This window comes from Solilutibacter silvestris, assembly GCF_050574925.1.
GTDB classification, from domain to species: domain Bacteria; phylum Pseudomonadota; class Gammaproteobacteria; order Xanthomonadales; family Xanthomonadaceae; genus Solilutibacter; species Solilutibacter silvestris_A.
This window is the reverse complement of sequence record NZ_JBCMOO010000002.1, coordinates 1026518-1083716: the sequence shown is the minus strand read 5'-3', so window position 1 is coordinate 1083716 and position 57199 is coordinate 1026518. Positions and strand designations below refer to the sequence as shown.

Sequence of the window (57199 nt, the reverse complement as noted above, 5' to 3'; positions counted from 1 at the left end):
ACGTGGCGATTCGCGCCGCCTATCTGTGGGAACTCGATACCGCGCTGAAGAAGTACGCGATCGAGCGCCCGTTCCCGCAGCGCGACCTCCACGTGCGCAGCCTGTTCGGCCTCGAGAATGCCGACGCGATCCGCGCGTTGCATGGCGAAGCGATCGAGGCGACGCCGCCGTCGTTGCTGCACGAGGATCTCGCGCCGGTCGAGCGCGAGGCATTGGCGCGCAACGATGCGCAGGCCGATGCCGAACGCGGCATCCGCGAGGATCGCGCCCGCGCCGACCGCGAAAACACACGACAGACACCAGACCCAAAACTTCCCAGGGAGAACCGCGATGGCCGAGATTGAAGTAAAGGTGCCGGATATCGGTGGCCACGATGGCGTGCCAGTCATTGAATTGCTGGTGAAGCCCGGCGATACCGTTGCGAAAGACCAGGGCCTGGTCACGCTGGAATCCGACAAGGCGACGATGGAAGTGCCGTCGAGCGCGGCCGGCGTCGTCAAGGCCTTGAAGGTGAAGTTGAACGACGCGGTGTCGACCGGCGACGTCATCGCAATCATCGAATCGGAAGCCGCTGCTGCCGCACCGGCGCCCGCAGCCGCCGCGGCGACATCTCCGCCCGCTGCGCCCGTGCCGGCGCCCGCCGCCGCGGCCGCTGCGCCTGCGAAGCAAGCTGCCCCCGCACCGACGACCAACCACAGTTACGACTGCGATGTCGTGGTGATCGGCGCCGGCCCCGGTGGTTACACCGCCGCCTTCCGCGCCGCCGACCTCGGCCTGAAGACGGTGCTGGTGGAACGCTATGCCTCGCTTGGCGGCGTCTGCCTCAACGTCGGCTGCATTCCCTCGAAGGCGCTGCTGCACGCCGCGGAAGTGATCGACGAGGCCGCGCATGCCAATGCCTACGGCATCACCTTCGGCGCGCCCAAGATCGACCTCGACAAGTTGCGTGGCTACAAGGAATCGGTGGTCGGCCAGCTCACCAAGGGCCTGTCCGGCATGGCCAAGCAGCGCAAGGTGCAGACAGTGCAGGGCACCGCGACGTTCGCATCGGCCAACACGCTGTCGATCGTCGATGCCGAGGGCAAGACGCAGACGTTGTCGTTCGCCCACGCCATCATCGCCGCCGGTTCGCAGGCGGTGAAGTTGCCGGGCTTCCCGTGGGACGACAAGCGCGTGATGGATTCCACCGACGCGCTCGATCTCGCAGATGTGCCGAAGAAGTTGCTGGTGGTCGGCGGCGGCATCATCGGCCTGGAAATGGCGACGGTCTATCGCGGCCTCGGCAGTGAAGTCACCGTGGTCGAATTCATGCCGCAGCTGATCCCCGGCGCCGACCCCGATCTCGTCCGTCCGCTCGCCGCGCGCCTCAAGGCGCAGGGCGTCGCCGTGCATCTCAAGACCAAGGTCACCGATGCCAAGGCCGGCAAGAAGGGCATCGAGTGCACCTTCGAAGGCGAAAGCATCCCGGAGACCAAAGTGTTCGATCGCGTACTGGTCGCGGTCGGGCGCAGTGCCAACGGCGGCAAGCTCGCCTGCGAGAAGGCCGGCGTCACCGTCGGCGAGCGTGGCCTGATTCCGGTCGACGCGCAGATGCGCACCAACGTGCCGCACATCTTCGCGATCGGCGACCTGGTCGGCCAGCCGATGCTGGCGCACAAGGCCACGCACGAGGGCAAGCTCGCCGCCGAAGTGATCGCCGGCGAGAAGAAGGAATGGGTCGCACGCGTAATCCCGAGCGTCGCCTATACCGATCCGGAAATCGCCTGGGTCGGCGTCAGCGAAACCGAGGCCAAGACCAAGGGATTGAAGGTCGGCGTCGGCAAGTTCCCGTGGGCGGCCTCGGGTCGCGCCATCGGTCTCGGTCGCACCGAAGGCTTCACCAAGCTGGTCTTCGACGAGGCGACGCATCGCGTGATCGGCGGCGGCATTGTCGGCGTGCATGCCGGCGAACTGATCAGCGAAGTCGCGCTGGCGATCGAGATGGGTTGCGAGGTCGAGGACATCGGCCACACCATCCATCCGCATCCCACGCTGTCGGAATCGGTGGGCATGGCCGCCGAGGTCTACGACGGCACGATCACGGATCTCTACATTCCGAAGAAAAAATAAACAAACAAGCAAGCAAAGGGGAACATCGATGCGTGTGCGCCTGATTGCAATGGTGCTGGCCGTGGCCGGCGCCGCTTTGTCTGCTTCGGCTTTCGCAGCCGATACCGTGGTCGTCACCGCCGCAAGGATGATCGATGTCGCCAGCGGGCGCGTCGTCGATCGTCCGCAGGTCATCGTCACCGATGGCCGCATCACCGCCGTCGGCCATCAGGGCGATGCCGTGCCAGCCGACGCGCGCCGCATCGATCTGGGTGCGCGCACATTGTTGCCGGGCCTGATCGACATGCATGTCCATCTCACCAGCGATCCCACCATCAGCGGGTATCGCGGCCTCGAGTTCACCGACAACTTCTGGACCGTGGTCGGGGTGGCGAACGCGAAGAAGACGGTGGAGGCGGGTTTCACCACCGTGCGCAACGTCGGTTCCAGCAACTATGACGACGTCGCGCTGAAGCAGGCGATCGAGCATGGCTACGTGCCTGGCCCGCGCATCGTTCCCGCCACCTATGCGATCGGCGCGACCGGCGGCCATTGCGATTCCACCGAATTCCCACCGTCCATGCAGGTGCCGAACCCGGCCGTCGCCGATGGTCCCGAGGCGATCCGAGCCACCGTGCGCAAGCTGCGCAAGTACGGCGCGGAAGTCATCAAGTTCTGCGGCACCGGCGGCGTGCTGTCCAAGACCGATACCGTCGGTGGCCAGCAATATTCATTGGAGGAAATGAAGGCGCTGGTCGACGAGGCGCACCAGCTCGGCCTGCGGGTCGCGGTGCATGCGCATGGCACGGCCGGCATCAACGACGCGATCCGCGCCGGCGCCGACACGATCGAGCACTGCAGCCTGGCCGATGCCGAATCGTTCAAGCTCGCCAAGCAGCACGGCACCTGGTTCTCGATGGACGTCTACAACGACGACTACATCCTCAGCGAAGGCGCCAAGAATGGCGTGTTCGCGGAATCGCTGGAGAAGGAGCGCGCGATCGGCCGCAAGCAGCGCGAGACCTTCAAGGCGGCGCACGCGGCTGGCGTGAAGATGGTGTTCGGCAGCGATGGCGGCGTCTATCCCAACGGCGACAACGGCAAGCAGTTCGCGACGATGGTGCAGTGGGGCATGACGCCGATCGAGGCGATCCGGGCCGCCACGGTCAATGCCGCCGAAGCCCTGGGCCGTGCGAACGATGTCGGCGCGATCGCGGTGGGCCGCTATGGCGACATGATCGCCGTCGACGGCAATCCGCTGGATGACGTCGGCCTGCTCCAGCACGTCGCCTTCGTGATGAAGGGCGGCCAGGTGGTGAAGCAATAAAACAAACGGCCCCTTGGTGGGCCGTTTGCGTCACATCCCTATGGTGCTGCTCGGAATTACTTCTTGTCCGGGCACTTGGCGAACTTGCCCTTGGCGTCGCGGCAGCGCTCGGCCTTCGGCTTGGCGGTGGCGCACTTCTCGAACTTGCCGTGGGCATCGCGGCAATGGACGGCCTCGGCCTTCTTGGCTGGCGTTGCCGGGGTGGCAGCGGTTGCCGGGGCAGCCTTGGTGGCGGGCGTGGCCTTGGTCGCCGGGGTGGCCGGAGCAGCCTTGGCAGCCGGGGCGGCCTTGGTCGCCGGAGCAGCGGTCTGCGCGAAGGACGCGGTGCTGGCCAGGGCAAGGGCGGCGGCCAGGGAAAGGGCAGAGAGCAGACGCATGGCAAAACCTCTGTAAGGTGGTTGGTAGGCGGAGTCTAGGCCAGCCGCGGGCGTCATGAGTACGTCCGCAGGATGACGGTTTGTTCATCCTTCCGCGACGGCCGCCACATGGGGATGAATGGGCCTTTGGTTGAAAGGTTTTTTTAACGCCTGCTATAATTTCGGGGCTAAACAGACCGGTGCTTGCTGCCGGTCGGTCGTTCCCTGACCCGAGTCATCCAAGTGTCGAGTTCCGTTGCCGCAGGTCGGCAGCTGGCACAGCGGGTGGTGATCCACCAGATCGCCGTGACGCTGCTGCTGGCCCTGATCTGTCTCCTGTCGGGCCCGAAGGCGAGTGCCGGGGCGTTGGTGGGCGGGATGTCGATGTTGCTCGGGGGTTTGGCGGCCGCGGTCGTGATGTTCACGGGCGGGGTACCGGGCGGAGCGGGCTGGTTGATGCGCCTGCTGTTGGGGACGGCATTGAAGTGGAGTTTGGTCGTGGTGGGCCTGTACCTGGCCATCGCGACGTGGAAACTGCCGGCGCCTGCCGTTTTGGCGGGCGCGGCATTGGCCGCCGCGGCATTTTTGCTTGCGGCACGACAGTGGAACCGAGGACGCACGGCGTGATTCTTGAACCTGGCAATGGCGGCGAATCGGGTGGCGGTGGCCTGACCGAGTACATCGTTCACCACCTGACCCACAACGTGAAGCAGACGGCCCTGGGCCCGTTCCACGTCGACAGCTGGTTGATCGCACTGATCCTGGGCGCGCTGGCCAGCCTGCTGCTGTGGAGCCAGGCGCGCAAGGCGACCGCCGGCGTGCCGGGCAAGATGCAGGCCTTCGTCGAGATCGTGGTCGAGTTCGTCGATGGCCAGGTCCGCGACGCCTTCCACGGCGACCGCAAGTTCATCGCCCCGCTGGCCCTGACCATCTTCGTCTGGGTGGTCTTCATGAACACCATGGACCTGATTCCGCTCGACCTGCCGTCGGCGCTGATCACCGCGAGCGCCGGCCAGGAAACCGCGCACCACACCTTCCTGCGCATGGTGCCGACCGCCGACGTCAACACCACCTTCGCGATGAGCGTGACGGTGCTGCTGCTGATCATCTTCTATTCGATCAAGGCCAAGGGCTTCGGCGGCTTCACCAAGGAGCTGTTCACCGCGCCGTTCCACGCCAACGGCATGTTCGCCAAGATCGTGCTGGCGCTGCCCAACTTCTTCCTCAACATGGTCGAGCTGCTGTCCAAGCCGGTAAGCCTGGGCATGCGACTGTTCGGCAACATGTACGCGGGCGAGCTGATCTTCATGCTGATCGCCGGCCTGTTCATGAGCTGGGTGACCTTCCTGCCGGCGGTGTTCATCAATGCCGGCTGGGCGATCTTCCACATCCTGATCATCCTGCTGCAAGCCTTCATCTTCATGGTCCTCACCGTCGTCTACCTGGCGATGGCGCAGGAACACCACTGATCCACCGCTTCATCTTCCAATCAACCTCGCAATCCAATCGGAGTAACACCATGGAATTCATCGCCAACCTGCAAGGCTTCACCGCCATCGCCATCGGCCTCATCGTCGGTCTCGGTGCCATGGGTGCCGCCCTCGGCATCGGCATCATGGGCTCGAAGTTCCTTGAGTCGGTCGCTCGCCAGCCCGAACTCGCCCCGATGCTGTCGGGCCGCATGTTCCTGCTCGCAGGCCTGATCGACGCCGCGTTCCTGATCGGCGTCGGCGTGGCGATGATGTTCGCGTTCGCCAACCCGCTGCTGAGCGCCGTCAAGACCGCCACCGGCGGTTGATTCCGATCGCGCGGATGGCTTCGGCCGTTCGCGCGCCGGCAACACGCGCCGCGGCAGCCGCCGCGGTGCGCATCGACGAAATGCAGAGCAAACCATGAACCCGTCACTGATGACATTTCTGGGCCAGATGCTTTCCTTCGGGATCCTCATCTGGTTCACCGTCAAGTTCATCTGGCCGCCGTTGACCAAGGCCATCGAAGACCGCCAGCACAAGATCGCTGAAGGTCTCGCCGCCGCCGACAACGCGCAGAAGAACCTCGCGGACGCCCAGGACAAGGTCAACGAAGAGCTCAAGGCCGCGCGCGTCAAGGCCAACGAGATCATCGACCAGGCCCACCAGCGCGCCAACCAGATCGTCGACGCCGCCAAGGCCGAAGCGATCGAGGAAGGCAACCGCCAGAAGGCGTTGATCGAAGCCGATATCGCCGCGTCCGCCAACCGTGCCCGCGAGGATCTGCGCAAGCAGGTGTCGTCGCTGGCCGTCAGCGGTGCCGAGAAGCTGCTCCGTCGCGAGATCGATCCGGCCGCCCACAAGGCGCTGCTGGACGAGCTGGCCGCCGAGATCTGAGGACCGCATGAGCCAGTCCATGACGCTCGCAAGGCCCTACGCCCGCGCCGCCTACGTCGCGGCGCGCGATGCCGGCCAGACCGCGCAGTGGTCGCAGGCGCTCGCGTTCTCCGCGCGCGTTGCCGGCGACCCGCAGGCCGCCCGCGTGCTCGGCGATCCGCGCCTGTCGCGCGAGGACGCCGTGCGCCTGGTCGCCCCGGAAGCCGCGCCGGAGACCGTGCGCAACTTCCTCGGCCTGCTCGCCGCCAATGGCCGCCTTGCCGTGCTGCCGGAAATCGCCGGCCTGTTCGAGCAGGCGCGCGCCGAGGCCGAGCACATCGTGCGCGCCACGATCACCTCCGCTTCGGAGATGAGCGCCGGCGAACTCGACGCGTTGAAGGCTGCGCTCAAGCGCCGCTTCGGTCGCGAGGTCGAAGTGCAGACGGCGGTCGATCCGGCGCTGATCGGTGGCGCGGTGATCGATGCCGGTGAAGTGGTGATCGACGGTTCGCTGCGCGGCAAGCTGCAGCGACTGCAGACCGCGCTCGCCGGCTGATACAGAAATTCAAATCAAACGCCGGCCACGGTCGGCACACAGGAATAGACGATGGCAACCACGACGCTCAACCCGTCCGAAATCAGCGAACTGATCAAGAACCGCATCGAGCAGGTGAAGCTGGGCGCCGAGGCGCGCAACGAAGGCACCGTGACCAGCGTGTCCGACGGCATCGTGCGCATCTACGGCCTGGCCGACGCCATGCAGGGCGAAATGATCGAACTGCCGGAGAACACCTACGCGCTGGCGCTGAACCTCGAGCGCGACTCGGTGGGCGCGGTGGTGCTGGGTGACTACGAGCACCTGCGCGAAGGCGACGTGGCCAAGACCACTGGCCGCATCCTGGAAGTGCCGACGGGTCCGGAAATGCTCGGTCGCGTGGTGAACGCGCTCGGCCAGCCGATCGACGGCAAGGGTCCGATCAACGCCAAGACCTCGGCGCCGGTCGAAACCATCGCCCCGGGCGTGATCTGGCGCAAGTCGGTCGACCAGCCGGTGCAGACCGGTTACAAGTCGGTCGACAGCATGATCCCGATCGGTCGCGGCCAGCGCGAACTGATCATCGGCGACCGCCAGACCGGCAAGACCGCGCTCGCGATCGACTCGATCATCAATCAGAAGAATTCCGGCATCAAGTGCATCTACGTCGCGATCGGCCAGAAGAATTCGACCATCGCCAACATCGTGCGCAAGCTGGAAGAAAACGGCGCGATGGCCTACACCACCGTGGTCGCCGCTTCGGCGTCCGAGTCGGCCGCGATGCAGTACATCGCCGCCTACTCCGGCTGCACCATGGGCGAATACTTCCGTGACCGCGGCGAAGACGCGCTGATCGTGTACGACGACCTGTCGAAGCAGGCCGTGGCCTACCGCCAGATCTCGCTGCTGCTGAAGCGTCCGCCGGGCCGCGAAGCCTATCCGGGCGACGTGTTCTACCTGCACAGCCGCCTGCTCGAGCGCGCCGCGCGCGTCTCGGCCGACTACGTCGAGAAGTTCACCAACGGCGAAGTGAAGGGCAAGACCGGTTCGCTGACGGCGCTGCCGATCATCGAAACCCAGGCCGGTGACGTCTCGGCGTTCGTGCCGACCAACGTGATCTCGATCACCGACGGCCAGATCTTCCTGGAAACCGACCTCTTCAACGCCGGTATCCGTCCGGCCGTGAACGCCGGCATCTCGGTGTCGCGCGTGGGTGGTTCGGCCCAGACCAAGATCATGAAGAAGCTGTCGGGCGGCATCCGCATCGCGCTCGCCCAGTACCGCGAGCTGGCTGCGTTCGCGCAGTTCGCTTCCGACCTCGACGACGCCACCCGCAAGCAGCTGGAACGCGGCCAGCGCGTGACCGAGCTGATGAAGCAGAAGCAGTACGCCCCGATGTCGGTGGCGCAGCAGGCGCTGTCGATCTACGCGGTCGACAAGGGCTACATGGACGACGTGCCGGTCAACAAGATCGGCGCGTTCGAAGAAGGCCTGCAGGCGCACTTCGCCAACACCCAGGGCGAACTGGTGAAGAAGATCGACACCAGCGGCGACTGGAACGACGACATCGAAGCGGCGTTCAAGCGCGGCATCGAAGATTTCAAGAAGACCGGCACCTGGTAATCGGGACATAGACGATGGCAAGCGGCCGCGAAATCAAGACCAAGATCAAGTCGGTGCAGAACACCCGCAAGGTGACGCGTGCGCTGGAAATGGTCTCGGCCTCCAAGATCCGCAAGGCGCAGGACCGCATGAAGGCCTCGCGCCCGTATGCGCGCGCCATGAAGCAGATGATCGGCCACCTGGCGCAGGCCAACCCCGAGTTCCGCCATCCCTACCTGGTCGAACGCGCGCAGGTGAAGCGCGTCGGCTATGTGGTGGTGTCGAGCGACCGCGGCCTGGCCGGCGGCCTCAACAACAACCTGTTCCGCAAGTTGCTGGGTGAAATCCGCAACTGGAACGAGCAGGGCGTCGAGGTCGACATCGTCACCATCGGCCAGAAGGCGTCGGTGTTCTTCCGCCGCGTCAAGGTCAACCTGCTCGGCAGCGTCACCCACCTTGGCGACACGCCGCACGTGGAACAGCTGGTCGGCGTGATCAAGGTGATGCTGGACGCCTACGACAGCGGCAGCGTCGATCGCGTCTTCCTCGCCTACAACGACTTCGTCAACACGATGACGCAGCGCGCGACGTTCGACCAGTTGCTGCCGTTGCCGGCATCGGACGAGGCGCTGGCCCCGCACGCATGGGACTACATCTACGAGCCCGACGCCCAGACCGTGCTCGAGCACGTGCTGGAGCGCTACGTCGAATCGCTGGTGTACCAGGCGGTGATGGAAAACGTCGCCTCCGAACACGCGGCGCGCATGGTCGCGATGAAGGCGGCCAGCGACAACGCCAGCAAGCTGATCGATACGCTCAACCTCGTCTACAACAAGGCGCGCCAGGCAGCGATCACCCAGGAAATCTCCGAGATCGTCGGCGGCGCCGCAGCGGTCTGAATCCATATCCATGCAACAAGACATTTTCGAAACAGGACATCCCATGAACACCAGCACGAGCCAAGGCAAGATCGTCCAGATCATCGGCGCGGTCGTCGACGTCGAGTTCCCGCGCGAGAGCGTGCCGAAGGTGTACGACGCGTTGAAGGTGCAGAACACCGACATCACGCTGGAAGTGCAGCAGCAGCTGGGCGACGGCATCGTGCGCACCATCGCGCTCGGTTCCACCGACGGCCTCAAGCGCAACCTGCTCGCCGACAACACCGGTCGCGCCATCTCGGTGCCGGTCGGCGTGGGCACGCTGGGCCGCATCATGGACGTGCTCGGCAACCCGATCGACGAAGCCGGTCCGGTCAAGGCCGACAGCACGTGGGAAATCCACCGCGCCGCGCCGTCGTATGAAGACCAGGCCTCGACCACCGAACTGCTGGAAACCGGCATCAAGGTGATCGACCTGATGTGCCCGTTCGCCAAGGGCGGCAAGGTCGGCCTGTTCGGCGGCGCCGGCGTCGGCAAGACCGTGAACATGATGGAACTCATCAACAACATCGCGACCGAGCACAGCGGCCTGTCGGTGTTCGCCGGCGTGGGCGAGCGTACCCGCGAAGGCAACGACTTCTACCACGAGATGCAGGAGTCGGGCGTCGTCAACGTGCAGGAACACGCCAAGTCCAAGGTGGCGATGGTGTACGGCCAGATGAACGAGCCGCCGGGCAACCGCCTGCGCGTCGCCCTGACCGGCCTGACCATGGCCGAGTACTTCCGCGACGAAGGCCGCGACGTGCTGCTGTTCGTCGACAACATCTACCGCTACACGCTGGCTGGTACCGAAGTGTCGGCGCTGCTCGGCCGCATGCCGTCGGCGGTGGGTTACCAGCCGACGCTGGCCGAGGAAATGGGCGTGCTGCAGGAACGCATCACCTCGACCAAGACCGGTTCGATCACCTCGATCCAGGCCGTGTACGTGCCCGCGGACGACCTGACCGACCCGTCGCCGGCGACGACGTTCGCCCACTTGGACTCGACCGTGACCCTGTCGCGTTCGATCGCCTCGCTGGGTATCTACCCGGCGGTGGATCCGCTCGACTCGACCTCGCGCCAGATGGACCCGCAGGTCATCGGCAACGAGCATTACGACACCGCGCAGCGCGTCCAGACGACCTTGCAGAAGTACAAGGAACTGAAGGACATCATCGCGATCCTCGGCATGGACGAACTGTCGGAAGAAGACAAGCTGGCCGTGGCCCGCGCGCGCAAGATCGAGCGCTTCTTCTCGCAGCCGTTCCACGTGGCCGAAGTGTTCACCGGTTCGCCGGGCAAGTACGTGTCGCTGAAGGACACCATCCGCGGCTTCAAGGGCATCGTCGACGGCGAGTACGACCACCTGCCGGAGCAGGCGTTCTACATGGTCGGTTCGATCGACGAAGCCGTCGAGAAGGCCAAGAAGCTGGCAGCCTAAGGAATCGAGATGGCGACCATTCGTTGCGACATCGTCAGTGCCGAAGCCGAGATCTACAGCGGTGAGGCGACCCTGGTCGTCGCCACCGGTGAAGTCGGCGAGCTCGGCATCGCACCGCGCCATGCGCCGCTGATCACGCGCCTGAAGCCGGGCAAGGTCGTGGTGACCACGCCAGACGGCGAGCAGCTCGATTTCGCGATCGGCGGCGGCATCCTCGAGGTGCAGCCGACCGTGGTGACGGTGCTGGCCGATACCGCGATCCGCGCCGAGGACATCGACGAAGCCAAGGTCCGTGCGGCCAAGGAAGAAGCCGAGCGCATCCTCGCCAACCGCGGCGACGCGATGGACATCGCAGAGGCGCAGAAGCACCTGGCCGAAGCCCTGGTGCAGCTGCAGGCGATCGAACGCCTGCGCAAGAACCTCAAGCACTGACGCGCAATCGTCGCGCCTGATCGAAAACGCCGGCCATGTGCCGGCGTTTTTTGTTTGGACAATCAATCCGTGTCGGGAGTTGCCGTTTCGATGATGCGCGGCGGCTTGTGTTTGTAGATCCAGTGCCGCGACAGGAAGAACCCGATCGTGCCGCAGAGAAAATCGACGAAGGGCTTGCCGATTGCCACGCCGTGGAAGTCGCTTTGCTGGTCCACGATGCGCAGCAGCCAGGTGTCGAGGATGGTGGTGAGGATCCACATCACCGCATAACGCGCGAACTGGCGGCGGCCGATGCCGCTGTTCTCCGAGGCGAACGTATGGGTGCCGTTGATCCAGAAGCCGAGGCCGGCGCCGACCATGCGACCGATGACGTTGGCCGGCTCGATCGGCATCAGCCACGCGCGCAGGGCGAGGGTGACGAGATAGTCGACGGCCCATTCGAGGATGCCGACCAGTGTGTACTTGCTGGCGTGTTTGATCAGGGTCAAGGCGGGTCGTTGCGGGATGACTGGGCGCAGGTTAGCAGCTGGGTAGAATGTCCGGACGAATCCGGAGGATGCAATGAACGAAGTGCCGCTCCATGTCGTGATCCTGGCCGCGGGCGAGGGCAAGCGGATGAAGTCCGATACGCCCAAGGTGCTGCAGAAGGTCGCCGGCCGGCCGATGCTGGCACACGTGATCGCGACGGCGCGTGCATTGCAGCCGGCAGGCATCCACGTGGTGTACGGCCACGGTGGCGACCAGGTGCGTGCGGCCTTCGCCGACCAGGCCGACCTGCAATGGGCGGAGCAGGCGCAGCAACTCGGCACCGGCCATGCGGTGATGCAGGCGATGCCGCAGGTACCCGACGATGCGCGCGTGCTGGTGCTGTATGGCGATGCGCCGTTGTTCCGCACCGAGACGCTGCAGCATCTGCTGGCGCAACGCGGACGACTGGCCGGACTGGTCGCCGATCTCGAGGACCCAACGGGCTATGGCCGCATCATCCGCGATGCCGAAGGCCGCATCGGCGCGATCGTCGAGGAGAAGGACGCCAGTCCCGAGCAGAAGCGCATCCAGACGGTGAACGTCGGCGTGATCGCCGCGGATGCCAGCGCGCTGCGTGGCTGGCTGGGTCAACTCTCCAACAGCAACGCGCAGAACGAGTACTACCTGACCGATGTCTTCGCCAAGGCCGCGGCCGATTTCAGCGCGGCGGAAATGGTGCATGTCGACGACCCCACGGAAACCGAAGGCGCCAACGATCCCTGGCAGTTGTGCCAGCTCGAGCGCGCCTACCAGCGCCGCGCCGTGCGCGCACTGTGCGTGCAGGGCATGCGCTTCGCCGATGTCGCGCGGGTGGACGTGCGCGGCACGGTGGAATGCGGACGCGACGTCGAGGTCGACGTCGACGTGGTGTTCGAAGGCAAGGTGAGGCTCGGCAACCGGGTGAAGATCGGTCCGTTCGTGCGCCTGAAGGACGTCGAACTCGCCGACGGGACCGAGGTGCGGGCGCATTGCGATCTGGAAGGCGCGAAGACCGAAGGCGCCGTGCACATCGGTCCGTTCGCGCGCCTGCGCCCGGGCACGGTCCTGGCAGATGGCGTGCACGTCGGCAATTTCGTCGAGACCAAGAACGCGGTGCTCGGCGTCGGCAGCAAGGCCAACCACCTGACCTATCTCGGCGATGCAAAGATCGGTGCCGGCGTGAACGTCGGCGCCGGCACGATTACCTGCAACTACGATGGCGTGAACAAGTTCACGACGACGATCAGCGACGGGGCCTTCATCGGCTCGAACAGTTCGCTGGTCGCGCCGGTCACCATCGGCAGGGACGCGACCATCGGCGCGGGATCGGTGATCACCACCGATGCACCGAAAGGTGAGTTGACGGTTGCGCGTGGACGCCAGACCACACTCCATGGCTGGAAGCGGCCGGTGAAGAAGTCGCCGTAACGCGCGATCAGTCCGACAGGGTGAGGCTCACCATCAAGCCGCCGCCCTCGCGATTGGCGAGGCTGAGGCTGCCGCCGTGCGCTTCGGCGATTTCGCGCGCCAGCGCCAAGCCCAGTCCGGTGCCGTTGCGCTTGGTCGAATAGAACGGCAGCAGGGCTTGCGAGATCACGGTATCGCTCATGCCCTTGCCGCGATCGAGCACGTCGAGTCGCCAGCCCGTGGGCAGGCGCCGCAGGTCGAGCGCGACTTCCTCGTCCGGCCCGCCGGCTTCGTGCGCGTTCTTCAACAGGTTGAGCAACGCCTGTTCCAGCTGGATGCGATCTGCCATCAGGAAGCTGTCGCGGTGCATGCCGTCCCAGCGGAAACCGAACTGTTCCTGCAAACCGTGCAGCATGTCGCCGCAGGGCACCGCTTCGCGCCGCGGTGCCGGCAGCTTGGCGAAGCGCGCATAGCCGCGGATGAATTCCTCGAGGTGGCGGGCGCGCTCCTCGATCACCCGCAAGGCATCGGGCAGGCGCGTGGTCTGGTTGATCCGCAACATCTCGCCGGCGGAATGGGCCAGCGAGGCGATCGGCGCCAGCGAATTGTTGAGTTCGTGGCTGATGACGCGGATCACCTTCTTCCAGGTCTGCACTTCCTGGCGGCGCAGCTCGGCGGTGAGCTGGCGCAGCAGGAACAATTCGTGCGGGCGCCCGTTGAGGCGGAACCGTCGCCGCGAGAGATGGATGATGTCGTCGTCTTCGTCGTCGCCCAGCGCGAACAGCGCGTCGCCGTTCTGCGCGATCGCGTTGCGCAATGCCACCGGCGTGTCCGCGATCAACTCGTCGAACGAGCGCCCTTCCAGTCTGCGGCCGTCGCCAAGCAGTTTGCGGGCGGAAAGATTGCCGAGCACGATGCGCTTGGTGGCGTCGATCAGGACGATCGCGACCGGGGTGTTCTGGACGACGGTATCGAGCAGCAATTCGCGCTGCACCAGTGCCTGGCGCTGTTCGCGCACGGTGTGTCCAAGCAGGTTGTGGGCGGCAACCAGTTCGCTCACTTCGTCGTTGTGCGGCCAGTTCAGGCCGAAGCTGAAATCGCCATCGCGGAAACTGTCGACGCTGCCGCCGAGCGCGCGATACAACGATTGCAGCCGCGCGTTGAGCCGGCGCAGGTGCAGCAGCATGATGACGAGAACGACCAGTCCCGCGACGAATGCCAGCCACGGACGCTGCGTTTCCAGTTGCATGGCAAGCGCGACCGCGATCGCGACAACGGCGTAGGCGGACACCAGGATGCCCACGCGGTGTTGCCACAGGATGCTGCGCTTGGCCACGTCAGCGCCTCGGGATGCCGAGCCGCTCCATGCGGCGATACAGCGATTGACGGGTCAGGCCGAGCTCCGCCGCGGCTTGCGCGATCACGCCATGATGGTCGCGCAGCGCGCGCACGATTTCATCGGCGGGGATTTCCTGCGTGTCGACCAGGTTGTCGACTTCCGGGAGATCGAGGGTGGCGGCGTCCACCACCTGGTTCGTCGACAGCAACCCGGCGCGTTGCATGATGTTGCGCAGTTCGCGGACATTGCCCGGCCAGCGATGGCGCAGCAATGCGCGTTCGGCATCGGCTGAAAGCATGCGGTCGGCGCCGAGGAAATGGCGCGCCAGCGGCAGGATGTCGGCAGGGCGCGCCGCCAGTGGCGGCAGGCGCAATTCGATCGTGTTGAGGCGATAGTAGAGATCTTCACGGAAACTGCCGTCGCGGATCTTCGCCGGCAGGTCGGCATTGGTCGCGCTCAGCACGCGCACGTCGACGCTGCGCTCGCGGGTGCTGCCAAGACGGGTGAAGCGTCCGGTTTCGAGCACGCGCAACAGGCGGGTCTGTCCCGCGGCGGGCAGGGTCCCGATTTCATCGAGGAACAAGGTGCCGCCGTCGGCCGCTTCGAAGCGCCCCTCGCGCGCCTTGTTGGCGCCGGTATAGGCGCCGGCTTCGGCACCGAACAGTTCGGCCTCGATCAGCTCGCTCGGCAACGCGCCGCAATTCACCGCGACGAACGGGCCGTTGCGGCCGGAATTGGCGTGGAGGATTTCTGCGATCTTTTCCTTGCCGCTGCCGTTGGGGCCGGTGATGAGCACGGGCAAGGGCGAACGCGCAACCTGCACCGCAAGGCTCAACACGCGTTCGGTGGCATCGTCGGCGTAGACCACGCCACGCAGGTCGTGCTCGCGCGACAGCGAGGCACGGCGTTCGCGGGCAACGCGTGCGGAACGCGCGAGTTCGCGTCGCGCTTCCGACAGTTCCAGCAGGTTGTTGATCGTCGCCAGCAGTTTGTGGTCGTCCCACGGCTTGCCGACGTAATCGGCGGCCCCGGCCTTGATCAACTCCACCGCGCGCTCGAGCTCGGTCCACGCCGTCAGCAGGACGATCGGGACATCGGGCCATTGCGCGTGCAGGCGCTGGAACAACTCGGCGCCTTCGTCGCCGGAAGTGGTGTCGGCATCGAAGTTCATGTCCTGGATCACCAGGTCGATGTCGCCGCGCATCATCCGCACGACGCCGGCATCGGGCGTGGTGGCGCCGACGGTGTCGATTCCGTGGAGGGCAAACAGCAACTCCAGCGCGGTGATCACGCTGGAGTTGTCGTCGATGACGAGGACGGTGGCCATGGCGAAAGCAGACGGGGTACGGTTGTATCGTACCGTCTATTTCCCGTCCTTCAGTGGTCGATGGGCGAAGCTGACGATGCGGGTCGCCTTCCATTGCCCGCCGTCGTGACGCCAGATGTGCAGGAAACGCGCTTCACCGACGCATTTTCCGGTGGCGATTTCGCAAAAGCGGTGGGCGCCGAGCTCGATGGCGCCATAGCCCTCGATCTTGTCGGTTTCCAGCGAACCAGGAACCAGTTCGCGCCGCACCTTGCCGCAAATGTTGTCGTGCACTGCCTTGGTCAGGGCGTCCGCGCCGAGCATCAATCCGCCCTGGTCGTGGTAGAACTCGACGTCGTCGGCGAGCAGCCCGCGGAATGTCTTCAGGTCGCAGGCGTTGTACGCATCGAACAACTGGCGGTCGAGGCCGGACACGACGGCATACAGTGGGTAGTCGGCATCCTTCGGACCGGAATCCGCGGCCTGGATCGCGGTGGACGATGCGAGCAGCAGGGCGATGGCGATGATTTTTCGCATGGAAGATTCTCGGTCGTGAGGGTGGAGGCAGATGCCGCGGTGAATGGCGATGTCAGACGCTGCGTGTCGCGGTCGCCGGCGGAATCGAAGCCGCACGCAACGCCGGCCACAATACCGCCAGTTGACCGAGCAGCCACAACACCACCGCGCCGATCGGCAGGTAGGGCCAGGGCAGGCGCGGCAGTTCGTATTGCGCCATCAGCAACTGGTTGATGCCGAATGCCATCGTCATCCCCAGGATCACGCCACCAGTCACGATCAGGAAGTTCTCGGTCTGGAAGTAGCGCAGGATGTCGCCTTTTGTTGCACCCAGCGCGCGGCGCACGCCGATCTGCTTGGTGCGTTGCTGCACCCAGAAACTCGCCAGGCCCACGATGCCGAACGCCGTCACCATCAACAGCACCAGCGTCACCGTGGAGAGCAGCCAGATCATCGCCTTCTGTTGCGCATAGTATTCATCGCGCAACTCCCCGAAGGTTTTCTGGTCGCCGATGATGCGGTGGGCATCGTTCTTTTGCAGCGCGGCGACGGCCGCCTTCAACACTTCGCCACGGTTGACCCCCGCCTTGGTACGGATGATGTACGGCGACATCGTGAACGGCATGCGGAACGGGAGCAGTGCAGAATATTGCGCGCTTTCCAGGCTGGGATCGCGGCCCGGGCGTTGCAGGCGATCGACGATGCCGACGATCGGGATCGGCGTGGTGTCGAGGTACAGGGTTTTCCCCAGCGCATCGCTGTCCGGGAACATCTTCTTGGCGAATGCTTCGGTGATGATGAGCGCGCGCGGTATCGCCGACGATTGGGCCGCGACATCGGGGATGTCGAGATATTCCTCGGGATTGAAGTTGCGGCCACGGATGATGTGTGTGCCGAAGGTGCGCAGCATCTCGTCGTCGCCCATGTACAAGGTGGCGTTGTTGCTGCGACCACCCGGATCATCCGGCTTGAGCCCGAAACTGCTGTTCCACGAACCGTTCTGCAGCGGTGTCTGGCTGACCAACGCCACCGATTCGACGCCGGGAATCGCGCGGATCGCTTCCTTGTCGGTACGGCTCAAGGCCAGCGCATTGGCATCGTTTCCGATGCCGGAAACCCCCAGCAAGGACAGCGCGGACTCATCGATGCCCAGCGGGGAATTGATGGAATCGACGCGCAGGCGCACCAGGTTGATGGCATTGCAAAGGATGGCGCAGGTGAGTGCGACTTCCAGCATCAGGATGAAGACGGCCGACTTGTGTCGCGTCAGCGTAGAGAGGATCGGTCGAATCTGGTTCATGGCAAGTCCTCGCGCTTACTGCGTCTTGAGCTGGATGGCGGGGGTGATGCGCATCGCGCGGAAGGCGGGCAGCAATCCCGCCAGCAGCGTGGCGATGACGCCGAGCACGATGGTGAGCGCGAGCATCGCCGGATCGAGATGGATGATTTCCGCGTAGCCGCTCGGCTGGTGGCGCACGGCCCACAGGCCGAGCAGCGACAGCAGCAATCCGCCGAAGCTACCGACCAGGCCGATCACGCCGGCTTCCATCAGGAACTGGATGAAGATGTCGCGACGGGTGGCGCCCAGCGCGCGGCGCACGCCGATCTCGCCCTGCTTGCGCAGGAATTTCGCCATCAGCAGGCCGACCACGTTGACCAGGCAGACCACCAGGAAGCCCAGCGCCAGCCACAGTTGCAGATGGGCATCGGACGGCACGATCTTGCGGTAGTCCAGCCACTCCATCACGTTGCGCAGGCGCACGTTCGGCGGTCGGCTGTAGCGGCCGGCAGCACGTTGCTGTTCCGAATAATTGGTCAGGTAGGCCTTGTAGGCCGCGGCTTCCGCTGGCGATCCCAGTTCCACCCAGTACTGCAACCAGGTGCACACCGCGTTGAGCGAGGTGCTTTCGTCGTTCGCCGCCTTGTAGCAGTTCATGTTGCCGCTGATGCCGAGCTTGAGGTCGCGCGAGGTGCTGAACGGGATGTAGACCTGTTCGCCACCGCCGTAGCGCTGGTTGTTGACGTCGTAGTAGCGCGGGTCCGGACGCCAGTGGCCGGCAACACCGATCACGGTGAACGGCGTGCCGTCGACGCGGATGGTCTTGCCGACACTGTTGGTTCCGCCGAAGACTTTTTCATTGAGTTCCTCCGACAACACCGCCACCCGCGAACGCGATGCGTCGTCGTTGGCGTTCCAGCCGTGGCCGTAATGGAGCGGCACCTGGAACATCGGGAAGAAATCGGCGGAGGTGTAGCGCATGCTTGCGGTCATCGGCGTTTGCGTGCCCACTTCGAGCGCGGCATCGCCACCATTGGTGATGACCTGCGCCTTGGCGCGATGCTGGGCGAGCAAGGTCTCGGCATCGAAGCGCGAGATGTCGTCCGGCGGTTCGTTGTCGCTGTTCTTGACGTCGGCCGGATACATGTCGAGCTGCACGCGGAACAGCTTGTCGCTCTTCTGCGGGATGGGATCGCGCGATAGCGTCTTGAACACGGTGAGCGTGGTCATGGCGGCGCCGATGCCGACCGCCAGCGTCAGCACCATCAGCACGGTGAGCGCGCGATTCTGGCGCAGGCTGCGCCAGGCGAGGCTGAAGTAGTAGGCGAGCATGTCAGGCTCCAGCCACGCCGGCGGTGAGGGCGGCCTTGCGCAGCGGCGATTCGTGGCGAAGGTCGGTGGCGATGCCATCGACGATGTGGACGTTGCGTTGCGCACGTGCGGCGAGCTCGGGGTCGTGCGTCACCATCACGATGGTGGTGCCGGATGCATTGATCTCCTCCAGCAGTTCCATCACGCCGCGCGCCATCTGCGAATCGAGGTTGCCGGTCGGTTCGTCGGCCAGAAGAAGCTTCGGTCCGCCGGCCAATGCACGTGCAATCGCGACGCGTTGCTGTTGGCCGCCGGAAAGTTCGGCCGGATAGTGCTTCATGCGCGAGGCCAGGCCGACATCGGCCAATGCCTTTTCGATGCGCTCGCGACGTTCGGATGCAGTCATTCCGCGATAGCGCAGCGGCACGTCGACGTTGTCGAACAGGTTGAGGTCGGGGATCAGGTTGAAGCTCTGGAAGATGAAGCCGATCTTGCGGTTGCGCAGCTTGCTGCGGGCGTCGTCCGACAGGCCCTTGACGTTCTCGCCATCGAGGAAATAGTCGCCGCCGGTGAAGCTCTCCAGCAAGCCGGCGATGTTGAGGAAGGTGGTCTTGCCCGATCCCGACGGCCCGGTGACCGCGACGAATTCGCCATCGCCGACATGGAGGTCGAAGGCGCGCAGCGCGTGGGTTTCGACGACTTCGGTGCGATAGACCTTGGTGATCTGCTTCATTTCCAACATGGCGGTTTCCTCGGGCGGATGTTCGGGATCGGTGGGCGTGTTTCAGTGAATCCGGATGTGTTCGTTGTTGCCGAAGTCCTCGACCCCGGAGATGACGACCTTGTCGCCTTCCTGCAGGCCGGACACGATTTCGATGGAATCGATGCTGGCGGCGCCGACCTTGACCGCATGGCGCGACGCGGTCGAGCCGTCCATCAGCCATGCCTGCGTGCTCGACTGGTCGAGCGCGGGGCCGCGTTCGGCCATCAGCACGTTGCGGCGGGTGTCGAGCAGGATGCGTGCGGACAGGCGCTGGCTCTGGCGCAGGCCAGGTGGCTGCTGGCCTTCGGCGAAGCGCAGGCGCGCGCTCACTTCGCCGTTCACCACTTCCGGCGACACCGCGATGACGTTGGCGGCATAGGTCTTGTTGTTGCCGCTGAGTTGCGCCGGCATGCCGATGGCGAGATCGCGGGCGAAACTTTCCGGGACCTTGATCTCGACGTCGAAGCGCGACAGGTCGACCACGCTCAGCACCGCGGCATTGGCCTGCAGGTTGGAACGCGGCTGCACGAAGACCTGGCCGACCTGGCCATCGAAGGGCGCGCGGATCTTCAGGGCATCGACCTGGCGGCGCAGTTCGGTCACCACCGAACGCTGGCGGTCGGCAAGGAGATGCTTGTTGCGCGCGTCCAGCGATGCGCTGGCGCCCTGCAGCTTGAAGTTGCGTTGAGCGCTCGACAGGCCAAGCTCGGCCTTCTTCATCGTGTCCTGGGCAGTGGCAAGGGTGATCTGCGGGAGTGCGCCGCCCTCGTAGCCACGCTTGTAGCGCTGCAGGTCGCGGGTCGCCGTGGTGTTGTCGATCTGGGCCTGGTCGAGCGCCTTCTGCGCGTTCGATCGTGCCAGCTGCGCATCCAGCGTCGCGCGGCCGGCATCGGCTTCCATGCTCGCCAGCGTCGATTCTTCCTGCGCCAGTTTCGAGCGCAGTTCCGGGCTATCGACTTCTGCGAGGACGTCGCCTTCCTTCACCGCATCGCCCGCGACCACGTGCAGGTTCACCGTACCGCCGGCGATCGCGTAGAGGCTCGGACTGTTGGAGGCGATCACGCGGCCTTCGGCGGCGATGTCGCGCACCAGGTCGCCGCGCTTGACGGTGGTGATGCGCACCCGTGAGGCATCGACCGAACGGCCACCAGCGAGCCAGTTCATGCCGACCCAGCCGATCAGCGCGAGCAGGGCGATCGCGGCCACCGCAATCACGAGGATGCGTTTGCGGCGTGCGGGCGAAGGGCGGTCGGCGTTGAGCCGGGTGTCCTGGGCGGAGGTGTCGCGGATGGCCATGGTGTGTGGATGATCAAAATGAAGAAATCGTCATCCATCCCTACGCAAGCCGCGTGCCAACGCCAAGCCATTGATCCGATTGGCTGAATGCAGTCTTTCGCGTGTCCAGGCCGGCGTCCGGACGTCCGCGGACACTCGTCGTGGCCCGGTAGAATGGGTGCTTTCCAGGAGAGGTGCGGAATCCATGTGTGGAATCGTCGGTGCGATCGCCAGCCGTGACGTGGTCCCGGTGCTGGTCGAAGGCCTGAAGCGGCTGGAATACCGCGGCTACGATTCTTCCGGCATCGCCGTGGTCGAGCGCGACAGCGTGCGCCGCGTGCGCCGCACCGGCCGCGTCATGGAGATGGAACAGGCGGCGGTCGCCGAATCGTTCAACGCCCCGATCGGTATCGGCCATACGCGCTGGGCGACGCATGGCGGCGTGACCGAACTCAATGCCCACCCGATGGTCAGCCACGGCGACCTCGCCCTGGTGCACAACGGCATCATCGAGAACCACGAGGCGCAGCGCGAACGCCTGCGCGGACTCGGCTACGAATTCACGTCGCAGACCGATACCGAAGTGATCGCGCACCTCGTCCATTACTACCAGTCGACCGGGCTGTCCCTGCTGCTCGCGGTTCAGAAGGCGGTGAAGGAACTGGAAGGCGCCTACGCGATCGCGGTGATCGATCGTCGCACGCCCGACACCATGGTTGCCGCCCGCATGGGGTGCCCGCTGCTGGTCGGCCTCGGCGACGGCGAGAACTTCATCGCCTCCGACGTCTCCGCGATCATCCAGGCGACGCGCCGGGTGATCTTCCTCGAGGAAGGCGACACCGCCGAACTGCACCGCGACGGCGTACGCGTGTTCGACAGCCACGACCACGAAGTGCAGCGCGACATCCACATGTCCGATGTCTCGCTGGCGTCGCTCGAACTCGGTCCGTATCGCCACTTCATGCAGAAGGAAATCCACGAGCAGCCGCGCGCGCTTGCCGACACGCTGGAAGGCGTGATCGATGCCGGCGGCTTCGACCTCGGGCTGTTCGGCGACAACGCAGCGGACGTGTTCGCGGGCGTCGATTCGGTGCAGATCCTCGCCTGCGGCACCAGCTATTACGCCGGCATGGTCGCGCGCTACTGGATCGAGTCGCTTGCAGGCATCCCGTGCGCGGTCGACATCGCCAGCGAATACCGCTATCGCGACATCGTCGCCAACCCGAAGCAGTTGGTGGTGACGATCTCGCAGTCGGGCGAAACCCTCGACACCATGGAAGCGCTGAAGTACGCCAAGCAGCACGGCATGCAACGCACGCTGTCGATCTGCAACGTGCCGGAAAGCGCGATCCCGCGCGCCAGCAAGCTGGTGTTCTACACCCGTGCCGGCGCCGAAATCGGCGTTGCTTCGACCAAGGCCTTCACCACCCAGCTCGCGGCGCTCTTCATCCTGGCCGCCGCATTGGCCAAGCACGGCGGTCGACTCGATGCCGCGCGCGAACAGCAGTTGATCGAGGAATTGCGCCACCTGCCTGGCAACGTCCAGTTCGCGCTCAACCTCGAACCGCAGATCGCCGCCTGGGCGGAGCGTTTCGCGCCGAAGCAGAACGCACTGTTCCTCGGTCGTGGCGTGTTCTATCCGATCGCGCTGGAAGGCGCGCTCAAGCTCAAGGAAATCACCTACATCCACGCCGAGGCCTATCCGGCCGGCGAGCTCAAGCACGGTCCGCTGGCGCTGGTCGACAAGGACATGCCGGTGGTCGTCACCGCATCCAACGATGCCTTGCTGGAGAAGGTGAAGTCGAACATCCAGGAAGTGCGCGCGCGTGGCGGCGAGATGTTCGTGTTCGCCGATGCCGATACCCACTTCGAGGAGTCCGAAGGCGTCCACGTGATCCGCACGCCGCGCCATGGCGGCATGCTGACGCCGGTGGTGCATGCGATCCCGATGCAGTTGCTGGCCTACCACACCGCGCTGGCGCGTGGCACCGACGTCGACAAGCCGCGAAACCTGGCGAAATCGGTGACGGTGGAATAACGCAGTACGCTCAGGGATCGAGCGACAAGCGCATCTGCATCCGCTGCGATTCGCCGGGCGCCAATACCCGCACCCCGGCTTTCGCCAGGTCGGCTTCATCGAGGTTGAACGCATCGATCGCGTGGCTGACGGGCTCGACGCAGAAGCAATCGTCGTCGCTCGGTGCGTACACATGCAGGCGCGAGATGGCGGGTGACGCCGTCAGGCGCAAGCGATAGCCGAGCGCAGGTTGCTCGATGACCGCGGTGCCGGTCCAGCCCTCGAAACTGCAGTCCATCCCGCTGCGATGGAGGGCGCGACGTTGAAGCCGCATGTCCTCGGTGATGGCCACGCGTCCGGTTGGGGCGGGGTCGATCGGGAGTACTCCGGAATCAAGCGCCACCTCGGCCTCAACGTCCGCAAACAATCGGGTTGCGGCATCGCAGGGGAAGCAGGGGTGCAGGCCAATCCCGCAAGGCATTGCTTCATGGCCGCTGTTGCGCACGACAAGTGAAATCGTCAGTCCGCCGCCATCGAGTTCAAAAGTCTGTGTTGTCGTGAACGGCCATGGCCACGCGCCTGCGTGATGAGCACATGCGAGGGTGAGCGCGGCATCCGTGCTTGTATCGATCTGCCACGGCATGCGCCAGACGAAACCGTGCAGCGGTGTCGGGTGCGGTCCGATCGGCGGGAGCACGATCTCGCGTCCGCGGAAGACAAAACGACCGCCACGCAGGCGACCGAAAAACGGCGCCACAGGGAAACACGCCGTTTCCAGCACGTCACCTGCTTCCGTGGAAGTCGAACGCAGCAGTGGCAGCCAGCTCCCGTTGCGTTCGATCTCGCAACGCGTCAGTGCGCCGCCAAGTTCGGGGCGCACCATCGCGCGCCACTTGCCGCAGTGCAGGGCGATCTCCGCCATTTCAACGCAACGGCGTGACCTTCAGGAGAACGACCCCATGCCGCGGTGGCGTCGCTTCGAGCTTGTCATTGACGACGCCCAGGTCGCGCTTTGCCCACAGATCGCGCACGCTTGCTTTGCGCGGCAGCCCGAGTTCCTGGAGAGCGATGCTGCCCGCCAGTTCGCGTTCGCTGGTGCTGAAGAAGCCCACGGCATAGCTGCCATCCGCCAGTGGTTTCAACCAGATCGACATCGGTCCGGTTTGCTTGATCCGCCGCGCCTGCTTGCCCAGTGCATCCTGGTCGATGGCGAGGACTTCGCGATTGGTGAGCACGCCCAGGATTTCGTCATCCATGCTGACGAGATCGTTGCCGGCGATCAGCGGCGCCGCGAGCATGCTCCAGAGACTGATGTGGAAGCGGTTTTCCTCGAGCGTGAGGTCGCCATTGCCGACTTCGAGCATGTCCGGATCATTCCAGTGGCCGGGCCCCGCGTACTGTTCCAGCCCGGATTGCGCGAAGCCACGATGCGCAATGCTCTCGAATGAAGCAGAAATGTCTTCCGTGGTACGCCACAGGTTGCCGCCGGCCGATGCACCCCAGGTCCACACGCCGCCCCAGCCGTACTGGCACAGGCTGTAGACGATCGGACGACCGGTCCTGCGCAGCGCGTCGTGCATCTTCGAGTACAGGCGCGGCATGTCTTCGATCTTGTAGAGCTTGCGCGCACCGCACCAGTCGTACTTGAGATAGTCCACACCCCAGTCGGCGAACATCTTCGCGTCCTGCTCCTCATGGTCGAGGCTGCCCGGTCGTCCCATGCAGGTGGTTGGTCCCGGCGAGGAATAGATGCCGAATTTCAGGCCCTTGCCATGGATGTAATCGCCCAGCGCCTTCATGTCCGGGAACTTGTCGCTCGGGTGCAGCACGCCGCTGGCGTCGCGTTGGCCTTGCCAGCAATCGTCGATGGTCAGGTACACGTAGCCGGCGTCGCGCATCCCATTGCTGGCCATTTCGTCGGCGGTGCGCCGGATCAGTTTGTCGCTGATCCGGCAATTGAACTGGTTCCAGCTGTTCCAGCCCATCGGGGGTGTGCGTGCCAGATTGCCGTCACCCGCGGACGCGGCGGGTGACAGCAGGGCCAGGAACAGGATCGCAAGCAGGATTCGCATGGCGTGCTCAGTGGAACTCGTAGCGGAACACCAGGTACGTGGTCCGTGGCGCCTGATACTGCGACGGGGTGTACCAGTTGTTCAACTTCGTGACCCCGCCATTCGCATAGTCGTAGTCGCTGTAGCCGTTGTTGCGGTTGGTGAGCGCACGCGCGTTGGTGAGGTTCTGCACGCTCAGGTCGATGCTCAACTTGTTGTGTGGTCCGATGTTGCGGTCATAGCCGAGGCTGGCGTCGAGTTGCCACAGCCATGGCAGGCGACCGCTGGTGCCGGCGGGAGTGATCTTGCCGGGACTGTTGACATCGCAGTAATGCCCGTAGGCGCCCCACTGGTATGAGTAGCTGTTCTCATCGGGGTTGAGGCCGTAGCAGGTGAGCGGTTCGCCCGACTGCACGTTCAACACCGCGCCCACGCGCAGGCCGTTCCTGAAGTAATACACGCCCGATGCGGTGATCTTGTGGCGCACGTCGTCCACCAGGTTTCCGTATGCACCAAAGGTGTTATCGGGGATGTAATACAGGTCGTTCTGGCCGATGTAACCCGAGCCGTAGCCGCCACCTTCCTGTACGGACAGGTAGCCATTGTCGTTGCCGAACGAACGCGTCCATGTGTAGCTCAGGCCGAGGTACCACGGCTCCTCCGTGCTCCGTGCATGGTTGAGGTCGAACGTGACGTGGAAATACCTGTGCTTGGGTTTGGGCAGGCCGAACGCCGATGCCGGAATCGTCATCGAAGCCAGCGTGCCGTCGCCGCGGAAGTCGCGCAGGACAGTGACGTCTTCACCCGGATTCAGCTCGAAGCAGTTGCCGGGATCGGTGTAGTTCGGATAGCCGTGCGATTGCGCCCATTGCTCGATGCCGACAGACCAGCAGGTCTGGTTGATCACGCGCTTGAGTTGCGAATAGCCGAAATCAACTTGTCCCGTCCAGCTGCCACCCAAGCGCTTCTGCGCATACAGTTGTAGCTCGGTCACTGAGGGGGCCTTGACGTTGGTGGTCGCCACCTCATAGTCCTTGGCCGGAATGCCGTTCTGGCCAGGATAGGTATAGTCCGGACCGAGCTGGGTCAGGCCGGTCGGTGCCTTGGTGACCGGGTCCATGCCGGTATAGGTGTACCACTTCGATTCCGTGAGATTGGCACTGGCAACGCCGAAGGCGAAGTCCGCCGGCATCGACAACGAGTAACGACCGATGTTGGCGCCGACCTTGAAGCTGGAATCACCCTTCACATCCCAGGCCATGCCGAGGCGCGGCGACAGCGTCGGGAACGAGAACAGCGGCCCGTTGCGCGCGTTGTGGTTGATGAAACGGTCGAAGCGCAGGCCGCCATATACCACCACCTTGTCGGTCGCGTTCCAGTAATCCTCGAGGTAGGCGCCCTCGTTGATCGAATACATCTGGCCGAACTGGTGGTTGAAGTCCCACTGCACGTAATTGCCGGCGGGAATCGTCGCGCCATTGACCGCGGTGAACGAAGTGGAGGCCGTCTTGTAGGTATAGATGCCGGCGAACACCGAATGCCAGTCCTGCTGCACGAAATGGGTATAGCGTTCGGCGCCGAAGCGGATCTTGTGATCGCCGATATGCCAGGTCACGTCGCCCTTGTAGCCGCGCCGCCAGTAGTCGGTGGGCAGGAAGTTGGTCTGGCGATCCTGGATGCCGATGTTGGTGTACGTCGATTGGCCGGTGAGCGTCTGCACATAAGGGGGATTATCCGTGCCGTAGCCACGGTCCTGGATTCGGCCCAGGAACCCGCCCATCAGGCGCAGCTCGAGGTTGTCGGTGATGTTCCAGTGGTAGTTGCCGATCAGGAAGCGTTCGCGCGTGGGCGCCGGTTGCGACACCGAAGACAGCTTGCCGACATTGGTCGAATAGGTTCCCTTGAGCAGGTAGCTCCAGCTGGCGCTGTTGCTGCGCTTGTCCGATGCGATCAGGTTGAGGGTCTGATCGCTGGTGATGTTCCAGGTCAGGTTGAGCATGATGCTCTTGTTCTTGCTCTTCGATTCCGTGTAGCGGCTCTGGCTGTAGCTGTAATTCAAATAGGACGGCGTGTCGCCGAACAGGCCGAAGGCGAATAGCTTGTCCTTCACGATCGCGCCCGAGGCCCACAGGTAATGCGTCATGGCGGCATCGGTGTGGTTGTGGCTGGCGTAGCTGACGTAGTTGCCGTTGCCGTCCTTGAAGTCCTTGGGCTGCGGCCTCAGCGTGCTGGAGGTCGGCGGGGTGTAATACAGGGAGTAACCGGCCTTGAAGTCGTTGCTGCCTTGCCGCACCGTTTGCGACATCACGCCACCAGTCGCATTGGTCCACGACGCGCCGAAACTGCCAGCGAGCACTTCGGTGTTGGCGATCGCTTCGCGCGGCAACTGGCTGAGGGCGCCGAGCGAGCTCTTGTCGTTGGTGATGTCGAATTCGTTGAGGTAGTAGCGGTTTTCGGCAGGCGTCGCGCCGGCCAGCTGCACCAGGCCTGTCCCGTGGCGGTCGTAGCGTACGTTCGAGCGCAGCAGGGCGATGCTTTCCGGGTTTGCGGACGCCGACAGGGGCAACTCGTTGACCAGCTCGCGACTGTAGCTGCTCGACATTTCCGGGGTCGTGGTGTCGATCGTGATCGTGCTGGTCGCCGCTTTGCCGGTCACGACGACCTTGCCGAGGTTGCCGCCGTTGTCCGTCGCCGCTTCCACGTTGGCGACGGCGCTGTCGCTGTTCGGCTTGACGATGACATCGCGCGTGATGGTCTTGCCGTCCAGGGTCACCGTGACCACGTAATGGCCAGGATTGAGGCCCGATGCACGATAGCGGCCCTGCGCATCGAGCTGCAGTTCGCGCCTCAGGCCCGTATCCGGACTGGTGAGCACCACTTGCGTCTTGCCGTTGTTGGCCGGGACCGCGCCATAGAGGCCACCGGTGATCGATTGCGCGGCGACGTCATGCGCCATCGACAATCCGACGATCAGGCCGACGGTCAACAGTGATTTGCGCAAGGTCCGGTTGCGTGATGCATGCGTCGTGTTCATGTGGCTTCCCTGAAAAGTCATATAAATCATATAAACGATAATCAGAGCGCAACGCAACAATCAAGACCGGAACGGCAGTTTTCGGCAATAAAAATCGCGAATGCGACGCACGGCCGGCAAAGCGCAAGGTGGACCTATGGCCGGCTTTCGATTGAAGTCGGTTTCAGCGCAAGTTCGTGCAGCTACAGGCTTTCGATTTCAGCCCTTGGCGCTGCGACGCGCCCGCGGCCTGTTCGCGGGCGTGTTGTCGATCAACTGCATGACTTCGCTCAGCAATGCTTCCATCGCACGGAAAGCACGCACGCCATCGCCGGCGGCGATCGCGGTGTAAACGCGGCGATGATCGGGCAGATTGGCGCGCGCCACGCCCTTGGCGCGATTGGTTCGCGGGATCGAGAAACGCAATGCGGTCGCAACCAGGTCGCGCAGCTGCGCATAGAGGCGATTGCCGCTCGCGCGCAGGATCGCGACATGGAACGCGATGTCGGATTCGAGGGGATCGTCATCGCCATATTCGGCGGCGTGCATGCGTTCCAGTGCGTCCTCGATGGCCTGCAACGCGGCCGCATCGGCCAGGTGCGCCGCGAGCATCGCGGCGCGCGGCTCGATGGCGAGGCGCATCTGGGTGAATTCCGCAAGAAGCTGCGGCGAAAACTTGCGTTCCAGCGTCCAGCGCAGGACGTCGGGATCCAGCAGGTTCCACTGCGCTTCCGGCTCGACGATCGTGCCGCGGCGCGGGCGGGCGCTGAGCAGGCCCTTGGCCGTCAGCATCTTCACGGCTTCGCGCAGCACGCTGCGGCTCGCCTGGAGTTCGATGCAGAGCTGCGCTTCGGTCGGGAACGGGCGATCCGGTCCGTAGACCCCGGTGACGATCGCAACGCCCAAAGTTTCGACCAGTCGCCGTGTCAGGTTGTTGCTGTTCGCGCTGCGCGTCATCTGGGTGCCGTGTGTGGAGCGGGTTGCAATCGTTCCGGAGTCAGGATTCTGCCAGATCCGCCCTGCGCCGCGATGGTGTTGAATTATTTTGTATGATAAATATGCTTGCGTGAACCGCGCCCCTGCGCGAAGAGGAGCCCATGGGCAAGATTGCTCGCATCGAAACCTTCCGCACGCCGCCGCGCTGGCTGTTCGTTCGCATTGAAACGGAATCCGGTGCGGTCGGGTGGGGCGAGGCCAGCCTCGAAGGCCATGCCGAAGCGGTGGAGGGTGCGTTCGCCGCGTTGCGCGATCGTTTCATCGGCGTGGATGCCGCGAACATCGAGGACATCTGGCAGACCGCGTACCGACTCGGCTTCTATCGCGGCGGGCCGGTATTGATGTCGGCGCTGTCGGGACTCGACCAGGCCTTGTGGGACATCAAGGGGCGCACGCTTGGCGTTCCGGTCTGGCAATTGCTGGGTGGGCGCGTGCGCGATCGCGTTCCGGTCTATGCATGGATCGGCGGCGACCGTCCTTCCGAAGTCGAACATGCCGCGCGCGAACGCATGCGCCAGGGCTTCAAGGCAGTGAAGATGAACGCCACCGAAGACATCGACTGGTTGCCCAGTCCGCGTGCCTTCGACGACGTGCTCGAACGTGTCGCCGTGGTGCGCGATCTCGGACTCGATGTCGCCCTCGATTTCCACGGGCGCGTGCACAAACCGGCCGCGCGCCAGCTCGCGCGCTTGCTCGAGCCGCTGCAACCCTTGTTCATCGAGGAACCGTTGCTGGGGGAACATCCGGAAGCGATTCGCCAGTTCGCGCAATCGACGTCGTTGCCGGTCGCGCTCGGGGAGCGCCTCTACAGCCGCTGGGACTTCAAGCCATTCTTCGAGGCCGCCGCAGTCGATGTCATCCAGCCGGACTTGAGCCATGCCGGCGGAATCTCGGAATGCCGGCGCATCGCCGCGCAGGCGGAAACCTACGATGTCGCGTTGGCGCCGCATTGCCCGCTCGGGCCGATCGCATTGGCGGCCTGCATGCAGGTCGGGCTGGCCTCGCCCAATCTCGCGATCCAGGAAATGTCGCTCGGGATCCACTACAACACCGATGGCTACGATCTGCTGACCTATCTGCGCAATCCGCAGGTATTCGCGATCGGCGATGGCATGGTCGATGCACTCGCTGGTCCGGGACTCGGCATCGAGATCGACGAGGCCCGCGTGCGCGAAGCCGCGCGCACGGGCCACGCCTGGCGCAATCCGGTCTGGCGCGGCGCCGACGGCAGCATCCGCGAATGGTGAACAACAATCGAACTCATGGATTTACGGGAGCACACATGAAACTTCGTACCTGCGCATTGGCACTGGGAATGCTCGCGGCGATTTCCGCATATGCCGATACCCCGGCGCGGCGCCACACGTTCGCCGTCGAAGGCGATCATTTCGCGCTGGACGGCAAGCCGTTCGTGATCCGCGCCGGCGAGCTGCACTATGCGCGCGTGCCACGTGCCTACTGGCGTGCACGCATGAAGATGGCGAAGGCATTGGGCCTCAACACCATCACCACCTACGTGTTCTGGAACCTGCACGAACGCCAGCCCGGGCAGTGGGATTTCAGTGGCGATCTCGACATCGCCGCGTTCGTGAAGATGGCGCAGGAAGAAGGTCTCTACGTCGTCCTCCGGCCTGGTCCCTACATCTGCAGCGAATGGGATTTCGGCGGTTATCCGGCATGGCTGCTCAAGACGCCCGGCCTGCGCGTACGCAGCCTCGATCCGCGCTTCATGCAGGCGGGCGGCAATTACCTGAAGCACGTGGGAGAACAGCTGGCGTCGCTGACCGTGTCGCGCGGTGGCCCGATCATCATGGTGCAGGTGGAGAACGAATACGGATCGTTCGGCAACGACCATGACTACATGGCGGCGGTGAAGCAGCAAGTCATCGACGCCGGTTTCGATGCGCAGTTCTTCCACGCCGATGGTCCGGGCCGCTCGCTCTTCGATGGCGGCGGATTGCCCGGCCTGCCCGGCGTGCTGAATTTCACCGGCGGACCGAAGGATGCCGACGAGGCATTCAAGTGGTTCGCGACGTACAGTCCCGGCGCGCCACGCATGGTGGGCGAATACTGGGCCGGCTGGTTCGACCACTGGGGCGAGAAGCACCACACCACCGATCCGGCGAACGAAGCCGCCTTCATCGACTGGCTGCTCGCGCGCGACATCTCCTTCAACCTCTACATGTTCAACGGCGGCACCAGCTTCGGCTATACCGCGGGGGCCAACTACGCGAAGGATCCGCCGTACCAGCCGGACACCACCAGCTACGACTATGACGCGCCGGTCGATGAGGCCGGACGCGTCACGCCGAAGTTCCAGTTGCTGCGCGATGCGATCGCGAAACATCTGCCCGCAGGCGAAACGTTGCCGGCGATTCCCGACAACCCGGCGATGATCGCGATTCCACGCTTCGAATTGAGCGAATCGGTTTCGCTGCTCTCGGCGCTGCCGACACTCGCGAAACCGGTTGCGTCGGAGTATCCGAAGACGATGGAAGAGCTTGGCCAGGACTTCGGCTACGTGCTGTATCGCCACCGCATGGACAAGTCGCAGACCGCGGCGCTCGATGTCGGAGAGGCGCGCGATCGCGTCACCGTGATGGCCGATGGCAAGCCACTCGCGACGCTGTATCGCGGCGCCAGCCAGCACAAGACCGCGCCGCTCGCGTTGGCGCAAGGGCAGACACTTGATCTGCTGGTCGAGAATATGGGTCGCATCAATTTCGGCGCCAAGCTGGTCGACGAACGCAAAGGCCTCGTTCGTGGCGTCGAATTCGGCGATGACGAACTCTCGAAGTGGCAGATGTATTCCCTGCCGTTGCGCGACTTGTCAGGCCTGAAGTTCGGCAAGGCCAATCCGGCACCAGGCCCGATGTTCTGGCGCGGCCATTTCGCCTTGCCAAAAGTCGGCGACACCTTCATCGACATGCGTGGCTGGAACCACGGACAAGTGTGGGTGAACGGCCACCACCTCGGTCGCTACTGGAAGGTCGGGCCGCAACAAAGCCTCTACCTGCCGGGCGTGTGGCTGCACCCGGGCAAGAACGAGATCATCGTTCTCGACGACGAGCCCGGAACCATCCGCAGCGTGCAGGGGGTGGCGGATCCGGTGCTCGGGACGCATTGATGCCGGACAAAGAAAAACCGCCGCTTTCGCGGCGGTTTTTCGTAAGACATCGCGATGAAGGTCAGAAGGTGTATTCCGCGGTCAGGCGCACCGAACGCGGCGCTTGCCGCCCGGTGATCTGGCCGTAGGTGGCGCTGACCGTTCCATCGTCTTTTTCATGCGAATCGTTCATGCGTGTCGTGGTTTGCGTGTTGAACACGTTGAACACGTCGGCCTTGAGGCTCACGCCCTTGATGAAATGGGGCTTGTAGATGAAGTTCAGGTCCAGGCGACTGGTCCAGGGCAGGCGACCACCGGTACCGCGTGGCGCGGGCACGCCGTTGCAGTAGAAGTAGGACGAGCCGTAGCCGAAGTCTTCATACGGATAATTGCCCGTGCAGCTGCGTGGCGCGCCCGAGACCACTTCCAGATTGGCTCCGACGATGATGTCCGGGTGGACCTGCACGAAGCCGTACGCCTTGATCGCATGACGATGGTCGTTGGCGAGGTAGCCGTAGGAGTTGTACATCAGTTCCTTGTGGTCGTCACTGACGGTCAAGCCAACGTCGCCGCCGCCGACCGAATCGGTCTGGCCTTCCTGATTGCCCTTGCTGTAGGAGAGCGTGTAGGTCAGCTTGCCGTACCAGCCGTTGCTGAAGGGATGCTCGGCGAAGAGATTGAGCGACTTGTAGCTCCGCTTGGGGCGCGGTGTGCCCCATTCTTCCGCGGTGATGTCCACGCGACGAAGGCCTGCGCCGTCGCCGAAGTCCACCAACATGCTGTTGTTGCGTCCCGGATTCATGATGGCGCAGTTGAAGCCGGCGTAGTTGCTGGCATCGACGCCGTTGCGCTTCGCCCAGGCATCGATGGGGCGCTGGTCGCAGGTGTCGTCCAGCGTGTCGTTGAGCCTGCGATAGAGCAGGCTGGCACCGACGATGTATGCCTTGGACATGACGTGTTCGACGCCCACCGCGAACTCGTCCTGCGAGAACGGCTTGAGGTCGATGGCCACCAGCGAGCGCGGATCCGGGGTCTGCCCATAGGCGTTGTTGACCGAAACGATTCCACTGATGGCATGCAGGCCGGTCGGTGCGCCGGTAGCGGGATCGACGCCGGTATAGGTGTAGTACTTGCTGGTGGAGAGCAGCCCGGTGGCGACGTTGCTGGACAGGCTGGAGGGCACCGGCAGGTGATAGCGACCGACATTGGCGTACACCTTGGTGGTGCCGTCACCCATCATGTCCCAGCTGAGAGCCAGGCGCGGCGCAACCATGTTCCGCTGCGAGATCAACTCGCGACCGAAGCTGTCGTTGTTGGTGAACTGCTCGCGACGCAGGCCCAGATCGAGCAGCAGGCGCGGCGTGACCTGCCAGCGATCCTGGATGTACTGGGCCGACTGCACGCTGGTCGGATGCGCGATCTTGGACTGGAAATTCTGGCTGACGTAATAGCCCTGCGGGCCGTAGCCGCCGCCCTGGGCCAGCGTCTCGGTCGCGCCGAAGGGCTTGTAGTTCGGGTTGGCGGAGTACTGGTAAGCCCAGCGCGAGCCACCCGCCAACTCGTTGCCCACCGTGGAACTGATCAGCATGCGATCGATGCCGGCGCGCAGATCATGTTTGCCCCACTGGTATTCGACATCGAAGCGGCCACCCTTCTGGCGGTCGCCGGAGCCGTTCGCCACCAGCAGGCCGGTGATGGGCTGGGGATCGTTGTAGGTCAGGCCGGGCACGCGCGAGGTCACGCTGGAGCTGGTTTGGGCCAGTGTCGGATCGTAGCCCCAGGGCGTGCGCACGTGCGAAGTGCGCGAGTCGCCGTAAAGCGCCGTGATCGTCAGTTTGTCGGTGAGATAGCCGGTGTACTTGGCAATGGTGAGATTGGAACCAGGAACGCAGTAGCTGTTGTTTGGACAATTGTTGATGTAGGTGTTGCCGCCGCCGCCCGGCACGCCGTTGGAGCTGTGGGTGGCGTAGTTGTAGCCGAAGTTCTGCGACTGCAAAGTGGTGCGGTCGTACATCTTCGTGACTTCGAAGTGGTGGTTGTCCGTCAGGTTGTAGTCGAGCTTGAGCAGATAATGCTCCACCTTGGTGTTGCTGACGTTCCAACCGTTTTTGAGTTGGGATGCGGTCGAGGTGGGCGTGGCGGCAATGGATTCGGAATCGGTGCGTGTCTGCTCCGCCGCAAGGAACGCGAACAGCTTGTTCCTGATGATCGGGCCGCCGAGGTAAAGGCCATAGACCTTGCTGGTGGAGGTGTTGCCCTTGTTCCAGTATTGCAGGGTGCCATCCGTTGCCGGATTGGCGCCCGTGTCGGGGTACAGGGTGTTTGCCGGATTACCGCGCAGGCCGCCCGGGATCACCGAATACTTGCCCCCCACATGCCACGTGTTGCTACCGCTTTTCGTGGTGATGTTGATGACGCCGCCCGTCGAGCGTCCGAACTCGGCGCCGTAGCCGCCGGTGAGCACCTGCATGTTGTCGATGGCGCCGAACGGAAGCTCGGCTGCGCCCACCTGGGTGAGGATATTGGTGACCGGGAAGCCGTTGACGTAGTAGGCGTTCTCGGACGCGCCCGAGCCGCCGATCTGCGGCGTGCTGCCGTACTGGCCGTTGGTGTTGTGGGTCACGCCCGGGGTCAGCTGGATCACTGAATTCACGTCGTTGGCGACGGGCAGGGTCTGCAGCTCCCGGGCGGTGAGCGTCACGCCGTTATTGGTGGTCGTGGTGTCGATGCGGTGCGCACTGCCAGTCACGACGACCGAGCCGAGATCCTTGTCGCCCGCACCGGAACCCTTGCCGCTGCCATAGCTCGCTTCGACGCCGCTGCCGAGCAAGGCATCGACCTCGGATGTGTTGACGACCTGGTCGCCGCGCATCACCCGGACCTGGTAATGGCCTGGCGGCAACGAATTGGCACTGTAACGGCCATTGGCATCGGGCTGGATCGTGCGTGCAGCACCGGTTGCGCTGTTCACGAGGACGACGCGTACATCGTTGCCGGCGGGCACGGTGCCGTAGATGGTGGTGGTCGCGTTCGACTGCGCCATGACAGGCATCGAAGCAACAAGGCCGAGGCCAAGAGCGACTGCGAGTGCGCAACGGCTCATCTTGGGAAGGCGGTGGTTTTGGTGCTTCATCCTTGTCTCCTGGCGAAAAGCCGATATGGACTTGCGAGTGGTTCGGGGTGGGAGGAAATGACGCCCGTGATCAGGGCGTCGAGGTGATTGATGCGTTATCGCCCTGCTGTCCGATGAGCAAGGCATTGGCCCAGTTGCCGCAGACCTTGGGCGATTGCGCGCCGAGCGTGCGCAGGCTCAGGGTGTGGGCGCCGCGGATGTCGAGTTCGGGCTTGACCACGCCCGGCGCCTTCACCACGCCGCTGTCGTAGAGCAGGCGACCGTCGCTCCACACCTGGAAGCGCAGGCTGCCGGCATCGCGACAGCTGTCGTCGACGCCGAGGTCGGCGCGCAGCAAACGCCAGCCGCCATCGAGCTTCAGGTCGATGCGACTGCTGGCGCCAACCCCAAGACCATGCTGGAAGCGCAGGCCGTTCATCTGCAGCGGCGACTTGCCGTCGTGGGCGTGGTCGCGCGCAACGCTGTTCGCCAGCTTCGCCGGCATTGGCAGTTCGGACAGATAGCGTTGCTGTTCCGGGCGATCGCTGGCCTGGTACTCGAGGACGTGGAAGGTCGACAGCGTGATCGGGCCGACGTCGCGTGGTTGCAGGGCATCGTAGGCACGCGTGTTGTCGCCGCCCGCCGCGGCCAGCACCATCGGATCGGTGTTGCTGGCGTTGTCGCCTTCGGGGTTCTGCACGCTCAGCACGCGGAAGCGCAGCAGGCGTCCGGCGTGCGGCGCGAATTCGATCTTCTGCGTGCCTTGCAACAGCTTGAGCTGGCCGCGTGCGATCGGTTCGCCCCATTCGCCGTTGCTGTCGGCCATGTAGATCTCGTAGTCGCGGATCTGGCCGTACTTCCAGTTCTTGTCGTTGCGCGGCGCCAGCTCGATGCCGTCGATCAACTTGCGCTCGCCGAAACCGATGGTCCATTCGTGCGCGCCGGTGTGGATCGCCTGGTTGCGCACGGTGCGGAACCAGGTGCCGGCATCGTCGTCGAAGGCGTTTTCCAGCGCATGCCCGGGCTCTTCGGCCGGACGATTGACCACCACCATGCTGTCGGCGGGCAAGGCGCGACCCAGTGCCGGAGCGCTCGGGAACACGTCGTCGGCAGGCGCGGCTGCAGTCGGGATATCGAGGCGGATATCGTGCGCGCTGCGGATGTCGAACGCGGCCGTGCGGACATGCACGCTGCCATGGCGATCGTTGCCATCGAAGGTCCAGCCCTCGTTCGCCGTTGCCAGCGCTTTTTGATCGGCGAGGAAAGGCAGTGCGCGGCCATCGATCTGCACGGCATCGGGGCGCTGGCGACTCAGCACGCGCAAGGCATAACGACGCTGCGGCAATTGGCCGGCGTACTGGCCTTTCACGCCATCGAGATGGATGCGCACTTCGCCGCTGCCCTGCGCCGGCGCCTGCACGGCGATCGTCTGCTCGCTGGATTCGCCCTGCTGGTAGCGACGCGTGTTGCCGTCGTCCTCGTACAGCGTGTAGTGCGATTCGCCTTGCGGGTAGAGGTCGAACGTCACTTCGTCGAGCGGCTTTTCGCCGTCGAACAGCATCTCCGGATACATCGGCAGGATGGCGCCGGCGCGCACGAAGATCGGCAGCGTCTTCAGTTCGACCTGGCGATCGATCTGCACGCCTTGCGCGGGCGCGCTCACCTGGCGGCCATCCCAGTAATCGATCCAGCGGCCCTGCGGCAGGTGGATGTCGCGACGCCAGCCGCGGCTCGCGGCCTGGCTGCGGTAGACCGGCGCGACCAGCAATTCGCGACCGAGCAGGAATTCGTATTTATGCGCTTCGGTCAGCGCCTGCGGATCCTGCGGGTTGTCCCACATCAGCCCGCGCACGATCGGCGCACCCGTGGTTTCCGCTTCGCGCGTCAGTCCGTACATGTACGGCGTCAGGCGCATCTTCAGCTTGAGGTAGTCGCGATTGATGCTGCGATACGGTTCGTCGAACGCCCACGGATGCTTGCGCTCGTTGGCCGACCAGCCCGACATGCCCATCAACACGGGCGTGAAGCTCTTCCACTGCAGGTCGCGGGTGAAGGTTTCCGGGCTGCCGCCGAAGATGCCGTCGACATCGCCGGTCGCATATGCGTAACCGGACAGCCCCGAACCGATGAGTGTCGGAATGTGCCAGCGGATGTAGTCCCAGCTGCCGCTCTGGTCGCCGGTCCACGCCACCGCGTAGCGCTGGATGCCAGCCCAGCCCATCACCGTCCACAGGAACGGACGCGAATCGGAATTGTTGAGGATACCGTCGTAGGCGGAATGGTTCGCGTCCATCGCGAACTGGTAGCCCTTGCCGGTCCAGGCAACATCGAGTTTCTGCACGCGGGTGCCGGCGGTGCCGACTTCCCACGCGATCTTGGCGACGCCGTTTTCCGTCCACAGCCCAGTGCGGAACCCGTATTTCTTCAAACCCTGCACCGTCTTCGGCAGGTCGGTGTAGCCGCAGCCGTAACCGTCGTTGGGCAGGATCCAGCCGCCCGGCATGTCGTTTTCGCGGTATTTCTTGGCGACGCTGTCGATGACATCGGGCGTGGTGCCGGTGGGGCCGTCGCTCCAGCCGGCGGGCACGGTGCCGGGCTTCTTCTTGTTGTCGCCGTCGTTGTAGCAATCGGCATCGCCGTAGGACAGTGCCCAGCGCGGCAACATCTTCGCGCGGCCGGTCAGCGCGGTGTAGCGATCGAGCAATGCATGGAGATCGGCGCCGACGAAGTAATAGGCATCGAAACGATCTTCCTTGTGCAGCAGCGTCGTCGCATCGGACTGGCGCAGATCGTAATTGCCGTCGCTCCAGGTGTTGCGCAACATGCCCCAGCCGCGCGAGCTCAGCAGCATCGGCGCGGGGCTTGGGCGATCGCCTTCCTCCCAGCCGCCGGAATAGGAGATCGGTAGTTCGCGGCCCTTGAATTCGAAACGACCGTTCTGCTGGCCGCCGCCGAAGAAGCGCTCGCCGGCATCGCTGGACAGCACCTGCACGCTCTGGTCTTTCGCGAGATCGAGCGGTTGCAGTTCGCGCCACAGCGCGGTCGCCTTGCCGCCTTCGATGCGATCAAGCGACAGCCGCAGCGGATGGCGTTGCACATGCAGCACCAGCGCATCGGTGCGGAAGCGGATCTCGTTGGCGTCCTGTTCGAGCGTTGCAGTCGTCTTGGTCGCGGCTTGCGGCATCACGATCGGCGTCGCCTTGTCGCCCGACGGCGACAGCACGCCGTTGCGTCCGGCCTGGACGCGGATCAGGTCGGCACGCAGGACGTCGATGCGCAGGCGGGCGCCGCTGGCGGTGATGATCTCCCATGCGGATCCGGCGTCATTGCCGGTGGCGGGTGCGACCGCACGAAGATCGCCGACGGCATCGGCCAGGGCCGGCTGGCCAACCGCCAGCAACGACAGCGCCATGGCGACCGCCAATCCGTTCTTGCGTAGTGCGTGACTCGACAAACCGACCCCCGAAGTACCGTTTGTAAGCGGCATGTGAAAGCGATGGGCCGACTCTAGGGCAGTATTTTTCGAAAAGTCAATAAAAATGAAAATAAAATGCAAGATTAATGCGGTAATCGAAAGATAAGGTAAGCCTGTGGTTTCGGAATCGCGCATTCAGGATGCAAAGGGAGCCCTTGGGCGTTGTGAGCTTGTGCTTGGCAGGTAAGGATCGATAACAAAACAGAAACTTTCTATTTATTTTCGATATTTGACATTTCGAAAGAAAATGGCCATCGTTGCCCGGTCCCCTCAGGCTCCAACCATGCACGCAACTCCGCTTTCAGACGCGACGACCTGGCAGCAATTGGGCGGCGGCCATACCCATGCGGAAATCGCCCAGCAGCCGGCGTTGTGGGACGAACTCGCCAACATCCTCGAACGAGAACAGGCAGCGCTCACGGCATTCCTTGGCGACTGGTTGAGTGATCCGCGGAACCGCGTGATCTTCACCGGCGCTGGCAGTTCCGGTTTCGTTGCCGAGATGGTCGCCGACCGTGTCAACGCGCAATGGCCGGCGGACGTGCGTGCGATCCACACGACGTCCTTGCTGACGCATCCCGACGACTACCTGGTGCGCGATCGCCCGACGTTGCTGGTGTCGTTCGGCCGCAGCGGTTCGAGTCCGGAAAGCGTCGCTGCCGTCGATCTGGTGCGCGACAAGGTCGCGACCACGCGTTTCCTCGACATCACCTGCAATGCCGAAGGCGAACTCGCGCGTCGTGGTCGTGGTCGCGACGATACCTTCACCTTGTTGATGCCGGCGGCGAGTTGCGATCGGGCGTTCGCGATGACCAGCAGCCTCACCTGCATGCTGCTGGCTGCGCTTGCGACGTTCGATGCCGCGCCGTGGTCGCAGCGTATCGCCCAGTTGCGCGCGGTCGCCACGCTCGGACAGGAAGCGCTGGGGCAGTGGGAAAACGTACTCGCGCAACTTGCCGCGAAACCGCATGCCCGCGTGATCTATCTTGGCAGCGGTCCGCTCGAGGGCTGGTCGCGGGAAGCCGCGCTCAAGTTGCTGGAACTCACCGCCGGTCGCGTGCCGGCATTCGCCAATACGCCGCTGGGGTTCCGCCACGGCCCGAAGTCGCTGCTCGACGGCGAGACGCTGGTGGTGGTCGCCCGCAGCGCGCAACCGCTCGCACGTCGCTACGAACGCGATTTGCTCGACGAATTGCGCCGTGATGGCGTGGCCGGCCAGGTGTTGTCGATCGGTCCAGTCGTCGACGGCGATGCCGATGACCTGGGCTTGCGCGTGCCGGAGTTGCCCGATGCATGGCTGGCGCCGGTGTGGCTGACGTTCGCGCAGCGCTATGCGTTGCGACGCTCGGCCGCACTCGGGTTCACGCCAGACAATCCCTTCCCGGACGGCACGGTCAATCGCGTCGTGCAGGGCGTGACCATCCATAGCCATGGCTGAGCCGGTCGGCGAACGCAGCATGCATCTCTGGTACGGCGTCGATGTCGGCGGTACCAAGATCGAGCTCGTCGCCTGCGATGACGCGTTGGAGGTCGTGCATCGCCAACGGGTGACGACGCCGACGCAGGACTATCCGGCCTTCCTCGATGCCGTCGCGGCGTTGGTGGCGAATGCCGACGCCGAACTCGGACGGCAGTGCGATGCCATCGGCATCGGCCTGCCGGGCGTGGTCGATCGCGAGAGTGGACTGGGTTTCAGCGTGAACATTCCGGCGATCACCGGCAAACCCGTTGTCGCCGATTTGCGCGCGCGTCTGCAGCGACCGCTGTGCATCGGCAACGACCTGCAATGCTTTGCCATCTCCGAAGCGAACGGCGGTGCCGCAGGTGGTTATCCGACGATGATCGGCGCCATCCTCGGCACCGGCGCGGGTGGCGGTTATTGCATCGATGGGCGACTGGTGTCCGGTTACAACGGCCTCGGCGTCGAATGGGGGCACTGGACGGTGCCGGCGACGCTGGTCGCGAAATACGGATTGCCGATCCACGACTGCGCCTGCGGCTTGCAAGGCTGCGTCGAATGCTATGTCTCCGGGACTGGACTGGCACGACTGCATCGCCATCTGGGCGGCGACGCGGCCGACGCCGGCGCGGTGATCGCGGCGGCACGGTCGGGCGATGCGGCGGCGACGCGTGCACTGGCAATCCATCTCGACGTGCTCGGTCATGCGCTGGCCGACGTGGTGAAGGCTTTCGATCCGCATGCGATCGTGCTCGGTGGCGGATTGTCGAAACTGGAATCGCTCTATCGCGATCTTCCGATGGCGATTGCCACGCATCTTTTTCGCAATACCAGGGTTCCACCGATCCTGCCGCCGGTGTTCGGCGATGCCGGTGGCGCCCGCGGCGCCGCGTTGCTGGCGCGCCAGCACGGTGCAGTAGTGAATCCACCCACAGAACCGTTCGGAGCCTGACGTGTCCCTTCTCCAGTCCATCATCGACGCACATCGCGCTGGCGAAGCGGTCGGGATCTGCAGCGTCTGCTGCAGCAACGATCAGGTGCTGCTCGCCGCGATGGATGTCGCCGACGAATACGGCACGCCCTTGCTGGTCGAAGCGACATCGAACCAGGTCGACCAGTTTGGCGGCTATACCGGGATGACGCCGGTGCAGTTTCGCGAATACCTGCTGGAACTTGCGCGCAGGCATGGCTTCCCGCGCGAGCGCCTGATCCTCGGCGGCGATCATCTCGGTCCCAATGCCTGGCAGAAATTGCCGGCCGCAGAAGCGATGGCGCATGCGCAGGAATTGATCCGCGCCTATGTCGCCGCGGGCTTCGAGAAGATCCATCTCGATTGCAGCATGTCCTGCGCCGATGATCCGGTGCCGTTGCCCGACGAGATCGTCGCCGAGCGTTCGGCATTGCTCGCGCGCATCGCCGAAACGACGGCCGCGAACGCCGGATTGCCACCGCCGGTCTACGTGATCGGCACCGAAGTGCCGACGCCGGGTGGCGAGGCATCGCTGGATGTCGGTTTGCAGGTGACGACGCCGCAGGCGGCAGCCAAGACGCTGGACATCCATCGTCAGGCATTCTCCGCGCCCGACCTTGAAGCCGCATGGCAGCGCGTCATCGCGATGGTGGTGCAGCCGGGCGTCGATTTCGATCACAGCGATGTCCATCACTACGATCCGGAAGCGGCGAAAGAATTGTCGCGCTTCCTCGAAGCGCAGCCGCGCATCGTCTTCGAGGCGCATTCCACCGACTACCAGACGGAAAGCTCGCTGCACGCACTGGTGCGCGATCATTTCGCCATCCTCAAGGTCGGCCCGGCCGCGACCTTCGCCTATCGCGAAGCCCTGTTCGCGCTGGCGGCGATGGAGGACGCGCTGGTGCCGGAAGCCGAACGCTCGAATCTCGTGGCCGTGCTCGATGACGCCATGGTGCGCAATCCGAAGAACTGGCAGCAGCACTACCACGGTGATGCCCACCAGCTGCAACTACTGCGCAAATACGCCCTGAGCGACCGTTGCCGCTATTACTGGGGCGATCCCGCGGTGCAGGCGGCGGTCGATACGCTGGTCGCCAACCTGCGTCACCAGGTGCCACCGAAGATGCTGGTCAGCCAGGTCCTGCCGGAGCAGGCACGCGCGCTGTTCGAAGGCCGCCTGCAGGACGATCCGCTCGCTTTGGTTCGAGACAAGGTTGCCGGGCGGCTGGGCGAATATGCCCGCGCCTGTGCCCGCAATCGCGCCGCAGCGCGCGTGGCAGGATAATCTCAAGTCATGCAGTCAACGCCGCCCGTCATGCGCAATACCCGACGCCGCAGGGAACAGATCCTCCAGTCGCTGGTCGAGCACGGCAGCGTCCATGTCGCCGATCTGGTCGAGCGCTTCGACGTGTCGTCGGTCACCATCCGCAGCGATCTCACCCACATCGAATCGCAGGGGCTGGCCACGCGTACGCATGGCGGCGCGACCCTGGTCCGCACGCCGCCGCAGGAACAGGACATCCACGAGAAGGATGTGCTGAACCATCCGATCAAGGACGCCATCGGCGCGCACGCGGCGCGGCTGGTCAAGCCCGGCGACAACATCATCATCGATTCCGGCTCGACCACGATGATGCTGGCGCACCACCTGCGCGATCACCACGACCTGATCGTGATGACCAACGGCCTCAATATCGCCTGGGAGCTCGCGAATGCACCCGGCGTGGAATTGCGCCTGACCGGCGGACTGCTGCGCAAGCAGGCGTTGTCGCTGCAGGGCGCGCAGGCCGAGGCCAGCCTCAATTCCTACGGCTTCGACACCTTGTTCCTCGGCGTCGACGGGTTCGACCTGCAATTCGGCCTGACCACCCACGACGAAGCCGAAGCCAACCTCAACCACCGCATGGTCGAGCGCGCACGCAAGGTGGTGGTGCTGACCGATGCCTCGAAGTTCGGGCGCGTCAGCCTGCATCGCATCGCCCGGCTCGACCAGGTCCACACCGTCATCACCGACGGCAGCATCAGCAGCGAATACAGCGAGGGCCTGCAGCGCCTCGGGATCGAATTGATCGTGGTGGACGCGGGCGCCTAGGCCAGCGACTTCACGAAGACCGCGGCGATCGCTTCCAGTCCGTGCTGGTCTTCCTCGTCGAAGCGCGCCGGTTCCGGGCTGTCGAGGTCGAACACGCCGATCAGCGAACCATCGGCGGCAACCAGCGGCACCACCAGTTCCGAACGCGATGCCGAATCGCAGGCGATGTGGCCGGGGAAGGCGTGCACGTCTTCCACGCGCTGCGTGGTGCGGGTACGCGCGGCGGCGCCGCAGACGCCCTTGTCGAGCGGGATGCGCACGCAGGCCGGCAGGCCCTGGAACGGACCGACCACCAGCTCGGTGCCGTCGTAGAGATAGAAGCCGACCCAGTTGAGCGCGGGCAACGCGTTGTAGACCAGCGCCGACAGATTCGCGGCGTTGGCGATACGGTCGCGCTCGTCGTGGAGCAGGGCTTGGGCCTGCTCTAGCAGCTGCGCGTACTGTTCCGGCTTGCTGCCGGCGAGGGTGGCGGTGGTGAACATCGGCACAGTTTATCGCGGCCGACTTCTGGCGATAATGAAAGAATGAACGCGCTCCCCCGTAATTGTTATGTGACCGGTACCGATACCGGCATCGGCAAGACGCATGCCTCGGCGTGGCTGCTGCGCCAACTCGCGCGGGAAGGTCGCCGCGTCGTCGGCATGAAGCCGGTCGCCAGTGGTTGCGCGTGGCGCGATGGCGAATGGCGCAGCGAGGATGCCGAAGCGCTGATCGCGGCATCGAATGTCGAAGCGCCCTATGCCGACGTCAATCCGTATGCACTGGAATTGCCGCTGGCGCCGGAGCTCGCCGCGCGCGATGCCGGCGTCGTCATCGATCCGATCAATCTCGTGGCTGCGCATTTCCGCTTGTCGCGGATCGCCGATGGCGTGGTCGTCGAAGGCGTTGGCGGTTGGCTGGCGCCATTGATGCCGCAGCTGGAGCAATCGGAGCTGGTGCGTTCGCTCAACCTGCCGGTGGTGATGGTAGTCGGCCTGCGCCTCGGCTGCGTGCACCAGGCACGTGCGACCGCGCGCGCGATCCTCGCCGATGGCTGCGACCTGGTCGGCTGGATCGGCAACAGCATCGATCCCGCGATGTCGCATCGCGAAGACAACATCGCCATCCTCGATCGCGTGTTGCCGGTGCCGCGACTCGCCGTCCTGGAATGGGAAGGTTGAGCGACGCGATGAGGCATCCGCCGATCGGGCACCTGCTGCGCGAATGGCGCGGACTGCGCCGCCTCAGCCAGCTCGACCTCGCGCTGGAATCGGGCATCTCCACCCGTCATCTCAGCTACATCGAAACCGGCAAGGCGCAGGCGGGCCGTGGCGTGCTGGCGCGGATCGCCGACGTGCTGGCGATGCCGTTGCGCGAACGCAATGCCTTGATGGTCGCCGCCGGTTACGCCCCGCATTACGCCGAAACCGCGTTCGACGCGCCGGCGCTGGACATGATGCGACGCGCGGTCGGCCTGATCGTCGCCCATCAGGAACCGTATCCGGCCTTCGTGCTCGATCGTTACTGGAACGTGCTGCAGGTCAACGACGGCGCGATCCGCGTCAATGATCTGGTGATGTCGGGACGCCGGAGTCCGCACGGCAATATCCTCCACCAGGTGTTCGACCCCGCGGACATCCGCGCCTTCATCGTCAACTGGGAAGAGGTCGCGGAAAAATTCATCCGCCACCTCCACCAGGAAATCGCCGCTTCTCCGGGCGATGGCAGGGGACAGGCTCTGCTCGAGGACATCCTGCGTTATCCCGGCGTGCCCAAGGACTGGCTGCATCGCGATGCCCTCGGGGCGCCGTCGCCGATCCTGACGATGACCTTCCGCAGCAGTCGCGGCGAGCTCAGCTTCTTCGAAACCATCACCACCTTCTCGACGCCGCGCAACGTGACGCTGGACGAGATGCGCATCGATTGCGCCTTTCCCGCCGACGACCACACCGCTGCCGTCTGCGCAGCGCTTGCCGCCGAGGCACGGGCGACGAACGGACACTGATCGCGGCAACGACTGCGAAGGACATAAAAAAAGCCCGGCCGAAGCCGGGCTTTCCACAACCACGAGGTAAAGCGTGAAACGGTATTACTTGCGGCGACCGGCGGTCTTGGCGACCTTCTCGACCTGCTCGGTGGCCTTCTTGGTGGCCTGCTCGAACTGACCCTTGGCGATCTGGCCGATGGTCTCGTTGGTCTTGATGGTGGACTCGTAGGCTTCCTGGCCGGCAACAACCGAGCGCTCGATGTTCTCGCGGGCGATCTGGACGCCGGCCGGAACGACTTCGCGCAGACCGTTGAGGTCACGGACGTCGAGCAGCTGGTTGAAGTAGGCGAAAGCGGCGCCGGTGTTTTCTTCGAAAGCGGCGAGCTGCAGGCCGAACACGTGCTCGACGTTCTGCAGGGCGAGGCGGTTGATGTGCGCGGCAGTCTCAGCGTACTGGCGCGTGTTCGCGGCGAACTGGTCGTTGAACTGCTGGTACATGGTGATGCTCCGTATGAAACCGGCGGAATGCCGATTTGTGCGTCGCAGCATAACCCGGATTTTTGTGCAATGCAACAAGAGCCGGAAAGATTTCTAAACGATTCAGTTTTGGCCGGTGTAGCGGCAGCCCGAGGTGCAGGTCTCATGGACCACGATCTCGGCCAGCAGGGGCAGCTGCGGCTTCAGGCGGTCCCAGATCCAGATGGCCAGGCGTTCGCTGGTCGGGTTCTCGAGGCCGGGGATGTCGTTGAGGTAGTGGTGGTCCAGCTGGTCGTACAGGGGCCGGAAAGCAGCCTTGATGTCGGCGAAGTCCATCACCCAGCCGGTGTCCGCGCCGGGTTCGCCGCGCACGCGCAGTTCGACCCGGAAGCTGTGGCCATGCAGGCGCGCGCACTTGTGGCCTTCCGGCACATTGGGCAGGCGGTGCGCGGCTTCGAGGGTGAAGACTTTGAAGATATCCATGCGGCGCATATTGTCGCAGGTATTCCCGCCGCGGCCTGATTGGTCCGGGTGTTGCCGGCTGAATCGGTCCGGTCGTCGGGAATATGCTTTGTATGCTGGGCTTGGGCCAACCCGGGACGATCGCGATGCGCCAGAACGCCAATGCCGGTTCATCCATCGGAAGCACCGCCGGAACCTTGCTCCTCGTCGCCGCTGCGATGGGGGCGATCGATCTCGCCATTGCCGCGATCTACTGGAATATCCCGCTGGAACGCATCCTGCGCTCCGTCGCGCGCTGGTTCGTCGACGTCAGGTCGATGGCGCCATTGGCGGCGGCGGTGACGGGCGCCTTCGTGCAGTTGGCGATGATGTTGCTGATGATCCTCGGTGCGGTCCCGTTGGGCCGCTTGTTCGAATCCGGAAAGCCGGCGGTCCGCATCGCGATGCTCGGCGTGCTCTATGGCGGCGCCTTCTACATCTTCCAGTTCCATGTCCTGTTGCCGATCTTCCATCCGCTGCCCGATCTGGGTCTGCGCTGGGAGTTGGCGTGCATCGCCGATTACGCGCTGTTGCTGGGACCGTGCGCGCTCACCTTGGTTCATCTTCTGGCCCGGCCATCGCCAATGCCCCGCGGGCACATCATGGCCGCGCCTGCTTGACGGTTTCCGGCCACCCCCGCACGCTGCGGTGATGGCCAATTTGCTGCTGTTGCTCCGTAATGCCGATGTATATGCGCCCGATGCGCTCGGACCTCGCCATCTGTTGATCGGAGGCGGCAAGGTGTTGTGGATGGGCGAGAGCGAGCCGGCACTGCCGGCGGCGCTGGAGGTCGAGGCGCTCGATCTCGCGGGTTTGCGCCTGATTCCCGGTTTGATCGACGGCCATGTCCATGTCACTGGCGGGGGCGGCGAAGCCGGATTCGCCAGCCGGGTGCCGGCGCCATCGCTGTCGCGCTACACCACGGCCGGGGTGACTTCGGTGGTGGGATTGCTGGGGACGGATGACGCCGCGCGCGGGACTGCGGAATTGCTGGCGCAGGTGTATGCCTTGCGCGAGTCGGGATTGTCGGCGTGGGGGTATTGCGGCGGCTACCACTTCCCGCCGACCACGTTGACCGGCACAGTGCGCGGCGACATCGCCTTCGCCGAACCGTTGATCGGCGTCGGTGAAGTGGCGATCAGCGATCATCGTTCCAGCCAGCCAACGCTCGACGAAGTCTTGCGGCTGGCCTCCGAAGCGCACGTGGCCGGCCTGATGACCGGCAAGGCCGGCATCGTCCACCTGCATCTCGGCGATGGCGTGCGTGGCCTGGAACTGGTGCGGCAGGCGCTCGACACCAGCGAATTGCCGCCACGGGTATTCCAGCCGACGCACGTGAATCGCAGGAAGGCCCTGTTCGAGGAATCGCTGGCGTTGGCCCAGCGCGGCTGCCATGTCGACATCACCGCCTTCCCGGTCGAGGAGGGCGAGGACGCGTGGCCCGCCGATGAGGCCTTGCTGCGTTATCTCGCCAGCGGTGCGCCAGTGGAACGGGTCAGCATCAGTTCCGATGCTGGCGGTTGCCTGCCCTGCTTCGATGGCGAGGGGCGCGTCTGCGGCATGGACGTCGGTCATTCCGGCGCGTTGCTGGAAACGTTGAATGCACTACTGGCGCGCGGCCTGCCCCTCGAGCAGGCATTGCCGGCCTTCACCCGCAATCCGGCGGCGCTGCTGCGCCTGCGCGGCAAGGGCACGATCGCGGCCGGTGGCGATGCCGACCTGGTCGTGCTGGATGGCACCGGCGCGGCGCATCACGTCTTGCTCGGCGGCGTTTTCCACGTGCGCGCGGGCGTGGCGGTGGTGCGTGGTATGTTCGAACATCAACACTGAGGGGGAAATCGCAGCACATGTGTCCCAGCAAGGTCGCCGATGGCGCGCAGCGTGGTTGGATCGTTCCCATTGGCGGTGCGGAGGACAAGGAAAGCGACATGCGCGTGCTGCGCAGGTTCTTCGAATTGTGTGGCGGCAAGGGCGCGGAAATCGCGGTGATTCCCACCGCCAGCCGTCTCAATGAGACCGGCGGGCGTTACGAACAGATCTTCGGCGGGATGGGCGCGCGCAACGTCAACGTGCTCGATTTCGACACCCGCCGCGATGCCCACGAACGCAACCGCATCGCCCGCATCGAGCAGTCGTCCGGCATCTTCATCACCGGCGGCAACCAGTTGCGGCTGTCGACCATCCTCGGCGGTACGCCGGTGGCGCAGGCGATCCGCGCCTGCAATGCCCATGGCATCCCGGTGGGTGGCACCAGCGCTGGCGCCGGCATCCTCAGCGAACACATGATCGCGGGTGGCGAAAGCGAATCGGCCACGCCCCATGCCAATGGCGTGCGTCTCGCGCCTGGGCTCGGACTGACGAATCGCGTCGTCATCGACCAGCATTTCCGCCAGCGCGATCGCCTCGGTCGCCTGCTCGCCGCGCTGGCCTGCAATCCGTTCGCGATTGGCCTCGGCGTGGATGAGGACACCGCGGCCTTCATCGGCCCGGACAACACCCTGGAAGTGGAAGGCAGCGGCGCGGTCACGGTGGTCGACGCCGACGGCCTGCAGTTCTCCTCGATGGCGCAAGTCGGTGGCGATGCACCGGTGTGCATGCTCGGCGTGCAGTTGCACGTCCTCACCGCGGGCGCCACCTTCAATCTGGAAACACGCAGGGCCGCGGCGGGCACGCTGTCGACAGTGAAGGAATAGCACTCCGTACACGAACAACGCACACGAATAATTGGAAAGGGAGTTTCATGCGCATCCTCAATCGCAATGTCTACGTCGGTCCGTCGCAGTACGCGCGTTTCCCGGTCATCCGCCTCGAACTCGATCTCGGTGCGCTGGAGCAATGGCCGACCGCGAAGCTGGGCGACGCCTTCATCGACGGTCTGTTGCAGGCGTTGCCGGGGCTGGCCGAACATGGCTGTTCGTATCGCGAGCCGGGCGGTTTCGTCCGCCGCATGCGCGAGGGGGACGGCACCTGGCTCGGACATGTGCTGGAACATGTGGCGATCGAATTGCAGAACGTCGCCGGCGAAGACGTCACCTTCGGCAAGACCCGCAGCATTTCCGACGATCGTCCTGGTGTGTATTCGGTGGTTTATGAATATGCGCAGCGCGAGGAAGGCATCGCCGCAGGCGAACTGGCGCTGAAGTTGCTGGATTCGCTGCTGCCGGCGGAATTGCGCACGGCGACCGACCGCGCGTGGAACTGGGAAGAAGAACGCGACGGCTTCATCCGCTATGCGCAACGGCGCGCACTGGGGCCGTCCACCGCGTCGCTGGTGCGCGCGGCGGAAGAGCGCGGCATCCCGTGGCTGCGCCTCAACGAACAATCGCTGGTGCAACTCGGCCACGGCAAGTACCAGCAGCGCATCCAGGCCACGGTGACCGGGCGCACGCCGCACATCTCGGTGGAATTGGCCAGCGACAAGGAGGAGACCAACAAGATCCTGGCCTCGCTCGGACTGCCGGTACCGCGCCAGGAACTGGTGCAGAACGCCGATGGCGCGTGGCGCGCGGCGCGACGCCTGGGCGGAACCGTGGTTCTGAAGCCGTACAACGGCAACCACGGTCGCGGCATCACCATCAATATTTCGGAGGAAGACGACGTCCGTGCCGCGTTCGATGCGGCGCGCGAGCATTCGCGTTCGGTGATCGTTGAAACGTATCTCGCCGGCGACGATCATCGCCTGCTGGTGGTCAACGGCGAACTGGTCGCGGCGACCAAACGTACGCCCGGCCATGTCGTGGGCGACGGCCAACGCACGGTGGCGGAACTGGTCGAGATCGTGAACGGCGATCCGCGTCGCGGCATCGGCCATGAGAAGGTGCTGACCAAACTCCAGCTCGATCGCGAGGCCGAATTGATGCTGGAACGCGCCGGTCACACCACCGGCTCCGTGCCGAAGGATGGCGAAGTGGTGCCGCTGCGTTCCACCGCGAACCTCTCGACCGGCGGCACCGCGACGGATGTCACCGACATTATCCATCCCGACAATCGCGCCATGGCCGAGCGTGCGGTGCGCGCGATCGGACTTGATGTCGGCGGCGTCGATTTCCTCACCACCAATATCGCCGAGAGCTACAAGACCATCGGTGGCGGCATTTGCGAAGTCAATGCCGCACCCGGCTTCCGCATGCACATTGCGCCCAGCGAAGGTACGTCGCGCGATGCCGCCGGCCCGGTGATCGACATGCTGTTCCCGCATGGCACGCCGTCGCGCGTGCCGATCGCCGCGGTGACCGGCACCAACGGCAAGACCACCACCGCGCGCATGCTGGCGCACATCGTCAAGATGGCCGGCTACACACCCGGACTGACCACCACCGATGGTGTCTACATCGACGGCCAGCGCACGGTCGAAGGCGACATGACCGGCCCGGTGTCCGCGCGCATGGTGCTGGCCGATCCGCAGATCGACATCGCAGTGCTGGAAACCGCGCGCGGCGGCCTGTTGCGCGCCGGCATGGGCGTGCCCGAAGTCGACGTCGGCGCAGTCATCAACATCGCGTCCGATCATCTCGGCCTCAAGGGCATCGACACGCTGGAGCAACTCGCCGAGATCAAACGCATCGTGGTCGAGGTCGCGCGCGAATGCGCGGTGCTGAACGCCGACGATCCCAACGTGCTGAAGATGTCCGGCTATACCGATGCCAAGGTCATCTGCTACGTCACAATGAACCCGTCGCATCCGCTGGTGCGCGAACACATCCGCGCCGGTGGTCGCGCCTGCGCGCTGGAAGCCGGCGTCAACGGCCACATGATCACGCTGTACGACAAGAGCAGCCACATCCCGCTGCTGTGGACGCACCTGATCCCGGCGACGCTGGAAGGGCGTGCGTTGCACAACGTGCAGAACGCGATGGTAGCTTCGGCAATGGCGTTCTCGCTGGGCATCAAGCTCGACGACATCCGCCACGGCTTGCGCACCTTCGACACCACCTTCTTCCAGGCACCGGGCCGGATGAACGTGTATGGCGAACATCCGTTCAAGGTCTTGATGGACTACGGCCACAACGCGCACGCGGTCGGGGTGATGGCCGATCTTGCCCAGCGTCTCGATGTCGGCGGTCGCCGCATCGTGGTGGTGGCCGGTCCCGGCGATCGTCGCGACGAAGACCTGCGCGAGATCGCCGCCGCGGTCGCCGGTCGTTTCGATCACTACGTCTGTCGCCGCGACGACGGCTTGCGCGGACGCGATGGCGATGAAGTGCCGCGCATTATCGCCAAGGCCTTGCAGGCGGCCGGCGTCGATGGCGACGCGATCAGCATCATTCCCGACGAACAGCAGGCGGTGGATGCTGCATTGCGGATGGCGCTGCCGGGTGACCTGGTGCTGGTGTTCGCCGATGCCCTGACCCGCACGTGGAAACAGATCATCCGTTTCCAGCCCGATGGCACGACGGCGGCACCCCAGGCGCGCGCGGAAGTGCCGGCGCTCGACGCGACGCTGGACGAACAACTGGTGGCGGCGATGGCAGGCGTGGTGCGCGACGAGCGCGGCCTGCGTTTCGAACGCGAGGAAAGCGATTGAGCGCCGTCCTGACGTGAACGCACCTTTCGAGGATTCGCGCCGGTTGACCGGCGCCAACCTGTATTTCGATGGACCGGGGGCCGCGTTGGAAGCGCTGGTCAAGCCGGCTCTTGGCAGCCTGGCGCCCGATGCCGCCGTACTGCAACGCTGGCGCGCGAACGTCCATCGCGCGCGCGCGGCGCTGGACTGGCCGGACGGCGCGATCGTGGTGCGCGAGCACGCCAGTGGTGCATCGCTGGCGTTCGCGGCGCCCATTGACCAGCTCTACACCGCAACCGAAGTCAACGAATGGGCGCTGTATGCCGCGCTCGGCCTGCGTGCCGCCGACACGCCGCTGGATGAGGAGGAATCACCGCGTCCGCATGTCGCCCATTTCGACGATGACGAAGCCTTGCGACAGCTGCGCGAACTCGCGTGCGCCGAAGCCAAGCCGGCGCTGGTCGCGTTGCTCGCTGCCGCGCATGCCCATGGCGTGCCCGCACATCCCGACGACGATGCGCTGTCGATCGGCGAGGGTGAAACATCGCGGACCTGGCCGCTGGATGCATTGCCGGCGGCGGATGCCGTGCCGTGGTCGCGGCTGCATGGCGTGCCCAAGGCGGTGGTGACCGGCTCCAACGGCAAGACCACCAGCGTGCGCTTGTTGGCCACGATGTTGCGTGCGCATGGGCTGCGCAGCGGCTACAGCAGTACCGATGGCCTGTTCGTCGATGGCGAACGCATCGAGGCCGGAGACTATTCCGGTCCGGTCGGTGCGCGCACGGTGTTGCGCCAGCCAAGCGTGCAGGCGGCAGTACTGGAAAGTGCGCGCGGCGGTTTGTTGCGGCGTGGACTGGTGGCGAACGATGCGCGCGTCGCGCTGGTCACCAATGTCGCTGCCGACCATTTTGGCGAATACGGCATCCACAGCCTGGACGATCTTGCGCAGGTGAAGCTCGTGGTCGCCAGGGCGCTCGCGGCGGATGGCACGCTGGTGCTCAACGCCGATGACCCGACGCTGGTGCGTGATGCTCCTGCGTTGTCCTCGCCACAGAAAATCGCCTGGTTCGCGCTCGATTTCGCCAATGCGCGCGCGCGCGGCCCGCGTGCCTGCGGTGTGCGTGGCGGTCGCCTGGTGCTGTGCGCCGATGAAAACGAATACGACCTTGGCGCCGTCGCCGCGATGCCGCTCACGGTCGCCGGCAGCGCGCGCTACAACATCGCCAACATCGCCGGGGCAGCGGTGGCTGCCCATGCGCTGGGGATTGCGCCGGAAACGATCGCCACCGTGCTGGCGCGCTTCGGCAGCGCGCATTCCGACAACCCCGGACGCCTGCAGTGCTGGCGATTGGGGGATGTCGATGCCTTGCTGGATTACGCCCACAATGCCGATGGCTTGCACGGGCTGCTGCAGGTTGCGCAAGGCTTGCGCCGCGATGGCCGGCTGGCATTGATCCTCGGCCATGCCGGCAACCGCACCGACCAGGAGTTGCGCGCGTTGGCCGACGTGGCGGTCGCGGCGAAACCGGATCGGATCTGGCTGAAGGACATCGGCGGCGACTACCTGCGTGGTCGCGCCTCCGGCGAAGTTGCGGCCTTCCTGCGCGATACCCTGCTTGCCGCCGGCATGTCCGGGGATGCGTTGCCGGTATGCCTCGACGAAGCCGAAGCCACCCGCCAGGCGTTGGCATGGGCGCAGGCGGGCGATCTGCTGGTGCTGCCGGTGCATGAACCGGCGCGTCGCGACGTGGTGGTGGCGCTGCTTGATGCGCTGCAGGCGTCGGGCTGGCGCGCTGGCCAGCGGTTGCCTGCAATGGTGGCTATGGGTGGACTCGAACCACCGACCCCAGCATTATGAGTGCTGTGCTCTAACCGGCTGAGCTACATAGCCGAACGCCCGCAAGGTGCGGGGAACCCGTAATTTTGCATGGCTGCGGGTGCGGCGTCAATGCTGTTGTTCCGTCACATTTCGCGTGGCAGAGTCGAAGGTAGTCAAGATTTGGAGTCCGCATCGTGATCGATCCGGACGGATATCGCCCCAACGTGGGCATCGTGCTCATGCACGAAGATGGGCGTGTGTTCTGGGCACGGCGCATACGTCGTGACGGCTGGCAGTTCCCGCAGGGCGGGATGAACACCGACGAGACGCCGCTGGAAGCCATGTACCGCGAGCTGGAGGAAGAAACCGGCCTGCAGGCGCATCACGTCGACGTATTGGGCGCGACCCCGGGCTGGCTGCGTTACCGGCTGCCGCCGCGGGCGATCCGCCACCAGGAACGCGCGGTCTGCATCGGCCAGAAGCAGGTGTGGTTCCTGCTGCGGCTCAAGGGCGATGAGTCCGAGGTCCGCCTGGACGCCACCGGCCATCCCGAGTTCGACCGCTGGCGCTGGGTCGATTTCTGGTACCCGATCGACAACGTGGTGATGTTCAAGCGCCGGGTCTATGCCTCGGCCCTGCATCACCTGGCGCCGCTGGCACGCGATATCGCCGGCCAGGGCGCGATCCCGCCACCCGATCCGCGCTCACGCGCGCTGCTGTTCAACCACCACGGGCGCCGCCGGCAGATCCAGCCACGGGTGGTCCCGGTGACTCAGGCCGCCGAAGACTGATCGCCGCCCGCTTCGATCGCGGGCTTGCCCTGGAAGGTGTCGCGCAACTGGCGGTGCAGGCGGCTCAGCTTGCGCCACAGCCACCACATCAGCAGCAGCACGGTGATGGTCACCGCCATCGCCAGGCCGAAAGCGACCCACGGATGCGTCCACAGCAGCGCCAGCGCGCCGACGGTGGTGGTGTCCTCGACGATCGACGCCGTCCAGTTGCTGACTGGTTCCGGCGAGGTGTTGATCATCCCGCGCGTCGCGGTCTTCAGCGTGTGGCTGGTCAGCGCGGTCAGCGCACCTGCGGCGAGCATGCCGGTATGCATCCCCGCACCGCCATCGGCACTGCCGCCGGTGATGGTGGGGATTGCCGCCGCGGCGAGGAAGGCGCCGGCGGGGACGCGCAGCAGGGTATGGGCGAGGTCCCAGGCGCTGTCGACGCCGGGGATCTTGTCGGCGAAGAATTCGGCCACGGCCATCACCCCGGTGATGCCGAGCACCCATGGCGATTCGGTGACCTGCAGGCCTTCGGGCAGGTGCATCCAGCCCATCGCGCCGGCAAGACCGATGCCGAACACGGTGAGATAGACACGGATGCCCGCCAGCCAGGCGAGCAGAATGCCGATGATGAAGACATGGGTGGAAGTCAGATGCAGCATTGGCACATCCCCTCGGGAAGCGGGTCCCGTTTCGGCGCTTTATGCAGCAGCGTACCTTGACGCGATGTGAAGCCGGGGGCTATACGAGCGTATGACTGCGGACCCGTCCACACAATCGACCACAAGACGACGCCTCACCTTGGCCGGCGTGGCCTGGAGCGTGACGGCGTTGCTGGTGATGGCCGGCGCGGCGCTGGGCCTGTGGCGGGCGGCGCATCGCGCGCCACCCGGCGCGCTGAATCCGGCGGTGTCGATGCCGGGCAACGTCGCCGACCTGCAGCAGGCGCTGGCGAACGCCCGAAAGTCCGACGAGATCTCGCGCGCGGCCAATGCCGAGTTGCAGAAGACGCTGGCGCAGCGCGACGAGGAAATCGCGTCCCTGAAGGCGGACGCGGCGTTCTACCAGAAGTTCGTCGGCGCGAGCGCGGACCGCCGGCCGCTGGCGGTGCAGGCGATGCAGGTGCACCAGCAAGGCGGCGCGGTGTGGCGCTTCCAGGCGATGATCGGGCAGAACGTGAATCGTGACGGCGACAACAGCGGCAAGTTCACCCTCGGCCTGGAAGGCATGCAGGACGGGAAGCTGCGCAAGCTGGCGTGGAGCGACCTGCGCCAGGACGCCGGTTCCGACGGCGTTCCCTACGACTTCAAGCTGTTCCAGCGCGTGTCCGGCGACTTCGCCCTGCCGCCGGGATTCGCGCCGACGCGGGTGCTGACGCATTTGCAGCCGGCTGGCGGCGCGGCGGTGGACAATAGCTTCGCCTGGAAGGACGTGGTCGACGTCGATTAAGTCACGAGTTGGCTTGAATCGACGTCATTCGCCCTTATCCTTGTGACATGGAAGCGCAATCCACCACCGCCCCGACGCCCAGCTACCAGCAGCTGGAGACGCCGCTCGAGTTCACCCCGGCCGCGGCCGCCAAGGTCGCCGAGCTGATCGCCGAGGAAGGCAATGCCGACCTCAAGCTGCGCGTCTACATCCAGGGTGGCGGGTGTTCGGGCTTCCAGTACGGCTTCGAGTTCGACGAAGCGCAGGCCGAGGACGATCTCGCCGTCGTCACCAACGGCGTGACGCTGCTGGTCGATCCGCTCAGCCTGCAATACCTGATGGGTGCGACCGTTGATTACGTCGAATCGTTGACCGGCGCGCAGTTCACCATCCGCAATCCCAACGCCAAGACCACCTGCGGCTGCGGATCCTCGTTCACGACATGAGTCCTGCTTCCGTCGGACACGATCTCCCCGGATTCGCCTTCATCGCCGAACCGCTGGATCGCGCCGACCATCTGCGCAGTGACGAAGTCGCGCTCGCCGCGCTGCGCAAGCATGCGCGCTACATCGGCGTCGATGGCGAAGGCCGCACCGCGGTCGATGCGCAAGGGGGTTTGCAGATGTTGTCGGACGAGTTGCCCGACGACGCGATCTTCCTTGGAATGCAGGGCGACATGCCGTGGTTCGCGCGATCGATCGCGCAGTGGCCGGATGGCCAGCGCACGCTCGACCTGCGCGCGGCGGCAATGCAGTGGCCGGCGTTCGAATCCACCTTGTACGCGCAGGCGCGTGCGGTGTTGCGCTGGCGTTCGATGCATCGCCATTGCCCGGTGTGCGGTGGCGCATTAACGTTCTCGCGCGCCGGCTGGCAGGGCGATTGCGCCGCCTGCGGCACGGTGCAATATCCGCGCAGCGATCCCGCGGTGATCGTCGCGGTGAGCGATGGCGAACGCCTGCTGCTCGGCCGCCAATCGACGTGGATGCCGAAGATGCGCTATTCGACCCTGGCTGGTTTCGTCGAGCCGGGCGAATCGCTGGAGCAGACGGTGCAGCGCGAAGTGTTCGAGGAAAGCCGCGTGCGCGTGCTGCGCAGCCGCTATCTCGCCTCGCAACCGTGGCCGTTCCCGGGTTCGTTGATGCTCGGTTTCGTCGCCCATGCCGAAGCCGACGTGCCGGATACCCGCCAGGACGAACTGGAAGACGCGCGCTGGTTCACGCGTGACGAAGTGATGCGCACGCTGGAAGGCCGCGGTGGCGAAAACGATCTGGAAGTCTCGCCGCGCGTATCGATCTCGCGCTGGCTGATCGAACAATGGGCCGCCGGCGAACGCGCCTGACGCGTCGTTGCCAGCCGATCGTTACCAATTAAGCCCGCCCGGCGCCAGCCAGTGGAACGGAGCCCATGGCAGGTTGCGCGCGATCCAGTAGGCGGGAAGCAGGATCATCCACAGTTTCGGCATGTTCAACACGCGCATCAGCGGCGCGAACATGCGTGGTTGCCAACCCGCCCACCATGCCAGTGACAACGCCGCGACCGGCATCAGGGTGACACCGAGCGGATTCATCGCGAACGCGTGCAGGGGATGGCCGTGCAGCATCGCGTAACAGGCGCGCGTCATCCCGCAACCGATGCAGTACCAGCCGGTGATGTCGCGGAAGACGCAGCTGGCCCACTGGCTATCCGGATTCG

General features: G+C 64.8%; 51 protein-coding genes and 1 tRNA gene (2 of these 52 cut by a window edge). 31 read left to right on the top strand and 21 right to left on the bottom strand.

All coding sequences use genetic code 11. The annotated features are described in order from the left end of the window. The 3 genes in view from ABE093_RS05655 to ABE093_RS05645 are tightly spaced (at most 28 nt apart) and all read left to right on the top strand, a layout consistent with a single transcriptional unit that may run on beyond the window. Window positions 1-344: the end of a mechanosensitive ion channel family protein gene (locus tag ABE093_RS05655; protein WP_430759853.1), read on the top strand. It extends 835 nt beyond the left edge of the window; only the last 344 of its 1179 coding nucleotides appear in the window; its start codon lies beyond the left edge, outside the window; its stop codon occupies window positions 342-344. Beyond that, window positions 331-2109, top strand: coding sequence for a dihydrolipoyl dehydrogenase (lpdA, locus tag ABE093_RS05650; protein ID WP_430759852.1), 1779 nt, complete (start codon window positions 331-333; stop codon window positions 2107-2109). Before ABE093_RS05655 ends, lpdA begins: the two co-directional genes overlap by 14 nt. Before the next feature lie 28 nt (window positions 2110-2137). After that, window positions 2138-3415 (top strand): amidohydrolase family protein, encoded by a 1278-nt coding sequence (locus ABE093_RS05645; protein WP_430759851.1) that lies wholly within the window; start codon window positions 2138-2140, stop codon window positions 3413-3415. A 56-nt stretch (window positions 3416-3471) separates the two neighbouring features. Here the strand turns inward: ABE093_RS05645 and ABE093_RS05640 are convergent, their stop codons facing one another. Beyond that, window positions 3472-3792, bottom strand: coding sequence for a hypothetical protein (locus ABE093_RS05640; RefSeq protein ID WP_430759850.1), 321 nt, complete (start codon window positions 3790-3792; stop codon window positions 3472-3474). Window positions 3793-4014: 222 nt separating this feature from the next. Here ABE093_RS05640 and ABE093_RS05635 point away from each other — a divergent pair, with 222 nt between their 5' ends. The 9 genes from ABE093_RS05635 (at window position 4015) to ABE093_RS05595 (ending at window position 11043) form a co-directional block, all read left to right on the top strand. Next, window positions 4015-4398 (top strand): hypothetical protein, encoded by a 384-nt coding sequence (locus ABE093_RS05635; protein WP_430759849.1) that lies wholly within the window; start codon window positions 4015-4017, stop codon window positions 4396-4398. Then, entirely contained in the window at window positions 4395-5240 is an 846-nt protein-coding gene (gene atpB, locus ABE093_RS05630; protein ID WP_430759848.1) for a F0F1 ATP synthase subunit A, read from the top strand. The genes ABE093_RS05635 and atpB overlap by 4 nt, the downstream gene beginning before the upstream one ends. A 50-nt stretch (window positions 5241-5290) precedes the next feature. Then, window positions 5291-5569, top strand: a complete 279-nt coding sequence (gene atpE / locus ABE093_RS05625) for a F0F1 ATP synthase subunit C (RefSeq protein ID WP_430759847.1) — start codon at window positions 5291-5293, stop codon at window positions 5567-5569. Between the two features lie 94 nt (window positions 5570-5663). Then, window positions 5664-6137: a F0F1 ATP synthase subunit B gene (locus ABE093_RS05620; protein ID WP_430759846.1), complete on the top strand. Its 474-nt coding sequence runs from the start codon at window positions 5664-5666 to the stop codon at window positions 6135-6137. A 7-nt stretch (window positions 6138-6144) separates the two neighbouring features. Beyond that, window positions 6145-6672, top strand: a complete 528-nt coding sequence (locus tag ABE093_RS05615; protein ID WP_430759845.1) for a F0F1 ATP synthase subunit delta — start codon at window positions 6145-6147, stop codon at window positions 6670-6672. A gap of 51 nt (window positions 6673-6723) precedes the next feature. Beyond that, window positions 6724-8274, top strand: a complete 1551-nt coding sequence (gene atpA, locus ABE093_RS05610) for a F0F1 ATP synthase subunit alpha (protein WP_430759844.1) — start codon at window positions 6724-6726, stop codon at window positions 8272-8274. A 14-nt stretch (window positions 8275-8288) separates the two neighbouring features. Further along, window positions 8289-9152, top strand: a complete 864-nt coding sequence (gene atpG, locus ABE093_RS05605) for a F0F1 ATP synthase subunit gamma (RefSeq protein ID WP_430759843.1) — start codon at window positions 8289-8291, stop codon at window positions 9150-9152. A 43-nt stretch (window positions 9153-9195) separates the two neighbouring features. Next, entirely contained in the window at window positions 9196-10611 is a 1416-nt protein-coding gene (atpD, locus tag ABE093_RS05600) for a F0F1 ATP synthase subunit beta (RefSeq protein ID WP_430759842.1), read from the top strand. A 9-nt stretch (window positions 10612-10620) separates the two neighbouring features. Beyond that, entirely contained in the window at window positions 10621-11043 is a 423-nt protein-coding gene (locus ABE093_RS05595; RefSeq protein WP_430759841.1) for a F0F1 ATP synthase subunit epsilon, read from the top strand. A 62-nt stretch (window positions 11044-11105) separates the two neighbouring features. On the opposite strand, the gene ABE093_RS05590 is transcribed toward ABE093_RS05595, so the two are convergent. Further along, on the bottom strand, window positions 11106-11531 hold the full coding sequence (locus tag ABE093_RS05590; protein ID WP_430759840.1) for a GtrA family protein: 426 nt from the start codon (window positions 11529-11531) through the stop codon (window positions 11106-11108). Between the two features lie 73 nt (window positions 11532-11604). Between ABE093_RS05590 and glmU the strand changes: the two genes are divergently transcribed. Then, window positions 11605-12978, top strand: coding sequence for a bifunctional UDP-N-acetylglucosamine diphosphorylase/glucosamine-1-phosphate N-acetyltransferase GlmU (glmU, locus tag ABE093_RS05585; protein ID WP_430759839.1), 1374 nt, complete (start codon window positions 11605-11607; stop codon window positions 12976-12978). Between the two features lie 7 nt (window positions 12979-12985). Here glmU and ABE093_RS05580 read toward each other — a convergent pair whose 3' ends face one another. From ABE093_RS05580 to ABE093_RS05550, 7 genes are all read right to left on the bottom strand, one after another. Continuing rightward, entirely contained in the window at window positions 12986-14206 is a 1221-nt protein-coding gene (locus tag ABE093_RS05580; RefSeq protein ID WP_430760097.1) for a sensor histidine kinase, read from the bottom strand. 88 nt (window positions 14207-14294) lie between these two features. Beyond that, window positions 14295-15623, bottom strand: coding sequence for a sigma-54-dependent transcriptional regulator (locus tag ABE093_RS05575; protein ID WP_430759838.1), 1329 nt, complete (start codon window positions 15621-15623; stop codon window positions 14295-14297). A gap of 36 nt (window positions 15624-15659) precedes the next feature. Beyond that, entirely contained in the window at window positions 15660-16139 is a 480-nt protein-coding gene (locus ABE093_RS05570; RefSeq protein WP_430759837.1) for a nuclear transport factor 2 family protein, read from the bottom strand. 52 nt (window positions 16140-16191) lie between these two features. Continuing rightward, window positions 16192-17418 (bottom strand): ABC transporter permease, encoded by a 1227-nt coding sequence (locus tag ABE093_RS05565; protein WP_430759836.1) that lies wholly within the window; start codon window positions 17416-17418, stop codon window positions 16192-16194. A gap of 15 nt (window positions 17419-17433) precedes the next feature. Continuing rightward, window positions 17434-18729: an ABC transporter permease gene (locus ABE093_RS05560; protein ID WP_430759835.1), complete on the bottom strand. Its 1296-nt coding sequence runs from the start codon at window positions 18727-18729 to the stop codon at window positions 17434-17436. 1 nt (window position 18730) lies between these two features. After that, complete coding sequence (locus ABE093_RS05555; protein ID WP_430759834.1) at window positions 18731-19450, bottom strand: ABC transporter ATP-binding protein; 720 nt, start codon at window positions 19448-19450, stop codon at window positions 18731-18733. 42 nt (window positions 19451-19492) lie between these two features. Further along, window positions 19493-20767, bottom strand: coding sequence for an efflux RND transporter periplasmic adaptor subunit (locus ABE093_RS05550; protein WP_430759833.1), 1275 nt, complete (start codon window positions 20765-20767; stop codon window positions 19493-19495). Between the two features lie 184 nt (window positions 20768-20951). On the opposite strand from ABE093_RS05550, the gene glmS reads away from it, so the two are divergent. Next, complete coding sequence (gene glmS, locus ABE093_RS05545; protein WP_430759832.1) at window positions 20952-22784, top strand: glutamine--fructose-6-phosphate transaminase (isomerizing); 1833 nt, start codon at window positions 20952-20954, stop codon at window positions 22782-22784. Between the two features lie 10 nt (window positions 22785-22794). Here the strand turns inward: glmS and ABE093_RS05540 are convergent, their stop codons facing one another. From ABE093_RS05540 to ABE093_RS05525, 4 genes are all read right to left on the bottom strand, one after another. Then, window positions 22795-23685: an aldose 1-epimerase gene (locus ABE093_RS05540; RefSeq protein WP_430759831.1), complete on the bottom strand. Its 891-nt coding sequence runs from the start codon at window positions 23683-23685 to the stop codon at window positions 22795-22797. Between the two features lies 1 nt (window position 23686). Continuing rightward, a complete protein-coding gene (locus tag ABE093_RS05535) occupies window positions 23687-24835 on the bottom strand; it encodes a glycoside hydrolase family 27 protein (RefSeq protein ID WP_430759830.1) in 1149 nt (382 codons plus the stop codon). Window positions 24836-24842: 7 nt separating this feature from the next. After that, window positions 24843-27848, bottom strand: coding sequence for a TonB-dependent receptor (locus tag ABE093_RS05530; RefSeq protein ID WP_430759829.1), 3006 nt, complete (start codon window positions 27846-27848; stop codon window positions 24843-24845). A 198-nt stretch (window positions 27849-28046) separates the two neighbouring features. Continuing rightward, complete coding sequence (locus ABE093_RS05525; RefSeq protein ID WP_430759828.1) at window positions 28047-28784, bottom strand: FadR/GntR family transcriptional regulator; 738 nt, start codon at window positions 28782-28784, stop codon at window positions 28047-28049. Window positions 28785-28924: 140 nt separating this feature from the next. Here ABE093_RS05525 and dgoD point away from each other — a divergent pair, with 140 nt between their 5' ends. Then, window positions 28925-30070, top strand: a complete 1146-nt coding sequence (dgoD, locus tag ABE093_RS05520; protein WP_430759827.1) for a galactonate dehydratase — start codon at window positions 28925-28927, stop codon at window positions 30068-30070. A gap of 35 nt (window positions 30071-30105) precedes the next feature. Continuing rightward, window positions 30106-31950 (top strand): glycoside hydrolase family 35 protein, encoded by a 1845-nt coding sequence (locus tag ABE093_RS05515; RefSeq protein WP_430759826.1) that lies wholly within the window; start codon window positions 30106-30108, stop codon window positions 31948-31950. 61 nt (window positions 31951-32011) lie between these two features. On the opposite strand, the gene ABE093_RS05510 is transcribed toward ABE093_RS05515, so the two are convergent. Next, on the bottom strand, window positions 32012-35062 hold the full coding sequence (locus ABE093_RS05510) for a TonB-dependent receptor (protein WP_430759825.1): 3051 nt from the start codon (window positions 35060-35062) through the stop codon (window positions 32012-32014). A 70-nt stretch (window positions 35063-35132) separates the two neighbouring features. Then, window positions 35133-38453, bottom strand: a complete 3321-nt coding sequence (locus ABE093_RS05505; protein WP_430760096.1) for a TIM-barrel domain-containing protein — start codon at window positions 38451-38453, stop codon at window positions 35133-35135. A gap of 346 nt (window positions 38454-38799) precedes the next feature. On the opposite strand from ABE093_RS05505, the gene ABE093_RS05500 reads away from it, so the two are divergent. The 4 genes from ABE093_RS05500 to ABE093_RS05485 are packed head-to-tail and all read left to right on the top strand — an operon-like array spanning window position 38800 to window position 43037. Then, window positions 38800-39954, top strand: a complete 1155-nt coding sequence (locus ABE093_RS05500; RefSeq protein ID WP_430759824.1) for an SIS domain-containing protein — start codon at window positions 38800-38802, stop codon at window positions 39952-39954. Beyond that, window positions 39947-40927, top strand: coding sequence for an ROK family protein (locus ABE093_RS05495; protein ID WP_430759823.1), 981 nt, complete (start codon window positions 39947-39949; stop codon window positions 40925-40927). Before ABE093_RS05500 ends, ABE093_RS05495 begins: the two co-directional genes overlap by 8 nt. Before the next feature lies 1 nt (window position 40928). After that, window positions 40929-42230: a D-tagatose-bisphosphate aldolase, class II, non-catalytic subunit gene (locus ABE093_RS05490; protein WP_430759822.1), complete on the top strand. Its 1302-nt coding sequence runs from the start codon at window positions 40929-40931 to the stop codon at window positions 42228-42230. A 9-nt stretch (window positions 42231-42239) separates the two neighbouring features. Further along, window positions 42240-43037, top strand: a complete 798-nt coding sequence (locus tag ABE093_RS05485) for a DeoR family transcriptional regulator (RefSeq protein WP_430759821.1) — start codon at window positions 42240-42242, stop codon at window positions 43035-43037. Here ABE093_RS05485 and ABE093_RS05480 read toward each other — a convergent pair. Then, on the bottom strand, window positions 43034-43519 hold the full coding sequence (locus ABE093_RS05480; RefSeq protein ID WP_430759820.1) for a GAF domain-containing protein: 486 nt from the start codon (window positions 43517-43519) through the stop codon (window positions 43034-43036). The genes ABE093_RS05485 and ABE093_RS05480 overlap by 4 nt on opposite strands. 42 nt (window positions 43520-43561) lie before the next feature. On the opposite strand from ABE093_RS05480, the gene bioD reads away from it, so the two are divergent. Together bioD and ABE093_RS05470 are read left to right on the top strand one after the other, a co-directional pair. Next, entirely contained in the window at window positions 43562-44197 is a 636-nt protein-coding gene (bioD, locus tag ABE093_RS05475) for a dethiobiotin synthase (protein ID WP_430759819.1), read from the top strand. Next, window positions 44194-45021: a helix-turn-helix domain-containing protein gene (locus tag ABE093_RS05470; protein ID WP_430759818.1), complete on the top strand. Its 828-nt coding sequence runs from the start codon at window positions 44194-44196 to the stop codon at window positions 45019-45021. Before bioD ends, ABE093_RS05470 begins: the two co-directional genes overlap by 4 nt. An 84-nt stretch (window positions 45022-45105) precedes the next feature. On the opposite strand, the gene ABE093_RS05465 is transcribed toward ABE093_RS05470, so the two are convergent. Continuing rightward, on the bottom strand, window positions 45106-45501 hold the full coding sequence (locus ABE093_RS05465) for a phasin family protein (RefSeq protein ID WP_430759817.1): 396 nt from the start codon (window positions 45499-45501) through the stop codon (window positions 45106-45108). Window positions 45502-45603: 102 nt separating this feature from the next. Continuing rightward, a complete protein-coding gene (queD, locus tag ABE093_RS05460) occupies window positions 45604-45963 on the bottom strand; it encodes a 6-carboxytetrahydropterin synthase QueD (protein WP_430759816.1) in 360 nt (119 codons plus the stop codon). A gap of 125 nt (window positions 45964-46088) precedes the next feature. On the opposite strand from queD, the gene ABE093_RS05455 reads away from it, so the two are divergent. The 5 genes from ABE093_RS05455 to ABE093_RS05435 all read left to right on the top strand — a co-directional run bounded on the left by ABE093_RS05455 (window position 46089) and on the right by ABE093_RS05435 (window position 53342). Continuing rightward, entirely contained in the window at window positions 46089-46601 is a 513-nt protein-coding gene (locus ABE093_RS05455; protein WP_430759815.1) for a hypothetical protein, read from the top strand. 31 nt (window positions 46602-46632) lie between these two features. Then, complete coding sequence (gene iadA, locus ABE093_RS05450) at window positions 46633-47811, top strand: beta-aspartyl-peptidase (RefSeq protein WP_430759814.1); 1179 nt, start codon at window positions 46633-46635, stop codon at window positions 47809-47811. A gap of 17 nt (window positions 47812-47828) precedes the next feature. Continuing rightward, window positions 47829-48674, top strand: coding sequence for a cyanophycinase (locus ABE093_RS05445; RefSeq protein WP_430759813.1), 846 nt, complete (start codon window positions 47829-47831; stop codon window positions 48672-48674). A gap of 47 nt (window positions 48675-48721) precedes the next feature. Continuing rightward, the gene (gene cphA, locus ABE093_RS05440) at window positions 48722-51505 is read left to right on the top strand and encodes a cyanophycin synthetase (protein ID WP_430759812.1); all 2784 of its coding nucleotides are present in this window, start codon (window positions 48722-48724) and stop codon (window positions 51503-51505) included. Window positions 51506-52157: 652 nt separating this feature from the next. Beyond that, on the top strand, window positions 52158-53342 hold the full coding sequence (locus ABE093_RS05435) for a glutamate ligase domain-containing protein (protein WP_430760095.1): 1185 nt from the start codon (window positions 52158-52160) through the stop codon (window positions 53340-53342). Here the strand turns inward: ABE093_RS05435 and ABE093_RS05430 are convergent. Then, window positions 53299-53375, bottom strand: a tRNA-Met gene (locus ABE093_RS05430). The genes ABE093_RS05435 and ABE093_RS05430 overlap by 44 nt on opposite strands. Before the next feature lie 122 nt (window positions 53376-53497). Here ABE093_RS05430 and ABE093_RS05425 point away from each other — a divergent pair. Then, window positions 53498-54094, top strand: a complete 597-nt coding sequence (locus tag ABE093_RS05425) for an RNA pyrophosphohydrolase (RefSeq protein ID WP_430759811.1) — start codon at window positions 53498-53500, stop codon at window positions 54092-54094. On the opposite strand, the gene ABE093_RS05420 is transcribed toward ABE093_RS05425, so the two are convergent. Beyond that, window positions 54076-54732, bottom strand: a complete 657-nt coding sequence (locus ABE093_RS05420) for a DUF4126 domain-containing protein (protein WP_430760094.1) — start codon at window positions 54730-54732, stop codon at window positions 54076-54078. The genes ABE093_RS05425 and ABE093_RS05420 overlap by 19 nt on opposite strands. Window positions 54733-54889: 157 nt before the next feature. Between ABE093_RS05420 and ABE093_RS05415 the strand changes: the two genes are divergently transcribed. From ABE093_RS05415 to nudC, 3 genes are read left to right on the top strand one after another with little or no spacing between them, the layout of a single operon-like run. Beyond that, on the top strand, window positions 54890-55528 hold the full coding sequence (locus ABE093_RS05415; RefSeq protein ID WP_430759810.1) for a DUF6776 family protein: 639 nt from the start codon (window positions 54890-54892) through the stop codon (window positions 55526-55528). 47 nt (window positions 55529-55575) lie between these two features. Then, on the top strand, window positions 55576-55953 hold the full coding sequence (gene erpA, locus ABE093_RS05410) for an iron-sulfur cluster insertion protein ErpA (RefSeq protein ID WP_430759809.1): 378 nt from the start codon (window positions 55576-55578) through the stop codon (window positions 55951-55953). Beyond that, window positions 55950-56846: an NAD(+) diphosphatase gene (gene nudC, locus ABE093_RS05405; RefSeq protein WP_430759808.1), complete on the top strand. Its 897-nt coding sequence runs from the start codon at window positions 55950-55952 to the stop codon at window positions 56844-56846. Before erpA ends, nudC begins: the two co-directional genes overlap by 4 nt. A gap of 21 nt (window positions 56847-56867) precedes the next feature. Here nudC and ABE093_RS05400 read toward each other — a convergent pair whose 3' ends face one another. Continuing rightward, on the bottom strand, window positions 56868-57199 hold the 3' portion of the coding sequence (locus ABE093_RS05400; protein WP_430759807.1) for a DUF2752 domain-containing protein. The gene runs 118 nt beyond the window's last position; the window shows 332 of its 450 coding nt (coding positions 119-450); its start codon lies beyond the right edge, outside the window — the gene reads right to left on this strand; the stop codon is at window positions 56868-56870.

Excerpts from the sequence above, each read along its gene's own strand:
- ABE093_RS05550 (WP_430759833.1), bottom strand. The coding sequence starts at position 20,767 with ATGGCCATCCGCGACACCTCCGCCCAGGACACCCGGCTCAACGCCGAC.
- ABE093_RS05435 (WP_430760095.1), top strand. The coding sequence starts at position 52,158 with ATGTTGCGTGCGCATGGGCTGCGCAGCGGCTACAGCAGTACCGATGGC.
- ABE093_RS05560 (WP_430759835.1), bottom strand. The coding sequence starts at position 18,729 with ATGCTCGCCTACTACTTCAGCCTCGCCTGGCGCAGCCTGCGCCAGAAT.
- ABE093_RS05640 (WP_430759850.1), bottom strand. The coding sequence starts at position 3,792 with ATGCGTCTGCTCTCTGCCCTTTCCCTGGCCGCCGCCCTTGCCCTGGCC.
- atpD (WP_430759842.1), top strand. The coding sequence starts at position 9,196 with ATGAACACCAGCACGAGCCAAGGCAAGATCGTCCAGATCATCGGCGCG.
- ABE093_RS05445 (WP_430759813.1), top strand. The coding sequence starts at position 47,829 with ATGTGTCCCAGCAAGGTCGCCGATGGCGCGCAGCGTGGTTGGATCGTT.
- ABE093_RS05595 (WP_430759841.1), top strand. The coding sequence starts at position 10,621 with ATGGCGACCATTCGTTGCGACATCGTCAGTGCCGAAGCCGAGATCTAC.
- ABE093_RS05500 (WP_430759824.1), top strand. The coding sequence starts at position 38,800 with ATGCACGCAACTCCGCTTTCAGACGCGACGACCTGGCAGCAATTGGGC.
- ABE093_RS05515 (WP_430759826.1), top strand. The coding sequence starts at position 30,106 with ATGAAACTTCGTACCTGCGCATTGGCACTGGGAATGCTCGCGGCGATT.
- ABE093_RS05530 (WP_430759829.1), bottom strand. The coding sequence starts at position 27,848 with ATGAACACGACGCATGCATCACGCAACCGGACCTTGCGCAAATCACTG.
- glmU (WP_430759839.1), top strand. The coding sequence starts at position 11,605 with ATGAACGAAGTGCCGCTCCATGTCGTGATCCTGGCCGCGGGCGAGGGC.
- ABE093_RS05510 (WP_430759825.1), bottom strand. The coding sequence starts at position 35,062 with ATGAAGCACCAAAACCACCGCCTTCCCAAGATGAGCCGTTGCGCACTC.
- ABE093_RS05540 (WP_430759831.1), bottom strand. The coding sequence starts at position 23,685 with ATGGCGGAGATCGCCCTGCACTGCGGCAAGTGGCGCGCGATGGTGCGC.
- ABE093_RS05580 (WP_430760097.1), bottom strand. The coding sequence starts at position 14,206 with ATGCAACTGGAAACGCAGCGTCCGTGGCTGGCATTCGTCGCGGGACTG.
- atpE (WP_430759847.1), top strand. The coding sequence starts at position 5,291 with ATGGAATTCATCGCCAACCTGCAAGGCTTCACCGCCATCGCCATCGGC.
- ABE093_RS05575 (WP_430759838.1), bottom strand. The coding sequence starts at position 15,623 with ATGGCCACCGTCCTCGTCATCGACGACAACTCCAGCGTGATCACCGCG.
- atpG (WP_430759843.1), top strand. The coding sequence starts at position 8,289 with ATGGCAAGCGGCCGCGAAATCAAGACCAAGATCAAGTCGGTGCAGAAC.
- ABE093_RS05455 (WP_430759815.1), top strand. The coding sequence starts at position 46,089 with ATGCGCCAGAACGCCAATGCCGGTTCATCCATCGGAAGCACCGCCGGA.
- nudC (WP_430759808.1), top strand. The coding sequence starts at position 55,950 with ATGAGTCCTGCTTCCGTCGGACACGATCTCCCCGGATTCGCCTTCATC.
- atpA (WP_430759844.1), top strand. The coding sequence starts at position 6,724 with ATGGCAACCACGACGCTCAACCCGTCCGAAATCAGCGAACTGATCAAG.
- ABE093_RS05570 (WP_430759837.1), bottom strand. The coding sequence starts at position 16,139 with ATGCGAAAAATCATCGCCATCGCCCTGCTGCTCGCATCGTCCACCGCG.
- ABE093_RS05525 (WP_430759828.1), bottom strand. The coding sequence starts at position 28,784 with ATGACGCGCAGCGCGAACAGCAACAACCTGACACGGCGACTGGTCGAA.
- ABE093_RS05615 (WP_430759845.1), top strand. The coding sequence starts at position 6,145 with ATGAGCCAGTCCATGACGCTCGCAAGGCCCTACGCCCGCGCCGCCTAC.
- cphA (WP_430759812.1), top strand. The coding sequence starts at position 48,722 with ATGCGCATCCTCAATCGCAATGTCTACGTCGGTCCGTCGCAGTACGCG.
- erpA (WP_430759809.1), top strand. The coding sequence starts at position 55,576 with ATGGAAGCGCAATCCACCACCGCCCCGACGCCCAGCTACCAGCAGCTG.
- ABE093_RS05565 (WP_430759836.1), bottom strand. The coding sequence starts at position 17,418 with ATGAACCAGATTCGACCGATCCTCTCTACGCTGACGCGACACAAGTCG.
- bioD (WP_430759819.1), top strand. The coding sequence starts at position 43,562 with ATGAACGCGCTCCCCCGTAATTGTTATGTGACCGGTACCGATACCGGC.
- glmS (WP_430759832.1), top strand. The coding sequence starts at position 20,952 with ATGTGTGGAATCGTCGGTGCGATCGCCAGCCGTGACGTGGTCCCGGTG.
- ABE093_RS05480 (WP_430759820.1), bottom strand. The coding sequence starts at position 43,519 with ATGTTCACCACCGCCACCCTCGCCGGCAGCAAGCCGGAACAGTACGCG.
- ABE093_RS05485 (WP_430759821.1), top strand. The coding sequence starts at position 42,240 with ATGCAGTCAACGCCGCCCGTCATGCGCAATACCCGACGCCGCAGGGAA.
- ABE093_RS05555 (WP_430759834.1), bottom strand. The coding sequence starts at position 19,450 with ATGTTGGAAATGAAGCAGATCACCAAGGTCTATCGCACCGAAGTCGTC.
- iadA (WP_430759814.1), top strand. The coding sequence starts at position 46,633 with ATGGCCAATTTGCTGCTGTTGCTCCGTAATGCCGATGTATATGCGCCC.
- lpdA (WP_430759852.1), top strand. The coding sequence starts at position 331 with ATGGCCGAGATTGAAGTAAAGGTGCCGGATATCGGTGGCCACGATGGC.
- ABE093_RS05645 (WP_430759851.1), top strand. The coding sequence starts at position 2,138 with ATGCGTGTGCGCCTGATTGCAATGGTGCTGGCCGTGGCCGGCGCCGCT.
- ABE093_RS05465 (WP_430759817.1), bottom strand. The coding sequence starts at position 45,501 with ATGTACCAGCAGTTCAACGACCAGTTCGCCGCGAACACGCGCCAGTAC.
- ABE093_RS05495 (WP_430759823.1), top strand. The coding sequence starts at position 39,947 with ATGGCTGAGCCGGTCGGCGAACGCAGCATGCATCTCTGGTACGGCGTC.
- queD (WP_430759816.1), bottom strand. The coding sequence starts at position 45,963 with ATGGATATCTTCAAAGTCTTCACCCTCGAAGCCGCGCACCGCCTGCCC.
- ABE093_RS05505 (WP_430760096.1), bottom strand. The coding sequence starts at position 38,453 with ATGGCGCTGTCGTTGCTGGCGGTTGGCCAGCCGGCCCTGGCCGATGCC.
- dgoD (WP_430759827.1), top strand. The coding sequence starts at position 28,925 with ATGGGCAAGATTGCTCGCATCGAAACCTTCCGCACGCCGCCGCGCTGG.
- ABE093_RS05535 (WP_430759830.1), bottom strand. The coding sequence starts at position 24,835 with ATGCGAATCCTGCTTGCGATCCTGTTCCTGGCCCTGCTGTCACCCGCC.
- ABE093_RS05620 (WP_430759846.1), top strand. The coding sequence starts at position 5,664 with ATGAACCCGTCACTGATGACATTTCTGGGCCAGATGCTTTCCTTCGGG.